The organism is Thermochromatium tepidum ATCC 43061 (genome assembly GCF_009664085.1).
GTDB lineage: Bacteria > Pseudomonadota > Gammaproteobacteria > Chromatiales > Chromatiaceae > Thermochromatium > Thermochromatium tepidum.
In genome coordinates, this window is sequence record NZ_CP039268.1 from 62672 (window position 1) to 118826 (window position 56155).

The following is a 56155-nucleotide window of genomic DNA, read 5'->3' on the forward strand; positions in this document are numbered from 1 at the left end:
GAGCCGCCGCTTAAGTCTTCGCGCAAACATCACACAATCTCTAGGCGTTGCGGACATGACCTCAGTATGATCACGATCGTTGGAAGTTTGAAGGGCGGATCGGGCAAGAGTACGCTGACCTTCAATCTGGCCGTTTGGTTGGTCATGGCCGAGGTGGACGTGATGCTCGTCGACGCCGACCCTCAGGCCACCCTGACCGACGTGGTCGATGTACGCAACGAGGAAGGGTTCAAGCCCAAGATCAGGGTCTTCGACAAGGACGCGCTGACCGAGTCGCGTCTGCGCGAGGCCGAAGAGACGCTGATCGATGTGGGTACCTCCGACATGGAGAGCCTGCGCCGAGCGCTTGCGCTCTGTGATCGGATCGTGATCCCTGTGCCCCCCTCGCAGGCCGATATCTGGTCGACCCAGCGCTTCATCCAGATGATCCAAACGATCGAACGCAAGGCACCGCCTGAAATCATCAGCTTCATCAATCGCGGCGACACCCATCATGCCGTCCAGGAGACCAACGAGACAGCCGCCGCGCTTGTCGCCATACCCGGACTGCGCTTCATCAAGCCAAGGCTTTCCCAGCGCACGGTCTTCCGGCGCTCCTTCAGCGAGGGCCTGGCGGTGTTCGAGTTGGAACCACGCGGCAAGGGCACGCGCGAGTTCATGACCCTGACGGCGGCGCTCTATCCAGGTCTCGTTAGTTAATGGGTGTAACACCCAGACCGAGAATCCATCATGCCAGACAACGAGACCCCAGGTAGCAGTCGCGAAACGGAGATCCAGGCTGCGGTGTCTGGATCCGGATCCTTCGAGACTCAGGTCAACGCCTATGCGATCGATCGCCTGTCACAGGCCTTCGAGACCAGTGCCAAGCGCTGGGAGCTCATCGTCTATCCCTCGCTGTTTGCCTTCATCATCCTGGCCGCCTATGGCTTCTATCTGGTCTTCAGTCTGGCCAAGGATGTGCATTATCTGGCGATCAGCGTCGACACCAACATGACGGTGATCGCCAGCAACATGCAGTCGATCTCGGACAATGTCGCTCAGATGGGCCGTAACGTGCGTCTCATGACGGCGAGCGTCGAGTCCATGGCGCAGGACGTCGATACGCTCCGGCCCATGCTGGCCAGCATCCAGGAGATGGACCACTCGATACGCATCATGACCCAATCGACCGCCAGCATGGGACAGGACATGGCCGTGATGAATCAGAGCATCAGCCGACCGATGCAGTTTATGAACTGGTTCATGCCTTGGTAGGCAAACAGGGTCAAACCTCGTTGATCCATTGACGGATGCAACCACCCGCCTTTACAAGGGTTCGTCGATCAGATCGATCTCGACCCGACGGTTGATCCAAGGGCCGAGTTGCTTCTCTTGCTCGCGGGAGAATTTCGGCTCGGACATCCCCTTGCCCTCATGGCTGAGGCGGGATGCAGCGATCCCGTTGCGGCGCAGGATCAAGGCAATGTCGGCGGCACGCCGCTCCGACAAGACTTGGTTGTTGCTTGGCAGACCCCGGCTATCGGTGTGAGTGACGACATGGATCCGGATGTGCTTAGCGTTTTTCAGACGTTCGGCGAACCTGGCGAGCAAGGCGCGCGCGCCCTCGTCCAGGGCCACGCTGCCGTCGCGAAACTGAATGAGACGTGAGAAATCGGCCCGAATATGATTGGGGGTGAGGCGTTCGACCGGGATGGACAGTGCGGTGAGCTCGGATGCGAGCCAGCTCAGTCCGGCGCTATCGGTGGCGGGTTCAACGGATACGCCAAGCACACTCGACCGCGCCTCGGGCAGTGCCGGCGCCTCGACCCTGGGTTCCATTTCGATTTCGCTCGCCCCAACCTCTGTCTTCAAGGTATCCGGGGCTGGCGCTGTGTCGGCGTTCGATTCGGGTTTGGACAACGGCTCGGCGCCGGGTGCTTCAACAATGGCTTCGGCAAGCGGATGACTAGGTTCCTGAGCCAGGCTGACCAGGACATCGAAGCGCGATACCTCGGATACCGACTCCGTTCCTGCCGGGGCTGACAACTCAGCGCGATCCGCGTCGGATACGCTGATCGATTCGGGGCTTGCGGCAAGCGGGCTGAGAGGCGGTTCAGAGGCATCCAGACCGTGCGTCTCCTGTTTGGTCGAGGACGCGATGGGGGCTGGACCTGAGTTCAGGATATACCAGCCCACCAGTCCGATCCCGGCCAGGACTCCGACCGCCACGGCGGCAATCTCCCAGCCCTGGCGCCGATCGCTCTGCCTGAACTCGAATGCCCTGTCTTCCAGGGCGTGCAGTCGTTCCGCTGCGCTCCAGCGTGCATAGTCGAAACCGACCAGGGTGGTGCCCGATACATGAGGTTCGGCGGGGGCCTGGAGTCTGGGCGCCGCCGTCTCGGTCGGCGGCGGTGATTTCTCGGGCACCGGGGACGGCGCGACAGCCGTGTGCTCGGTCCGAGTCGTCCGGGGCGGGAGCCCCCGTGATTGCTGTTCCTCGAAGGTGCGGATCTCCTCCTCCAGTTCCTCGGCCAGGATCGGTCGATACTCGGGCAAGGGCTCGATCTGTTCGCCGTCGATTGCGAACAGCAGGTGCGCACCGTCAGAGCGCACGAAGGTGTCGATGAAGCGCGCGTCGATCCGCGATTCACCCTCGCCGTATGCGAAGACCAGCGCCGTGTCGCAGATCAGGTTGATGAGCCTGGGGATGCCTCGACTGTAGTGGAAGATGGCATGGCAGGCCTCGGGGGTGAAGATGTCCGAACGGCCGCCGGCGCTCCTGAGACGATGCCGGACGTAGCGACAACTGTCCTCTAGACTCATGCGCCCGAGATGATAGGACGCCGAGATGCGCTGGCTGAACTGTTCGAGTCCAGCCTGACGCAGCCGATCGCGCAATTCAGGCTGACCGAGCAGCAGCACCTGGAGCAGGATGTCGCGCTCGGAGTTGACGTTGGACAGCAGCCGGATCTCTTCGAGCGTGTCGCGACCGAGATTCTGCGCCTCGTCGATGATGAGCAGCGTCTTGCGCCCCTTGGCGTATTGATCGGCCAAGAAGTCGACGAAGGCCCGATGCTGGGCGACGTAGTCATGCGACGCCTGGATGTCGAAGGTCGCGCAGATCCAGTCCAGGAGGCGACCGAGCGGCTGCTGGGTGCACGAGATGAGTCCGACGGTCATGTCCTGTTCGAGCCGACCGAGCAGGTAGCGTATCAGGGTCGTCTTGCCCGATCCGATTTCGCCCGTGATGACGGTGAAACCAGGCTGGTTATAGAGGCTATATTCGAGGAGCGTCAATGCCTGGCGATGGATCTGGCTAGGGTAGAAGAAACCCGGGTCAGGCAGGAGTGAAAAGGGTTTGTCTTGGAAGCCGAAAAAGGATTCATACATCGTTCGGGGCACCTAAACCATGTCGGAGTGCCTGGCGTCTCCCCAAACCCGCTGGCTCAGGTCTGGACCTCGAGCGTGGTCGAGGGGCGCTGGAGAAAATTCCCCTGCACATAGTCAACGCCCGCCGTCCAGAGCACGGTCAGGGCGCGTGCATCCTCAACACCGGTGACGACACTCCTGACGTTGAACTCGCGTGCCAGGGTCGCAAGCTGCACGAGCCGCTGTTGTTTGGCGCTGTCGTCGGCCAATCCCTGCGCCAGGGACGGTCGGAGGAGCACAAAATCGAGCGCAAGCGCCTGGAGCAGCATCTCGGGGCGCTCGGTGGTACCGAAATGGTTGACGGCCACGCGGCACTTGATCTTGTGCAACGTCTCGACCAGCTTGCCGATACTGGCCAGGTTGCCGACGACGACGTCCTCCCGAAATTGAATCGTCAACCAGTTACCGCGTACATCGAACTCACGCAGACAGTCGCAGATCCAGAGCACGGTGTTTGGGTTGCGCAGGGTGTCCTCGGACAGGTTGACGAACAGACTGAGACTGTGACCGGCGCGCCGCCGCTGACCGATGACATCGATGGCCGAACGAAGGGTCCACCTGTCGAGTTCCTCGATTAGACCGCGACGGATCGCCGCGCCGATGAAATCCTTGGCCTCGAGCAGGTTTTCGTCTTCGTCGAAGAGTCGCAGCAGGACGCTGTAGTTCTCCTGGCTGTCGCCCATGAGACTGATGATGGGCTGATAGACCAGCTTGAGCTGATCGTTGTGCAGGGCGTACTCGATCTTGTGCGCGATCGTCGCCTCGTCATCCCCCCCGGCGGGAGCACTCGTCTTAGGCCCGCCTCCCACGGCCTGGCCCACATAATGGTGGCCGATACAGAGCCGGTAGGCGGCGTTGATGATGTCCTCAGGCGCCGAGGCGCGATCCCTCACCAGGAAATAGCCGATCTGACAATCGGGCACAGTGGCGTCTTGCACAGATGCGCGCATGGGCAGGCGTGCCTGGGCGCTCAGCTCGGCAGCCAGGGCCTGGGCGCCGTGCTCGTCGAGCCCATCGACGATGAGTCCGAATCCATTCTCGCTCACGCGCACAAGGGACCCGCGCCCGCCGATGAGTCTGCTTAGGGTATGACTGAACTCATCGAGCAGTTCAAGCCCGATCGACAGCCCCATCTCCCGCATCACGTCGGAGATCTTGGCGACACGGATATAGAAGATGGCGAAGGGGCGGATGACGAGGCGCTGCTCGTCGATGTGAGATTCGATCTCGGCGATCAGAGGCGCAAGTCCAGCGGTTGGCGGGGCAGTGGCAACAGCATAGATGGGTGGCGTCTCGATCGGCTGCAGGATGAGGCGCAGACAGGACTCGCCCTCGAATTCGCTTGGAGAGGCGAGTAGGCGGGCATCAAAACGTGTCGCATCGGGTCGCCGACAACCGACGTCGAGCAGAACGATGGACCCAGGGTCGGCGGGGCCAGTCGACTTAAGCAGGTCACGGATCGCAGCGTGATACTCGGGCTCGAAGAGATCGAGCAGGGGTGTGGATAGCACCTCCTCGGTCGAGAGCTGCCCAAAGAGCCGCGCATAGGACTGGTTGACCTCGAGGTGCAGACCATCCTGGACGAAGGCCACGCCGGCGCGTGTGACCTCGGCAAGCTGCAGGATACCCTGTTCGCACTGACGCAGACGGCCATTCAGCGCCTCGGCGGCCTGCCTGGCCTTCAGATCGGCCAGCTCACGCGCCACGCTCAATCGCAGATGCTCCGGGTCGGCGCGGCGCACGATGTCGCGCACACCGAAACGCCTCGCCCTCGCCGCCTCGGTCTCCCACTGCTCCGGATCGGCGAGCAGGATCAGGGGGATCGTTGTCTTCAGGCGTTTGTAGGCGGATAGAACCTTGTCGACCTCGACGTCTCGGTCATAGCCGCAGCAAAGGATAAGGTCACAACCGCGCGCGGTGATCACCTTGTCGAGGTGCTCGGCACCCGGGATCGAGAGGCTAAGCTCGGCCAGCCGTGCCTCGCGGAGTGTCGCCATCAATCGCTCAGCCTCACTGGTCTCGGATGTGACGATGAGCAGCGTCGGTTGTTGACTGTGCGTAGGCATACGGGTGTCTTTCGAGTCAGGTCCATCGCTGATGGGGCGATTATCGGTCTTCCCGGCCACAAAGGAAAAGCACCGGATACGCTTTATTCGAGCGGCTGCTTGGCGGGCGCCCCAGGTATCTCGCGCACCAGGCGCGGCACCAGATAGCCGGGCAGACGGGTGCGCAGCTCAGCCAGTAGGCGTCGGGCCTCGACGTCGCTCACCTGGAAATGGGCGCTGCCGGCGACTGGATCCAGTCCATGCAGATAGTAGGGCAACACGCCGCACGCGAAGAGCCGTTCGCTCAACTCGACCAGGGTCTCGACCCGATCGTTCACGCCAAACAGCAGGACGCTTTGGTTGAGCAGGGTGACTCCGGCGGCGCGCCAGTCGAGCAGGGCCAAGCGCACGGATTCATCCAGTTCATGCGGGTGGTTGGCCTGGATCACCAGGGTGCTCGCCAGTCGGCCCGCTGTCAGGCGGGCCGCCAGTCGTGCGGTCAGGCGCACGGGTGACACGACCGCCAATCGACTGTGCAGGCGCAGACGCTTGAGATGGTCGATGTGCTCCAGCCCCTGGATCAGCGCGTCGAGCCGGTCGTCGTCGAGCATCAACGGGTCGCCGCCGCTCAGGATCACTTCGGTCAGGCTGGGATCGCTGGCGATCTCCTCCAGCGCCCGCTCCAGGTGAGTTTGGTTCGGTCCTAGGGCCTGATAGGGGAAATGGCGACGGAAACAGTAGCGACAATGGATGGCACAGAGGCCGGTCAGCATCAGCAGGGCTCGTCCTGCGTACTTCACCAACAGTCCGGGGGCGCGTTCGGCAGCGGTGTCTCCGACCGGATCAGCGACATAGCCGGCAACCGGCCGGCGCTCGGCGGCCAGCGGCAGCACCTGGCGTAGTAGCGGATCCTCAGGATCTCCAGGGCGCATGCGCTCGGCAAAGGCGCGCGGAACACGCAGACCGAAGGACTCGGGTTCATCGTCCAGATCCGGTAGCTGACTTCGTTCCAGACCGAGAAAGGCGAGCAGCGCATCGACCTGGGTAAAGACCCTGACCTGTTCATACTCCCGCCGCTCGCTCTTACAAGCCTCCAGCCTTCGCGATAACATTATCCGCTTAACTTCTACAGGCAATGAGGATGACATGGCGTTCTACAGCACCAACGAATTCAAGGGCGGACTCAAGATCATGCTGGATGGGGATCCATACAGCATCCTCGAGAACGAGTTCGTCAAGCCCGGCAAGGGACAGGCCTTCAACCGTGTCCGGGTGCGCAACCTGAAGACCGGGCGTGTGATCGAGAAGACCTTCAAGTCCGGCGACACCGTCGAGGCGGCGGACGTGCATGATACCGACATGCAGTATCTCTACAACGACGGCGAGGAATGGCACTTCATGCACCCGGAGAGCTTCGAGCAGATGACCGCCACTGCAGCCGCCGTCGGCGAGGCGGCCAAGTGGATCAAGGAGAACGACATCTGCAAGGTCACGCTCTGGAACGGCACGCCGCTGACGGTCGAACCACCGAACTTCGTGGTGCTCAAGGTCGTCGAGACCGACCCCGGTGTGCGCGGAGATACCTCGGGCGGTGGCGGCAAGCCGGCTACGCTCGAAACCGGTGCCGTGGTGCGCGTGCCCCTGTTCGTGCAGACCGATGAGCTGATCAAGGTCGACACCCGCACTGGCGAATACGTCTCGCGCGTCAAGGACTGATGTCCGAGGGTTCAGACTTAGACTGGCGACCGAACGCCAGCCTGGCGGTGATTCGGGCGCGCGCCGAGATCTATGCCAAAATCCGGGTGTTCTTCTGCGAGGCTGGGGTTCTAGAGGTCGAAACGCCCATCCTGTCGCGCGCGGCGGTAACGGATCCGGCCCTGGTTAGCCTCTCGACCCGGGTCGACATCGCCGGCTTCGGTCCCAACCGTCCGCTCTATCTCCAGACCTCACCTGAGTTCGCGATGAAGCGGTTGCTGGCCGCCGGGAGCGGACCGATCTATCAGATCTGCAAGGTCTTCCGCGACCAGGAGCGAGGCGTCCGTCACCATCCCGAGTTCAGCCTGCTGGAGTGGTATCGTCCAGGCTGGAGCTACGAGCGCCTGATGGATGAGGTCGAGGCATTGGTCCGCATGGCCCTAGACCGCCCAACCCTGTCGAGCGAGCGCATCGGCTATCGCGATCTGTTTCGCGAGCGACTCGGGATCGATCCCTGGCAGACCGAGGTCGCCCAGCTGCGCGCCGCTGCCGAACGTGCCGGGCTCCAGGGTCTGGATGGGCTCGATCTGGAGCGCGACGGCTGGCTCGATCTGCTCCTGACCCGCTGTCTCGAACCCGGACTGGGTCGGGGATGTTTGACCTTTCTGTACGACTATCCGCCGAGTCAGGCCGCCTTGGCGCGGCTTCGCACGAGGGATGGGGTTCGGGTTGCCGAGCGCTTCGAACTCTATGTCGAGGGAATCGAACTGGCCAATGGGTTCGGCGAGCTGATCGATGCCGACGAGCAACGCGCACGTTTCTTGTCCGATCTCGACGTCAGGCGTGCCCAGGGGCGATCCGAACCGCCGCTTGACACATCCCTGCTCGCGGCGCTCGCGCATGGGATGCCAGATTGTGCCGGGGTAGCGCTCGGGCTCGACCGACTGCTGATGCTCGCGACCGGCGCCGAGCACATCGATTCCGTGTTGAGCTTTGCCATCGAGCGTGCCTAGGATTTCGAGGCGTTTGACAAAACCCTATGTTCAGCCGCTTGCATCCTCTGATCGGTCGCGGTATCCACTGGGTCGGTCGCTTTGACCTCCCCGCGCTGTGGCGTGAACGCCTGAACCTCGGCATGGCTTACGCCCCGATCGCCATGGCCAGTGGCGAACGCTGGCTGTTACGCTGGGCCGGGGTTGGGACGATCCTTGGACTCGGTCTCTACCTGATCTGCGGCTATCACGCCGGCTTCCCTCGGCTCAATGTCCTCGCCGCCGCGTATCCAAGCTGGATCTGGGCCTGTCTTACGGCTCTGGGTGACGAGCGCGCGCTATTCGCCCTCACACTCTTCTTCTCGCTGCGTCGGCCGCGACTGTTCTGGACCCTGATCCTGTCGGCGCTGATCGCGATCGCCGCCAGTCGCGGACTGAAGGTGCTCCTCGACACCGCCAGGCCGCCGGCAGTGCTGGCGGCGGATGCCTTTCACCTCATCGGCCCGGCGCTCAAGCGCATGAGTTTTCCGTCCGGACATAGTGTTTCTATTGTCGTCTTCTGTGGCGTGTTGATGCTGCATACGCGCTGGATCGAGTGGCGTGTGTTATTGCTGCTGATCGCGCTCTTGGTGGGCGCAAGCCGGGTCGCCGTCGGGGCGCACTGGCCGATCGATGTGATCGCGGGATTGACGCTGGGGGCGCTGTCAGCCTGGCTCGGCGGACGGCTCGCCCTGCGTTGGACAGGGCCTGCGTCCAGGTTAGACGTGCATCTGACCTGCGTGGTGCTGGCCGCTGTGATGGCCTGCGGCCTACTCTTCGACGATGGAGGCTATGCGCAAGCGGCGCTCATGCAGCGTCTGCTTGCGCTCGGTGCGCTGGCGAGCGCCATCTGGTCGTATATTGTCGGCCCGTTAGTTAGCCGTAAACGCGCCACAAGGCCACTGGGATCCGGGCGCGACTTTAGCTGAGTTCGGGTGTCTCGCCCGTCTCGATATAGATGATCTGCTCGGCGATGTTGGTGGCGCGGTCGGCGACCCGCTCATAGTGGTGCGCGATCCAGAGCAGCTGCATCCCCAGCAGACAGGAGGACTCCCTCTGGTCGCATAACCAGGTGATGACGTCGCGGATGGAGGTCTCTTCCAAGGCATCGACCTCGCTCTCACGTGCCACCGCGGCACGTGCCCGATCGGCGGAACCGTTCTCGGCATAGACGGCCATGACCTGGGTGAACATCGCCAGCGCGATGTCGCCCATGATCCCGATGCGCTTGGCGGGCTCGATCGGGAGCGGAGACGCGGGGGCCCGAAGCAGGATGCGCGCGACATCGGCGGCATGGTCGGCGATACGCTCTAGCTCGCTGATGATCTCCAGTGTGGCCCCGATCAGGCGCAGATCCCGGCCAGCCGGCTGGTGTGAGGCCAGTACCACCAGGGTCTGTTGTTCCAGCGCGCGCCGCCCCTGGTTGATGACGGTATCATCGGCGATGATCGCCTGGCACAGGGCCGAATCCTGGTTGCGCAGGGCCTCAAGGGAGCGATGCAGGCCGGTGGCGACCTGGTCGGCCATCGACAACAAGCCCGTACGCAGGGCTTCGCGTTTCTTTTCGATCAAGAGTTGCATCGCTTCCATCTCGTTCAACCCAGTTTTTGAAAGGCGGTCTGGCCGAGTATAGCGAGCGGATTTGACCATTCGGTGACGGCTCAGGACGAAGGCTCATCAGGTGCCACCTGTGGCCAAGCACTCAGGATGGCCTGCACCAGGGTGGCGAGCGGGATGGCGAAGAAGACACCCCAAAATCCCCAGAGTCCGCCGAAGACCAGGATGGCGACGATGATGGCCACCGGATGCAGATTGACCACCTCCGAGAAGATCAGGGGCACCAAGACATTGCCGTCGAGCGCCTGGATGATACCGTAGGCGAGCGCCAACCAGGCGAACTGGGCCGACCAGCCCCACTGGAACCAGGCCACCAGGAGCACAGGCACGGTGACAACCGCCGCCCCGATATAGGGGATGATGACTGAGAGCCCGACCAACAGCGACAGCAGCATCGCGTATCTCAGCCCGAAGGCATAGAAGGTGACGAAGCTCACCGCCCAGACGATGAGGATCTCCCAGACCTTGCCACGGATGTAATTGGAGATCTGGCGGTCTACGTCGCGCCAGACGTGCCCGGCGATCCCATGATGCTCGGGCAGGTACTGTCTGAACCAGCCGAGGATGAGATCTTTGTCCTTCATGAAGAAGAACACCAGGATCGGCATCAGGATCAGATAGACCAGGATGGTGATGACACTGGCGACATTGGCGAGCGACCAGGACAGCACCTGCTGTCCGAAGGAGACGGCCTCGGTGCGCATGTACAGGATCAGCTCGGAGAGCTGGGCCTGGGTGACCAGTTCCGGATAGTGCTCGGGCAGATCCATCAGGAAGCGCGTGCCCTCGAAGACCATATTGGGAAGCTGCTGCACCAGATCCCGGATCTGACGCGACAGCAAGGGCAGGATGCCGACCAGGATCATAGCCAAGAAGGTGATGAAGAGCAGATAGACCACCAGCACACTCGGCAGGCGCGGCATTCCGCGTCGCTGGAATGCGCCGACTGCACCCTCCAGCAGATAGGCGATGACGATGCTGGCGAGCACCGGCCTGAGCATGTCGCCCAGGAAGAGCACGACCGCAAAGACGGTCGAAAGCAAGAGACTAAGAAAGACGATCTGCGGATTGGAGAGATTGCGCTTGAACCAGTGTGCGACGATGTTCATAACGCTAGGGCAGCCTTAGTCCTGCGCAGCGATCCCGGCACGATAATCACGATAATGGCGCGCAAAGAGCGCCTCCAGTTCATCGATGACCTCGTTCGCCGAACGCCCCTGGAGCACATGGGCCGACATCAGGGCGGACGTCTCGTGCAGCAGGGCGCGGGGCTCAAGCATGTCGTAGCTCTGGGAGAGACGCTTGATGGCAGCGACCACGCTTTCGTGCTCGGGCCTTGGCACAGGGTGTGGTTCGCGCGCGACAACGGGTTCGCGCTGACTTGCCCCGGCACGCGCGGCCAGAAAGTCGGCGAAGGCAAGCAGGGTCTCGCGTTCGCGAGACCCCAGGGCGCGCAGACACTTGAGCAGGCGTCGCTCGTCGGCGGAAATCGTGTTCGGATTCATTCGTTTGGGATCGGATCCAAATAAAATCCGCTTATATCACAGTCGCACGCCGTTTCGGTAGCCGCACCGGTCACGATCCGGTGTGTTCGCTCCTCGCGACCGGTCAGATCTGGGTCAAGGATGGATTGGCTGCCGGGTTTCGGTTATACCTAAGACGCGACCGGCGAGGGCGACGATCATTCAACGAACCGGTGTAGCCATGGGCGAGGGGAGGCGTTGGCAGCGACTGGCCGAGGTCCTGCTCAATCCGCATATAGACGACGCGGCGTTGGAGTCGGCGCTGAGGACGGCGCGCGAGCGCGCCTCGCTCCCGCTGCTCTGGCTCATCGGCAAGACCCAGTCGGGAAAGAGCTCGCTCATCCATGCCTTGACCGGCAGCCCGGCTGCCGAGATTGGCAACGGCTTCCAGCCCTGCACCCGCAGTTCGCGGATCTACGACTTTCCGGCTGAAGCGCCCGTGATCCGCTTCCTGGATACCCGTGGTCTGGGCGAGGTCGATTATGATCCGGAGGAAGACATCCGTTTTGGTGAATCCCAGGCCCATCTGCTGGTCGTGGTCATGAAGGCCGGCGATCTCGACCAGACTGCGGTGCTGGAGGTGGTGCGCACCGTGCGCCGGCGTCATCCCGAATGGCCACTGTTGCTGGTCCAAACCGCGCTACACGAGCTCTATCCACCGCGCTTCGAGCACCCCCAGCCCTATCCCTTCGCGACCGTGCCCTGGCCGGCGAGCCTGCCGTCCGACCTGATCCGCGCCCTGCGGATGCAGCGTGAGCTGGCCTCAGACCTTCCTGGACGCGCGCCGGCGCACTGGGTGGTCGTAGACCTCACCCGACCCGAGGATGGCTATGAACCCGCCGACTATGGCCTGGATGCACTCTGGGAGGCGATCGATACCCTCTCGGCCCTGCCGTTGCGACTTTTGCTCGGGCGCGATCCCGAGGTCCAGGACCTCTTCGATCGCGCCGCACACCCGCATATCCTCGGCTATACGCTGGCTGCCGCTGGTCTCGGGGCCTTGCCTGGGGTGGACCTGGCAGGGGTGCCCCTGATCCAGGCCAAGATGCTCCAGAGCCTGGCCGCACTCCATGGCCAGACCTGGGATCGCAGATCCATCCTCGAGTTTCTGGGGCTGCTGGGGGCTGGATTCGGGTTCTCCTATGGGGCGCGGATGGCGGGCCGGACCCTGATCAAGTTGGTCCCCTATCTAGGTCAGACCCTAGGCGCGGTCTGGGGGGCGAGCGCCAGCGGTGCGACCACCTTCGCGCTCGGTAAGGCCGCGGCCTATTATCTGCGTCGACGGAATCTCGGGCTGAGCACAGAGGCGCGTGCACTGCGGCGCGTGTTCGCCGATCAGATCAGCCAGGGGACCTGGATGGTGCGCGATTCGCTGGTCGGGGAGTGACAGGATCCATGTCGAAGGGGCGGAATAGTTTACAGTGCTGGCCGCACCCGCAAGGGTGCGGTGAAATCGACCGCGCTGACGCAGGACGTCGGCGTTGTTGCTCTTGAGCAGGGATAATGATCCTGATGGAACGGGTCAGACCTGATCCAGGCCCTGGCGGAGGCGCGGCGAAGATGAGCCGAATCGACCTCTGGTGGCTGGTGGCGCTGGGGTTGTGGTTGCTGCCCTTCGCCGTCCTCCTGTTGTTGGGGTTCGTTTGGCTCCATCAACACAGCGCCGTGCTTTACTGGCTCGGATCCAGCCTCGCCTGCGGACTGCTCGGATTCGGCCTTCAGGTGTGGCTCAGACGACGCGAGCGTCAGGCGCTCGTCCTGGAGCACGTGGGGCCGGACCCGGACTGGCCGCCGTCGGCCGAGGCGGCCTGGGTCTTGGTCGAGGATTGGGCCGAGTCGATCGACCCGGACAACTGGCCGCTCGACAAGGAGATGCGGGTCGGAGCACTTGCCCTGCTTACCCTAGAACGGGTCGCTCGGCACTTTCACCCCGAGGTCGAGCAGCCGCTACTCGAACTGCGAGTCCCCCATGCCTTGCTGATCATCGAGCGCGCGAGCCGCGACCTACGCCGCCGCATCACCGATCACGTCCCGCTGAGCCATCGCCTGACCGTCGGTGCCCTGGTGCGGGCCTATCGCTGGCGTGGTTTTGCCGAACGGATGTTCAATCTCTATCGCGCCGGTCGGCTGGCCCTCAATCCGGTCGGCGCACTGCTCAGCGAGGCAATGGGGCAGCTACACCAGCGTGGATTCGCGGCAGCGCGACAGGATCTCTATCGCTGGCTGCTCCAAGAATACGTGCGTCAGGTCGGACGCCATGCCATCGAACTCTATGGTGGGCTTCTGCCACTGAACGACGCCGAGCCGGTCGAGCGGTTGACCGAGGATTCGCAGCGCGACCTGGAGCGTGCCGTCGAGGTTGAGCGTGCGCCCCGTAAGGATCTAGACCAGGAGCCCCTACGTTTTTTGGTGCTGGGACGTTCGAATAGCGGCAAATCCAGCCTCATCAACGCGCTCTTCGGCCACCCGCGCGCTGCAGTCGACATCCTGCCTGACACCACGCGGGCGCTCACACCCTACCGGCTGGAGCTCAACGGGGTCGATCAGGCGTTGATCTTGGATTCACCTGGGGCCGATCGTCTGGGCTACAAGATACTGCACGACGCGGCCAACCTGGCCGATCTCATCCTCTGGGTGAGCGCGGCGCACCGACCGGACCGTCAGTCCGAACGCCAGATCTTGCACACCCTACGCACCGCTCTGGCGGCTCGGCTCGATCGCCGCCCGCCGCCGCTCCTGGTGGTGGTCACCCATATCGATCAACTGCGTCCGCTACGCGAGTGGCACCCCCCCTATGACCTCACGGATACCAACAACCTCAAGGCCATGAGCATTCAGGCGGCGGTCGCCGCCCTGGCGTCCGATCTCGAGGTACCAGTCGCCAATGTCATCCCGGTCTGTCTGGCCGAGGGGCGAATCTACAACGTCGAGGACACGCTCTGGACGGCACTCCTCGGGCAGCTGGACCGCGTCCAGCGCGCGCGGCTGTTGCGGTGTCAGGCGGTGCGGCGACGCGATGAGAACTGGACGCTGCTGCGTCGCCAGCTCGCCAATGCCGGGCGCTTTCTGCTGGCGTTGCCCGGACGCTCGTCGCGGCATTGAGGAAGGGCTTAAAGATCCAGCTGAGGGTCTTGCACGTGGCCAGTCATCCATGACCGGCCACGCCAATTACATTCGGATCACTCCGACCCGATCGATTTCTCCGACACGGCGATGAGTACGGGCGCCGTCAGCTCCGCCGGCAACTGGGTGAACTTCTCGACCAGCGACGGCCAGAGCAGGTTGTAGTACAGCTCGCCACGCACCAACGCCACCCCCTTGGCCGGGATCTCATAGTTCAGCTCGCGGGTCTCGTGCGGCTGGAGGCGTGTGTCATCCCCCGGCTTGGTGGCAGTCGGCGGCGGGGCGGGATTGCCCTGATCATCCGCCAGACCATAGGCAAAATAGGCACGCGGATCGTCCTTGGACGGATGATCGGCCGCGTTCTGCCACAGCACCTCGCCACTCGCATCATAGGCCGTCAGCTTCAGATAGAGGTTGCGGAAGGGCGCACCGGTCGGCATGGCGTGCGGTTGGAGGTTGCGAATCCAGACCTGGGCGGCGATCTTTTCTTTGTCCGCCTTGGTCGTCAGATCGAAGACGATCGAGCGCTTGAGCATCGCCTCGTGATGGCCACCGCCCATGCTGTGATCGGCGAATCCACCCGCGACCGGCATGTGACAGGTCTGACAGGCAACCTGACTCCCGCCCGCGATGAACTCCTTTCCGGTCTGACACAGCGGCACCCCCTGCGGGTTGTCGCGCTGATCATGGCAGCCCATGCAGGCATCCGAGGTCCGCAACTGACGCGGATTGGCCTCCATGGTCAGGGCTGGGATGGTCTTGCCGTCCAACTCGACCGGCTCGCCCAGATGCGGATTGGGCTTCTGATCGGGCACTGCATCGACCGCGCCGCCGAAGAGATCGTCAGAACGCGCCTTGAGCCGCTCCAGTTCGCGCGGGAAGCCGATGGGGGCCTGTAATCTATCGCTCAGGTCATAGGCCTTGATGCCATAACGCAGCTTACCCTCTGCGTCCTGGATGCCGTTGTAGGTCTTGAGGGTATGACAGGCGACACAGTTGACACCCTCAGTATAGGCCGGATGGGCATCGAGCTTGGTGGTCTGGTCGCGCGCGGCGTTGGGCGCATGACAGTACAGACAGAGCGGAAACTTGCCCGATTTCTTGTGCACCATGCCCTCGGCGGTCGGATCCCCAACCTCCTGCTGATAGAAGAGGCCATGGATGGGGTCGGAGAGCGCGGTACTCTTGGCGTGCATCGAACCCTTCCATTGGCGATAGATGTCCTCGTGACAGTTCGCACAGAGCTCGGATGAGACGCGGTGGATGGGTTCGGCCCCCGGCTCGGCCTGGGCAGCGGGCGCCTGGAGGATTAGCGCCAACAGCACCGGCCAGCCATTGGTCATACATGCGTATAGCGATCGCAGTCGTGTCATGGTCGTCACTCCTCGGCCTTGGGGTTTACTCGATGATGAAATCGAGCCTTGTTGTCATTGAGCATTTTTAATTGTGAGCAATTCCATGACGCCAGGTCTAGTCGGTCGATCATAAATCAAAAATTTATCATTTTTTAATAAGCAAATTATCTAACTGTTAATTTAATTGCCCGAACGCCAGAAATCACCAATAATTCAGACTGATAATTCTCAATCAAATAACTGTTTCTGGTTATTTATATGCGCCAGGGGATCGAGATCATCTTTAGGCAATGGTGGTTGATGGGGTTATTGTTGAGTGGGCTGTTGGCCGAGCCGGGGCTTGCCGAAAAGGTCGCGCTCGACCCGAGCCAGTGGGGGGATGAGGCGGGCGAGAAATGCGTGAGCTGTCATGCCAAGGCCTCGAGCGGATTGGCTGCGCAATGGCGCGAGAGCGCCCACCACGCCGCCGGCGTCAACTGCTTGGACTGCCACAGGGCCGAGCGCTCCGACCCGGACGCCATGGTCCACGAGGGCCAGGTCATCGCCACCATCGTCTCGCCCAAGGATTGCGGGCGCTGCCACCAAAAGGAGTACGAGGAGCAGCAGGGCTCGGTCCATGCCGAGGCCTTTACCCTGATCGAGGCACGCCTACCGGCGTTGGCCGACCATGTCGGCGGTCCGGTCATGCGTGCTGCCTCCTGCGATCAGTGCCACGGGTCAAGGGTCAGGGTGCAGGGCGATGGACGGCTCGATCCCGCCACCTGGCCGAATTCGGGCATCGGACGGATCAATCCGGATGGCTCCAAGGGCTCCTGCTCGGCCTGCCATGGCCGTCACGGCTTCTCCAAGGCCCAGGCGCGCGAACCGGACGCCTGTGTGCGCTGCCACTCGGGTCCAGACTCACCCGACAAGGAGATCTTCGAGGCCTCCAAGCATGGCATGCTCTATGTGGCGCACCGGCATCAGATGAATCTGGAGGCGCCCGAGTGGATCGCCGGACGCGACTACACGGCTGCGCCGACCTGCGTCACCTGTCACATGGGCGCCGCCGGCAAGCTGCCCTCGACCCATGACGTCGGGATGCGCAATGTCTGGAGCCTCAATAGCCCGGTCTCCAAACGACAGTTCCTGGTCGTTTTTGAGGACGGCGCCAAGCTGGAGTTGCCGGAGGATGCCGAGATCCCCAAGCGCGGCGCCGAGCTGACCCGGCTCGACGGCACGGTCGGTCGGGTCAAGACGGTGGCGCCCCCTGAGCGGCGGCGTCAGGCCATGTCGATGGTCTGTCTCGAATGTCATGCCAAGGGCTTCACCGAGGGCTTTATGAATCAGTTCGATGCGGTAGTCGAACTCTTCAACGCCAAGTTCGCCCATCCGGCGCGCACCATCATGGACCGACTCTATGCCGCCGAGCTGCTCACGCCCACGCCCTTCGACGAGCCGATCGAGTTTACCTATTGGGAGCTGTGGCACGATGAGGGCGCGCGCGCCCGGCATGGTGCCTCGATGATGAGCCCCAATCATGCCTGGTGGGAGGGGATGTATGTGGTGGGGCGCAATTTCTATGCGCGTTTTCTACCCGAGGCGCGCGCCATTGCCGGTGAGCACGCCGCCGAATTGGTCGAGGCAGTGATCAGTAAGGTCGGGGCGCACCAATGGCTGAACGATCCTCAGCAGACGAGCGCGATCCTGGGCTTTGCGGGCGAGGGGGGCAGGTGATGGCCGGTTTGGGTCTGTTTCGCGCCATCACGCGCCCCGTGGTGATCGCCCTGGGGATCGGCGGCATCGGCGGCATGGTCTTCGTCGGGTTTCTGAACGAATTCCATGACTTCGCGAGCAGCAATGCCTTCTGCACCAGTTGTCATTCCATGACCTTTGCCGAGGCCGTCTACCAAGGGTCGGTGCACTACAACTCGGCCTCCGGGGTGCGCGCCTCCTGCGGCGACTGCCATGTCTCGCCCGGACTGCTGGCCTCGACCTGGGATCACGCCATGGGGGTCACGGATCTGTTCAAGCAGTTCCTGGGCGGGGTGGATTACGACGATCCAGTCATCAATGCCCTCCATCTGCCCGACTCGGCCTTCGTCGCGCGCGAGTGGTTTCGCAAGCGCGATTCGGCGAGCTGTCGGTCCTGTCATGTCCAGGAGGCCATCCTGGGCGAGCGCACCCACACGGCCGCCATCCATCGCGAGGAGACTGAGGGCAAGACCTGTATCGATTGTCACACCAATCTCGTGCATCGCCCCGTACCGGACGAGCATACCTTCAAGCGTGATGCCTGGAACCGGATGATCGAGGCGGAATTCGGTCTGGAAGTAGGCGCGGCCGACCGGCTGCTGACCAATCCGCGCCGCGCCCCGCGTGCTGTGGCTCAACCGGGAAGCTGATCCAGAGAGCTTGGGACAGGCTGATTACCCCCTCTCCCCCGCGTGCGGGAGAGGGGGTATTCAGCGCCCTTAGGAGCAGGGCTTGGAATGCCCCGGAAGAAAGGCGATGAGCAGCGCCACCCCCAAGAGGACAGGTCCAGCCAGGATGAGCGGCAAGCTAAAGACCGCCATCTCCAGGAGCCAACCCGTCGTCTCGACGAACCCTAGCCACAGGGTGCCGGCCATCAGCAAGCCGGCAGACATCAAAACGAGTGTGCGCATCGCATTGCAAGACCCTAACATAGTCAACCTCTGCAACTTCACTATATAACTTAATTCTAATATTTAGTGAGCCAATTGCAAGGTCGAAAAGCCCTGTATTACTCGCCGGGGTGAATTCAGCCTCAATCCACCCCGAACCCGATCAGTCCTTCTTGGCGTCCTCGCCCTCGATCTTGGTGACGCGCACCACATCCTCGTTGAGCTCCACCATGGCGTTGTTACGCATGTCGGTGAGCCGCTCGCCGAGCTTCTGGCGTTTGACGAGCGCCGTCAGCTGCGGCTTGGCCTCCTCGAAGCTGGGCGGCTCGGCCTGGCGGGTCTCCTCGAGTTTGACGATGTGCCAGCCGAACTGGGTCTGGACCGGCTCCTTGGTGTAGCTGCCCGGCTTCAGCGCGGTCACGGCTGCGGCGAAGGGAGGGACCATCTGCGCCGGGTCAAACCAGCCCAGATCGCCGCCATCTTTGGCGGTCGGCCCCTCTGAATGCTTCTTGGCCAGTTCCTCGAACTTGGCACCCTTGTCTAGCTGTTTGATCAGCTTCTTGGCCTCGTCCTCGCTTTTGAGCAGGATATGACGCGCCTTGTATTCGGTGCGGGTCGACTGTTCCTTGACGCGGTCATAGGCCTCCTTGAGCTCCTTCTCGCTCGGCTCGATCTCATTGGCCATCGCCGAGAGCGCGGCATTCGACATGACCTTCATGCGCTCAAGTTCCAGGGCCGCGACCACATTGCGCTCGCCTTCGAGGTGGCGGCGCTCGCCTTCCTGCGAGGCGACGATCAGGTTCATGAACTCGTCGAAGAGCTGTTGCTGCACGGCGGGGTTATTGTTGGTCGGACGTCCCTGGAGGCGCTCCATGATGAAGACACGAAACAAATCGAGCCGATAGGGTTTACCGTTGACGGTAGCGATCAGGGTCTCGGGCGAGTCGGTGTCCTTTTTGTCCTCGGCGTAGGCGGCGCCGGTGGCAAGCAGGGTGCACAAAAAAAGGGCAAGGCGTGTTTTGTTCATGAGTCAGGATTCCATGGGATGAATAGCGAGTGAGTGGCGAGAAACAACTAATCCAGCCAGATTCGGCTGGCGCGCGAACCCAGGTGCGAATACTTCAGGGCAAGACCTGTTTGAACGGCTTGACGCTGACCGCGCTATAGACACCGGCCTTGTGATAGGGGTCGTCCGCCGCCCAGTCCTCGGCCGCCGCCAGATCGGGGAACTCGGCGACGATCAGCGACCCAGTAAAGCCGGCCTCGCCGGGGTCTGGGCTGTCGATGGCCGGATGGGGACCGGCGAGGATCAACCGCCCCTCGTCGCGCAGGGCCTCCAGACGCGCCAAATGCGCCGGGCGCGCCTGCTGGCGTGCCGACAGGCTGTTGGGATGATCGACAGCGATGATGGCGTAGAGCACGTCAGTCCGTCTCCAGGGCTTGGGGTGGTCGCTCGTCTCTGACATGACGCGCGAGATAGAGCGATTGCGCGATCACGAAGGCGATCGTGAGGCCCATCATACCGAAGAGCTTGAAGTCGACCCAAGTGGACTCGCGCGCCTGGGCTTGGGTGCAGAGTCCAAGCACCGCCCCGCTGTAAAGTTCCGAGCAGGACGACAGGTCGACACCGGCCCCATTAGTCGCTGTAAGCAGTGCCTGATAGGCCTCATGAAACCCGCTGCCGACATAGACCACGAACAGATTGGCTAGGCCGAGACAAATGAAAAATCCAGCCCAGAGTGCGTTGAGACGGGTCCAGATCGGAGCGGGTAACTCGATCGCCCGAGCCATCATCCGTTCGATCAGGGTGCGCTCGCCGACCCAGTGGCTGCCGATGAAGACGGCGGCAAACAGCCAATTGACCAGGGTTGGCTTCCACATCACGAAGATCGGATCCTGAAGCGCGATGGTCAGCCCGCCGAAGACGAGCAACACCCCGAGGGTGACCAGCGGCAGCATCTCGACCCGGTGCCGGCGCACCCAGAACCAGCCGACCTGAGCCGCCGTCGCACCGATGGCCACCGCCGTGGCCCAGTAGATACCAGCCAACTTGTAGGCGATGAAGAAGAGCAGGACTGGGAGAAAGTCGATGAGGAGTTTCATGAAGGTTTGGAGCCTCTAAATCGCGGCTGAAGCCGCCCCTACAAAATCAATGGGTTACGTGAGAAGGTTTTGCCACGATTGGAATAAATCAGCGCTCCCTTAAAGCCGAACACACCGAGATCCCTTGTCGCCCGGCCGGGCCTGCTATAGTGTCGCGCGCATCGCGTTCGGCGTGGCCGGGACACAAACGATCCGGCCTTCAACAAGCTTCGACTCAACGCATTTTACGGGGGAACGAAGGGAGTGGAACAGATAACCGCTTGGATCAACGTCTTGAACGGCTGGGTCTGGGGTCCGCCGATGTTGGTCCTGATCCTGGGGGTCGGTTTCTTTCTGATGATCGGGCTGCGACTGATGCCGCTCATCAAGCTCGGCTTCGGTTTCCGGATGCTCTGGCGCGGGCGCGTCGGGCAGGGCAAGGGCGACATTCCGCCTTATCAGGCGCTCATGACGGTGCTTTCGGCGACCGTCGGGACGGGCAATATCGCCGGTGTGGCCACGGCCATCTTTCTCGGCGGACCGGGCGCGCTATTTTGGATGTGGTGCACGGCCCTGGTCGGCATGGCGACCAAGTATGCCGAGGCCGTGCTGGCGCTGCACTATCGCGAGGTCGATGGCAAGGGGAACCATCTCGGTGGCCCTATGTACTACATCAAGCTGGGACTGGGACGGAAATGGCTGTGGATGGCACTGGCCTTCGCCTTTTTCGGCCTACTGGCGGGCTTTGGCATCGGCAACACGGTGCAGGCCAACTCAGTGGCCCAGGCGATCCAGGACACCTTCGGCCTCTCACCCTGGGTCACGGGTGGAGTCATGGCGGTGTTCGCCGCCCTGGTGCTGCTCGGAGGCATCAAGCGCATCGGCGAGGTCGCGGCGGCGCTGGTTCCGCTGATGGCCCTCATCTATGTCGGCGGCGGCTTGGTGGTGCTGGCGCTCAACAGCGCGCAGATCCTGCCAGCGCTCGAGCTGGTGTTCGTCCAGGCGTTCCATCCGACGGCGGCGACCGGCGGTTTCGCAGGGGCCACGGTGGCGGCGGCGATCCAATATGGCGTGGCGCGCGGCGTCTTTTCCAATGAGGCGGGTCTGGGGAGTGCCCCGATCGCCCATGCCGCCGCCCAGTCGGACGATCCGGTCGCCCAGGGCGCCGTGGCCATGGTCGGTACCTTCATCGATACCCTGGTCATCTGCACCGTCACGGGTCTGGTCATCCTGACGACCGGGGTCTGGACTTCGGGTGCGACTGGGGCGGCACTCTCCACTCAGGCGTTCGAGAGTGCGCTTCCAGGGGTCGGTTCTTATATCGTCGCCATCGGTCTGGTGCTCTTTGCCTACACGACCACGCTCGGTTGGAGCGTCTATAGCGAACGTTGCGCCCAGTATCTATTCGGTGATCGCGCCGTTTTGCCGTTCCGGGTGCTCTGGGTATTGGCACTGCCAATCGGGGCCATCGTTGAGCTCAACTTCATCTGGCTGGTGGCCGACACCCTCAATGCGCTCATGGCCCTGCCCAACCTGGTGGCCTTGTTGCTGCTCAGCCCGGTCGTGTTTCGGCTCACGCGCGCGTATGTCAACTCCCCCGGTCTTCAGGCCGGGGCCTGTGAGAACAGGCTCGGTTGACCAGAGGATAGCGGTAAAAACCGCTCCATTTGCCACAGGTCGTTGAGACTCACCGGCAAAGGCCTCCTCAGTCTGCCGCCCTGAAAGGTCGGGATCATGCTGGTGATAAGGCAAAGCGCCGAGGGTTTCGATCGCCGCCGCAAGGCGGGGGCCGGTTGCAGACATCCCCGAGGGGTCGGGCCGCCAGGCCCCGACACCAGGCCCGTAAGGGCCTGTTTCGGGTACGCGCCGAGGTGCCCAAAGGAAAAAGACTGGCGTGCATGTCGGGCGCGCAGCGGTCCGCCAAACCGGATCGTTCGACATCCAGACTTAGGTCGCAACCGTCCAGGGGTCTCCTACCGCCATTGCCGCGTCCTTCAACGTGCTGACGGCCATGACGATTCGTTCAACCTAAAACTGTAACGGAGGTCGCGAGATGGACGGCCTCACCGCGCTTCGCGCGGTGCGCTATCCTCCCCGTCCTTTAGGACGGGGTTTCTCGCGCAAGACAGATGAAAACCACGCTGCCCACCGCACCTACGCCCGACGATGCCGTCTTCTGGCATGATGGGCGACTCTATCTGGCCGATCAGCGCATCCTGCCTGAGCGCGCCGAGTTCCTGATCTATGACCGGGCCGCCGAGGTCGCCACAGCCATCCGCGACATGGTGGTGCGCGGTGCGCCGGCGATCGGTATAGCCGCGGCCTATGGTGTGGCCCTGGCCGGACGCGAGGCCTACAGCAACGCGGGCACGAACTGGAAGCAGGCGATCGAGCCCGATCTGGAACGCCTCGCCGCCTCGCGTCCGACCGCCGTCAATCTGTTCTGGGCGATCCGGCGCATGCGCGATCTGATCGAGCGGCTGGATGCGAGTGATCCGACCCAGGCCCTGTTCGATGAGGCGCACGCCATCCATGAAGAAGACCGCGCCGCCAATCACCGCATTGGCGAGCTGGGCGCCGAACTCATCACCGAACCGACCGAGATCATCACCCATTGCAACGCCGGGGCACTCGCCACCGGCGGCTATGGCACTGCGCTCGGCGTGGTGCGCAGTGCCTATGCCGCCGGCAAGATCCGCCGCGTCTATGCCGATGAGACCCGCCCCTGGATGCAGGGTGCGCGCCTGACCGCCTGGGAGCTGATGCAGGACGGTATCCCGGTCACGCTCCAGGCCGACTGCGCGGCCGCAAGCCTCATGGCTACGGGTCGGATCGGCTGGGTGATCGTGGGTGCCGACCGGATCGCCGCCAATGGCGATGTCGCCAACAAGATCGGCACCTATGGGTTGGCGATCATGGCCAGGTATCACGGCGTCCGGTTCATGGTCGCGGCGCCGACCTCGACCATCGACCTGGCCCTCGCCTCGGGCGCCGAGATCCCGATCGAGGAGCGCGACCCCGATGAATTGCTCGGCTGCGGCGGACGGCGCATCGCCCCGGCCGGCTGCATGGCGCGCAATCCGGTGTTCGACGTCACCCCGGCGGCGCTGGTCGATGCCCTCGTCACCGAGTGCGGCGTGGTGCTGAATCCCACCACCGAGAAGCTGCGCGCGCTGATGGGGTGAAATCTCCATCCGACCAGATTAAAGGAGACCACTCGCCATGGCCTGTTCACGTTGTCAGACGCTTCCGCTCTCGGTCGAGACGCGCGGCACCCTGTTGCTGACCGGGGCGGTGCGTGAGCTCATCGACATCCTGATCGGCTTTCTGGAGGTCGAGGGTCTGGCCTTCGAGGACGCCGGTCTAGAGGTGCGCCTGCCTGACTCCAATCTGTTTGAATTCCTGCAACGGGTGCGCGCGACCCAGGCCTTCAATGCACTCGAACGGCGCGGCATCTCGGCGCTGCTGCTGGAGCCGGGCGAGACCCTGAGTTTCCACGCCTTCACCCGCGCCCGCACCCTGGAGCAGTGGCTGGGTCTGATCGATGCCTGTGGTCTGATCGAGATCCTCGAGGCCCAGCGCTTCGTCTCCTGGTTTCAGCCGATCCTGGCGGCGACCGATGGGGCCGTGATCGGTCATGAGGCGTTGCTGCGCGGTCAGCGGCCCGACGGCACCCTGATGTTCCCCGGCGAGATCTTTTCGCTCGCCGGCGACAATGACCTGCTGTTCCAGGTGGACCGCCAGGCGCGCGAGTCGGCCCTGCGCTGTGCAGCGTCCGTGGGACTTCAGGGGCAACTCTTCGTCAATTTCGTCCCGACGGCGATCTATGATCCGGCGCACTGTCTGCAAAGCACGGTCGGCTGGGCGCGCAGGCTCGGTTTCGATCCAGGGCGACTGGTGTTCGAGGTGGTCGAGACCGAACGGGTCGGAGACCTCGATCACCTCAAGTGCATCCTGGATTTCTACCGCGACGCCGGTTACCGGGTCGCGCTCGACGACATGGGCAGCGGCTATGCCTCGCTCAATCTGCTCGCCACACTCAAGCCCGACATCATCAAGATCGACCTGGAGATCGTGCGCGGGATCGACGCCGATCCCCAGCGCCAGTCGGTATTCCGGGCCCTGGTCGGCATCGCGCGCGATCTCGGGATCCAGGTGCTGGCCGAAGGGATCGAGACCCAGGCCGAGCTGGCCTATGTGATAGCGGAGGGCGCCGATCTGGTACAGGGTTATCTGTTCGCCCGGCCCGCGCCCCAGCCACACGAGCCGCAATGGTCTGAGTTCTGGGGGAGCGATCGGCGGTAGACCACCGGGTCTGTCGAGGCCGGGTTTCAGCCGAGTAGCGACGGATACCGCCCTTATAAACGCGGTCCAGCCCCACGATCGTGTTAGAATCGCACGGTTAAACATCTAGCCCGCGCGGTCACGCGCCCGCCCCCTGCCGCGCGCCTCAGAGTCGGTTCATCACGCCCATGCCAGAGTTCGCCAAAGAAGTCCTGCCCATCAATCTCGAAGACGAGATGCGTCAGTCCTACCTCGATTATGCCATGAGCGTGATCGTGGGCCGCGCCCTGCCGGATGTCCGCGATGGTCTCAAACCGGTGCATCGGCGTGTCCTCTTTTCCATGCACGAACAGGGCAATGTCTGGAACCGACCCTATCGCAAATCGGCGCGCGTCGTCGGCGATGTGATGGGTAAATACCACCCGCATGGCGATGCGGCCATCTATGACACCATCGTGCGCATGGCCCAGCCGTTCTCACTGCGCTATCTGCTCGTCGATGGTCAGGGCAATTTCGGTTCGGTCGATGGCGATCCGCCGGCGGCCATGCGTTACACCGAGGTGCGCATGACGCGCATCGCTGACACCCTGCTCGACGATCTGGACAAGGAAACGGTCGAGTTTGTCCCGAACTACGACAATACCGAGCATGAACCCTCGGTCCTGCCGGCGCGCTTTCCCAACCTGCTGGTCAACGGCGCCTCGGGTATCGCCGTCGGCATGGCGACCAACATCCCGCCGCACAATCTGCGCGAGGTCATCGACGCCTGTCTGGCGCTCATCGACAACCCACTCGTGTCGATCGACAGGCTCATGGAGATCGTGCCCGGCCCAGATTTTCCGACCGCCGGGCTGATCAATGGGGTGGCCGGAATCCGCGAGGCCTACCGTACCGGGCGCGGTCGCTGTGTGATACGTGCGCGCGCCACCACCGAGACCCAGAGGCGCAGCGGTCGCGAGGCGATCGTCGTCACCGAGATCCCCTATCAGGTCAACAAGGCACGGTTGCTGGAGCGCATCGCCGAGCTGGTCAAGGAGAAGAAACTCGAAGGCATCGCCCCGGACGGTCTGCGCGACGAGTCCGACAAGGACGGGATGCGCATCGTCATCGAACTCAAGCGCGACGCCCATGCCGAGGTGCTGCTCAACAACCTCTATCAACACACCCAGCTCCAGCAGGTGTTCGGCATCAACATGGTCGCCCTGGTCGATGGCCAGCCGCTGACGCTCAACCTCAAGCAGATCCTCGAATGCTTTCTGCGCCATCGTCGTGATGTGGTCACGCGCCGTACCCTGTACGAGCTACGCAAGGCACGCGAGCGGGCGCATGTATTGGAAGGCTATGCCATCGCGCTCGCCAACATCGACGCGGTGATCGCGACCATCAAGGCCGCCGCGAATCCCGCCGAGGCGCGCGAACGGCTGATGGAGCGCCACTGGGCACCTGGTGTCGTAACCGGGATGCTGGAGCGCGCCGGGGCCGACCGCACCCGCCCCGAGGGACTCGAGCCCGGTTTCGGATTAAGCGAGGCCGGCTATCGGCTGAGCGAGCCTCAGGCCAAGGCGATCCTAGATTTGCAACTCCATCGTCTGACCGGGCTGGAGCAGGACAAGATCCTCAAGGAATTCGAGGCGATCCTGGACACCATCGCTGCGTTGCTCTTGATCCTCTCCAACCCGGATCGGCTGATGGAGGTCATCCGCGAGGAGCTGATCGCCGTGCGCGACCAGTTCGGCGACCAGCGCCGCACCGAGATCCAGGTCGATCAAACGGATCTCACCCTAGAGGATCTGATCGCGCCTGAAGACAGGGTGGTCACGCTCTCGCATCAGGGCTACGTCAAGACCCAGCCGCTCAGCGATTATCAGGCCCAAAAACGTGGCGGTAAGGGCAAGAGCGCGACCGCGATCAAGGAGGAGGACTTCATCGATCGCCTCTTCGTCGCCAACACACACGACACCGTGCTCTGCTTCTCCAGTCGCGGACGGGTCTACTGGCTCAAGGTCTATGATCTGCCCCAGGCCGGACGCGGCGCGCGTGGCCGGCCCATGATCAACCTATTGCCGCTGGAGCCGGGCGAGCGCATCACCACCTTGCTGCCGGTGCGCGACTATGAGGATGGATCCTTCGTATTCATGGCCACCAGCGCCGGCACGGTCAAGAAGACCCCGATCAAGGACTTCTCGCGCCCACTCTCGCGCGGCATCATCGCCATGGACCTGCACGAGGATGAGTGGCTGGTCGGTGCGGCCATCACGCGCGGCGAGCAGGATCTGATGCTCTTCACCTCAGCAGGCAAGGCGGTGCGCTTCTCCGAGAGCCAAGTCCGCCCGATGGGGCGGGCGGCACATGGCGTGCGCGGTATGCTGCTCCAAGAGGGTCAGCGGGTGATCGCCTTGGTGGTACCCGAGGAGGGCGGTACCGTACTCAGCGTCACCGCGAACGGCTATGGCAAGCGTACCGCTGTCGATCAGTTCCCGACCAAGGGGCGCGGTACCCAGGGCGTGATCGCCATCGACACCGCCGAGCGCAATGGCGCCCAGGTCGGTGCGATCCTGGTCCATCCGGGCGACGAGATCATGCTGATCGCTGACGACGGTACCCTGATCCGTACCTCGGTCGATCAGATCCCGGTGGTCGGACGCAATACCAAGGGGGTCAAATTGATCAATCTCAGCGAGGGTCAACGACTGGTCTCCGTCGAGCGCATCGCCGCCCTAGAGGGCGACAAGGAGACGGGCGAGGAGGCCGAGGCGGACAAGGATCCGGAATCCTGAACGGTCGTTGAAATAGATTAGGATTTACAGGATTTCTCAAGATGGACAGGCTTCAATAGCCATGCCTTAAAAACCCTGTAAATTTTGACTACTTTGCCGTTTTTAACAACGCAATACTCAATTGATGGGGAATGTCAGAATGGCTCGCGTCTATAACTTCAGTGCCGGTCCTGCGATGCTGCCCGAGGCGGTCTTAGCCCAGGCCCGCGACGAGATGCTCGATTGGCAGGGCAGCGGCATGTGCGTGGCCGAGATGAGTCATCGCGGCAAGGAGTTTATGTCCATCGCCGCCGAGGCCGAGGCCGATCTGCGCGAGCTGCTTGCGATCCCGGCCAATTACAAGGTGTTGTTTCTGCAGGGCGGCGCCTCGCTCCAGTTCGCCATGGTACCCATGAACCTGCTGCGCGGGGCCAAGGGCGCAGACTACATCAACACCGGCTCCTGGTCGAAGAAGGCCATCGCTGAGGCGCGCCGCTATGGCGACGTGAATGTCGCTGCGAGCACCGAGTCGAGCCGGTTCACCCGCGTGCCGGCCCAGGGCGAGCTGAACCTGAGCGCCGATGCCGCCTATGTCCACTACACGCCGAATGAGACCATCGAGGGGGTCGAGTTCCCCTATGTGCCGGAGACCGGAGACACGCCGCTGGTCGCCGACATGTCCTCGACCCTCCTGTCGCGTCCGATCGATGTCTCCAGGTTCGGGCTGATCTATGCCGGGGCGCAGAAGAACATCGGTCCGGCAGGACTGACCCTCGTCATCGTGCGCGAGGACCTGATCGGCCAGACGCTGCCCGGCACACCGACCATGCTCGATTACAAGACCCACGCCGACAACGACTCCATGTACAACACCCCGCCCACCTATGCCTGGTATCTGGCAGGACTGGTGTTCAAGTGGCTGAAGGGGCAGGGCGGTCTGGCGGCGATGGCCGAGATCAATGCGCGCAAGGCCAAGAAGCTCTATGACGCCATCGATGCGTCCGGCTTCTATGCCAATCCGGTCGAGCCGAGCGCACGGTCGTGGATGAACGTGCCCTTCACCCTGGCCAATCCCGAGCTGGACGAGTCCTTTCTCAGGGAGGCCAAGGCGGCGGGCCTGACCACGCTCAAGGGGCATCGCTCGGTCGGCGGGATGCGGGCAAGCCTCTACAACGCCATGCCTGAGGCCGGGGTGGATGCACTGGTGGCCTTCATGCAGGCGTTCGAGCGCCGCTACGGCTGAGGGTGGCGACAATTTTCGAGTCAAGTCCGTCAACGCAGCCGTGCTGGCGCACGATCGCGACCCAGATGGACCTTGGGTAAGACAGTTGTGGTAGGCGAATGCGATCTGGCTCTGGCCAACACCTCAATGATCTGGCGGGGATGCGCATCGAGCAGGCAAAAACCTTCAAAAGGGCAGGTCAATTTTAGATGAACTCGAAAAAACGAACAGGTATCAAAGAAGCGATTCAAGCCCTCTTGGTCTTGGTGGCGACGGGCCTGCTGTCGTCGCTGCCCGCCCAGGCTCAACTCGGCGGTCCGCCCGAACCGAGGTACGACGATTGGCTCGGTCGTCAGGCCGCGGCTATTCAACGCGGCATCGATTCGGGCGAGCTGACGCGCCGTGAGGGCCGGGCGCTGAGACGTGAGCAGGACGAGGCGCGACAATTCATGCGTGACCTACGCCATGATGGCTATCCGCCGCATGAGGCGCATCGCCTGATCGAGCGACGTCTGGGGCGTTTGGATCGGCGTATCCGCGATCTGTCGAACAACAACGAGGTGGCGCCGCATTATCGTGAACCCCCGCCACCCTATGATGGCCGGCCTGAACCGCCGCCCCCGGGCTATGACGGTCGCCGTGGTCCTCCGCCGCTTTGATCAGAGCGTCCAGCACGCCACGGATGGCGACTCAGAAGGGGTTGTAATGGGCGCGCTCGGTGAAATCCATGTAGCCCGCGCTCACGCCTTGGCGCCAACCGACCCCGAGACGGATGGGTGCAATGACGGTATCGCCCGATTGCAGATAGTTCACGCCCACGCCGCCGACGAAGTAGAGGCTCCCCTCGACGCCGGGAAAACGCCGGAACAGATACTCCTCGCTTGGCAGTCGATAGACGAGGATGAAGACCTTGGCGACGTTGACCCCAAGATCCAGACCGATTGAGGGGCCTTGCCAGAAGACGGGTCGATTCTGAATCCGGCGGGTACTCAGCACGCCGCGCCCATAACGCAATCCCACGCCGAATGCCGCCCCGAACTCCTCGCCGGCGATATAGCCGTTGGGTTCGCCCTGGTCGCGAAAGATCCTCTGCACCGCCAGTGCCAGGTTCTCGGCCCCCTGACCGAAAAAGGACTCCACCCTGGTCAGGATCTCCTGCTCATTGTAGGTGTCTTGGCTGCCCTGATAGGCGGAAGACGCCTCACTCTGGTAGCCTCCTCGAGAGGTCCCTGGAGCCGGCGGCTGATACCCGCCCTGGTCAGGGTACCCGCGCTCGTCGAGCGGATAGGCGGACTGTGCCTGAACGTTCAGGGCATAGGTCATCATCCAGAGCAATCCGACTGCAATCAGTCGTGTCATCATGCCCCCTTGGTCTCGGTGGCTCGGTGGCCGTGGATTGGGTTCTTCGTGCGACCAAGTCTAGGTGTCTGGGTCCGGAGCGGCAAGCGAAGTCGGATGGGGCGGGTTTTTGCAACCGGCTTTGGTAGACTCCGCATCTAGCCCAAGCCCGTCCAACCGGAGCACTTGATCATCATGCACCGCACCAGCGGCCTTCTGCTTCATCCGACCTCGCTGCCGAGTCCCCATGGCATCGGTGATCTGGGTCCGAGTGCCCGTCAGTTCATCGATTTCCTTGCCGCGGCCGGTCAGGGGCTGTGGCAGATGCTGCCACTGGGTCCGACTGGTTATCGCGACTCGCCCTATCAATGTCTCTCGGCCTTTGCCGGCAATGCCTTGCTGATCAGTCCAGACGAACTTCTGAGGCTTGGCTGGTTGCAGGACTCGGATCTAGAGGGGCGACCGGACTTTCCCCAAGAGCAGGTCGATTTCGGGTCTGTCGCGCCCTGGAAGTCCCGGCTGTTGGAATCGGCCTGGATGGGATTCGTCGAGCGCGCAAGCGAAGGCGACCGTGCCTGGTATGCGCATTTCTGCGAGCGCGAGGCCTTTTGGCTCGACGACTATGCCCTCTATCACGCGCTCAAGACCCAGCATGAACTGCGTCCCTGGACTGACTGGGAGCCAGCCCTCGCCCAGCGCGATCCGGTTGCGCTGGCCGAATGGTCCGAGCGTCACCGCGACGCGATCGAACTCCAGCGGTTTATCCAATATGTCTTCCATCGTCAGTGGTCGGCATTGCGCGACTATGCGCGCGCGCGCGGCGTGCGTCTGATCGGCGATATCCCGATCTTTGTCGCCCACGATTCCAGCGAGGTCTGGACCCATCCCGAGTGGTTCGAGCTCGACGAGAGGGGGAATCCGACCGTGATCGCCGGGGTGCCACCGGATTATTTCAGCACCACCGGACAGCGCTGGGGCAATCCGCTCTATCGCTGGCCGGTACTGGCCGCCGACGGCTATCGTTTTTGGGTCGAACGTCTGCGCCGGGCGCTGGAACTGGTCGATCTGGTGCGCATCGATCATTTCCGTGGCTTTGCCGGGTATTGGGAGATCCCGGCGAGCGAGGAGACGGCGATCAATGGGCGCTGGGTACCAGGTCCGGGACTGGAACTCTTCCAGGCCCTGCAGTCCGCCCTGGGCGAGAACCTACCACTGATCGCCGAGGATCTTGGGGTCATCACCCCGGACGTCGAGTCCTTGCGCGACACCCTCGGGCTGCCTGGAATGGCGGTGCTGCAATTCGGCTTCGAGGATTTGGAGGATGGCTTTGGCGGTTCGTACTTCCTGCCGCACCATCATCGTCGGCAGCTGGCTGTGTATACAGGGACGCACGACAACAACACCTTGCTCGGCTGGTGGTCGGAGCGCACCGAGCCTCTGCGCGCTCAGGTGCTGGCCTATCTCAATAGCGACGGTCGGGCGGTCAACTGGGACTGCATCCGCGTTGCGCTCGGCTCGGTGGCCGATCTGGCGATCTTTCCCATGCAGGATGTGCTGGACCTGGGTTCGGAAGCCTGCATGAACCGTCCGGGCACGACCGAGGGCAACTGGGTGTGGCGCTATCGCGCCGATCAGCTCGATCCGGCGGTGGCCGAGCGGCTGCTCAGGCTCAGTCGCCTCTATGGCCGTCGGCCCTATGAGCCGGGTTGATCTCCCGCTATGGCTCGGCACTGAGATAGGCGATCCAGGCCTCGTCCGGCTCGCCGCGCTCGACCGGGACGAACCATCCGTCCGGCTCGTCATGCGCGTCCCAACCCTGCCAATAGACCTGGACCCTGGAGAAACCGGCCGCATCGAGCAACTCGCGGAGCTCGGGGAGTGTCCAGAGACGCCAGTCGTAGCTGAAGGCGCGTTCGAGGCTAGAGCCGTCGTCGAAGCGAAAATGGATATGACAGCGCTGGCGGCCAGTGATGGGATCGAGGTCGGCGCGCTCCCAGATATAGTCGAAGCCATCGCCCAGCGGGTCATGGATGCGCCGAGTCTCGGTGCCGAGCCGGAGCGATTCCGGGCCGCCGTGGGCGTCGAGCACCAGGAGTCCTGTTGGCGGTAGGAGCGCGCGCACGCGCTGGAAATAGGTGAGCAGCGCCTGACGAGTATGCAACAGCCAGTAGCTGAAGTTCAGCGCAACCACAAGCTCGGGCCTGGGGGTCTTGACGCTCAGGACATCGCCGCGGATGAGCCTGACCCGGGCGCGTTGCTCGGTGCTCAGGGGTCTGAGGTTGTGCCGTCTTCCCCAGTCGAGCGCCTCGGGGTCGAGATCCACCCCCCAGGCGCGGTTGTCCGCCCGCCGACGCACCCATTCGGCACAGAGGGCCGCTGTGCCGCAGAAGTCCTCGCGCAGTGCTCGCGCCAAGCGTCCATGCCGCTCCTCAAAGATCCGATCGATCAGGTCGATCTCGGCGACCGGATTCTGGACCGCCAGCTGATAGAGTCGAAAGCGATCGCATTCACCGTGACTCACTTGAGGATCAGACGTGCGTTAAGTTCCTGGATCGGACGATTGTTGGGATGCCCGATCACATGGGCGAACTGAGCGATCTGCTTAGGCGAGGCCGTGATCGGATGTTTCATGACCAGCCAGAGCACGCCCTCGGAGCAGGGCGGGGTGGTCAGCGAGCCATTGAAGCGATAGTAGTCGCGATTAGCCGGTAGTAGATCCTCAGCTGAAACCTCGGTGGATAGATGGACTGTGGTGTTGGGGTGATCCGGCATCGCTGACCAGGCCTTGGCCAGGGCAAGGTTCTCGATACCGCGCTCGATCATGACCGCGATCACGGCCAGATGGCCCTCTTTGTCGGCATGAACCAGATGCGCCTCCATCGGGAATTCTTGGCCAGCGATGTGGTTTTCGCTTGGAGTATGGAAGTGGAACTGCTTGAGCTCGTAGTTGTGTCCGTCGATGGTGATGGTACTGCCGGCATCGTATTCGATCTGGATGGTGTGGCCGTTGTTGACCTCGTCATGCCCGCCAGGCTTGTAGTGAAAACCGATCGGCGGCAGTTTGGAGTCCACGAAGTTTTTCAGATCGATGGGTGACTGGTTCTTGCCGCGTTTGCAGAGTTCGAAGTCAGGGTCGAGATCGCCCCAGTGTTCCGGCCCCTCGGGGCCGACATAGTCCCAATGCACGGAATGGCCGTGCTCATCCGCGAGAACCGAAGCGCCGGCGGCAAGGGCCAGGGTGAAGGCAAGGGTGGGCAACAATGGCTTGTTCATAGACCCTCCGCAAGGAAACCCGCGACTTGAGTCGCGGGAGGAATGGCGGGTGCGCGAAGCGCACCATGTGGTGTATAATGCAGTGTGGTCTCCGGGCGCACGCCGACTGCAACGCCAGTCGAAACCTGGCCCGGATTGGCAGCGGCGCCCCGCTGCCAAGGGCGGCTGTAAACACGCCCAATGTTGGGGATGTGGTCAACCATGTTTGCTGCGTCTTACAATAAAGCCTTCGACTTCAGTCGAGGGTTGTTTACGGCGATGACTCGCTCGGTTGGATGTAAAGAGACCTGATTGCCGCGCATCGAGCCGAATCAGCCAGGTCCGTGAAATATCGATTATAGTCAGGGGCAGTGATCGATCGACAGGCGACAAGGGCGGTCGCTTTTCAACGTGCTGAACCGGACCCGCCGCGTCGGCGCAGACCGCTGACTAGCGCCTGGGCCTGGGTCGGGTCTTCGGGCCAGTGATGCTTGGGATAGCGTCCGCGCAGTTCCTTGCGTACCTCGGCATAGCCGCGCGCCCAGAACCCGGCCAGGTCCTGAGTGACCTGCATCGGGCGCCGGGCGGGCGAGAGCAGGTGCAGGAGCAGGGGCAGTCGCCCTTGGCACAGGCGCGGGGTGTCGTTCAGTCCGAACAGCTCCTGGAGTGGGACAGCGAGGATCGGTGTCTCGCCACTGAGATAGTCGATCGGGCGACTGTTGCCCGCCGGGGTGACGAAGCGGCGGGGTAGCTCGCAATCGAGCCGCTGGCGCTGCTCCCAGCTCAGTTGGTCGAGTAGGATGGCGTTTAGGTCGAGCCGGCGCACCTCCGATAACCTGGTCTTGCCGGCGATCCAGGGACCGAGCCAATCGTCCAGACGTTCGCGCAAGGCGGCGTTCGAGAGATCGGGCCAGTCGCCATCCGGATCATACCGCCGGGCCAAGGCCACCCGGGCCTGGAGCTGGCGCGCGGAGTCCGACCAGTCGAGCGCCTCATCGAAGTGCTCGCGGATGTACTCCAGCAAATGGCTTTCGGCCTCGTCCTCGGGTCTGAGCGCGACCGGGCGCGATTCCAGTACGATAGACCCAATCCGGGTGATAGCGCGACAGGCCAGGGCCGCGCGTTCGGTGTCCCAGAAGAGCTCGCGGCACGATTCCAGATGCCCGGCCAGCGTGGTGCGCAGCTCGTCCTCACCGATCGGCAGAGCCGACTGGATGCGCCCATCGCGACCACGCGCATCGATCGTTGCCACGACCAGATAGGGATGAATGGCGAGTGCATCGTCGCGGGGCAGCGCAGCGCCTGTGCCTGTGGCCAACAGATAGCGCTCGTCGGCCCCGGCGCGCCGCTGGGCGATGCGATCCGGATAGGCGCGGGCGAGCAGGGCGCCTGGGGTACGCCCTTGGCTGGTCTCCGCCGGGCGCGCGCCGACAGAGGCTGCGCGCTCGGCCAGACGGTGCAGTTGTCGCGCCGCGCGTTCGATCGCATTGAGCCGCTGCTGATCTACACCCGCCGGTATGCCTCGCCGCTCGCGTGCCGCACGCAGGGCCGAAAGCCGCAGACCGAGATCGACCGGACGCGTGCGTCCAGTCTCGGGCAGGAAGGGATCGCGTTCCGCGAGCAACGCACAGAGATCGGCCGCCGTCTGCCGTTCATCCGGCGTAGCACTGAGCAGCATGACCCCAAGTCGGGGATGGACTGGGAGCTCGGCCAGGGCGCGTCCCAGCGGTGTGATCGCGCCGCGCCGGTCGAGCGCGCCGAGCCTGTGCAGGAGGTCGAGTGCCTGGTTCCAGGCCGGCGCGGGTGGGGGGTCGATCCAGCTCAGCGCCTCCGGATCCTTGACACCCCAGATCGCCAGCTCCAGCGCCAGCGACGCGAGATCGGATTCGAGGATCTCAGGTGTGCGCCGCTCGGGTCGTCCGACCTCCTGGGCCCGGGTCCAGAGTCGCCAGCAGACACCAGGGGCCAAACGCCCAGCACGTCCGGCACGCTGATCGGCGCTGGCGCGTGGGATGGGCTCGGTCACCAACCGGGTCAGACCCGAGCCTGGGTCAAAGCGTGGCTTGCGTGCCAGGCCCGAGTCGAGCACCACCCGGATGCCCTCGATGGTCAGGCTGGTCTCGGCCAGATCCGTGGCCAGGATCAAACGCCGCCGTCCACGACCGTCCGGGCGCAGCGCTCGATCCTGCTCCGCCGACGACAGCGCGCCATGCAGCGGCAGGATCTCGAGGTTCGACCCCGCAACAGCGGCCAGGGCCTCACGTGCCCGTTCGATCTCAGGCGCACCGGGCAGGAAGGCCAGGATGTCGCCCGTCTCTTGCACCAGCGCCTGACGCGCCGCCGCGACCAGGGCGTGCACCGGATCTCTGTCCGGGGTGCGCTCGGCATAGCGGATCTCGACCGGAAAGGTCCGACCCTCGGCATGCAGGATCGAGGCGTCGCCCAGGAGCTCTGCAACGGGTTCGGCCTCCAAGGTCGCCGACATGACCAGGAGACGCAGATCGGGTCGCAGACCGCGCACGCTGTCCAGCGTCAGCGCGAGCCCCAGATCCGAGTTCAGACCGCGCTCATGGAACTCGTCGAAGATCACCAGCCCGACCCCGTCCAGTGTCGGATCGCTCTGCAGACGTCGCGTCAGGATGCCCTCGGTGACGACCTCGATCCGGGTGCGCGGACCGAGGCGACGCTCGAAGCGGATCTGATAGCCGACCCGTTCCCCCAGGGGCTCGCCGAGTCGTTCAGCCATCCGTGCCGCCGTCATCCGGGCCGCTGGACGGCGCGGCTGGAGCATCAGGATCCGCTGACCGGCCAGCCAGGGTTCGTCCAACAGGGCCAGGGGTACGCCGGTCGACTTGCCTGACCCCGTCGGGGCCTGGAGTACCCCATGCCCCTGACGCAACGCGGCGCGCAGGTCGTCTAGGATGGTATCGATGGGGAGTGGATCGAGAGGGGGCATGTGGATTCAATAGGGTGACAAGTCCGGCAGCTCGGCGAGCGCTGTCTATACTGAAATTAGGTCAACCAACTGGACCCGACCCTCATGGCACGTCTGCCTCGTTTCATCATGCCCGGCTATCCGCAGCACGTCATCCAGCGCGGCAACAATCGTCAGCGGATCCTGTTCGAGGAGGATGACTACTGGTTCATCTGGGACAAACTCGGCATGGCTGCCGAGAAGTTCCAGTGCGATATCCACGCCTATGTGCTGATGCCCAACCACTTCCATCTGCTGCTGACGCCCTATGTAGAAAACGGCATCGGCAAGCTGATGCAGTACGTCGGGCGTTATTATGTCCAGTATTTCAACAGTCGCCACGAGCGGCGCGGCACACTCTGGGAGGGGCGCTATCGCGCCACCTTGATCGACCCCAGACATTATCTGCTGAGGGTTGCGCATTATATCGAGTCTAACCCGGTGCGCGCCGGTCTGGTGGACGCCCCTGCCGACTATGGTTGGTCGAGCTATGGCAGCAACGCCTTGGGCCTCGAGGATCGGCTCATCAGGCCGCATCCGGAATATGAGCGTCTGGGCCGCAGCGCCAAGGCCAGGCGTGAACGCTATGCCGCGGAGGCCGCCCAACCGCTCGACGAGGCCATGCTCAAGCGGATTCGCGATTCGACCAACAAGGCCTGGGCGCTGGGCGGACCTGAGTTCTGCCAGGAGATCGAGGGTCTGCTCAACCGTCGCGCCCTGCCGCGTCCGCGCGGGGGTGATCGGCGTTCTGAGGCCTATCGGCGCAGTGCCGGCTTGCTGTGAGGTCTGGTCGAGATGACGCTGGATCGCTCACTGATCCATTCGCCCACCGAGTCGGACGAATCCTTCATCGAGGAAGGCTGTTTCATCCTGGAGATCTGGAATCGGCCCGAGGATCCCGCCCTGTCGATCGCGCGTGCCCGGGTCGGGCCGGGCGAACGCACGCGGCTGCATCGGCTCGTCGGTGTGGTCGAGCGCTATCTGATCCTCGCAGGGACTGGAATGCTGGAGGTCGAGGGTCTCGCACCCCAACGGGTCGGCCCGGGCGATCTGGTCTACATCCCGTCCAGCGCCGCGCAGCGCATCGAGAACGACGGCGACCGAGATCTGATCTTTCTGGCCCTGTGCACCCCGCGCTTTACCCCGGAGGTCTATCAGGACATCGAGTCCGCCTGACGAATGGGTCGTCACACGCGCACCATGACGCAAAGGACGCTAAGATGACAGACTTCAAGCCTCAGCCGCTGACCGACGATCGTCCAGTCCACCCGTGTCGAGAACACCCAAAACGCTTCCCCCGCCCATCGAGGTCGAGATCCAAGCCCTAACCCATGAAGGCCGCGGCCTGACCCGCATCCAGGGCAAGACCGTGTTCGTCGATGGCGCCCTGCCCGGCGAGCGCGTGCGTCTGCGCTATACCCGGATCCAGCGCCGCTTCGACGAGGCCGAGGTCGAGGAGGTCTTGAGGGCCGCGCCCGATCGCGTCGCGCCTCGCTGCATCCACTTTGGCGTCTGCGGCGGCTGTGCGCTTCAGCATGTGCATCCCGAGGCCCAGATCCGCCTCAAGCAGGAGGGACTCAAGGATGTCCTCGAACGCATCGGTCAGGTGACGCCCGAACGCTGGCTCGAGCCGCTCACCGCTGAACCCTGGGGCTATCGCCGCAAGGCACGGCTCGGGGTACGTCATGTCGTCAAGAAGGGGCGCACCCTGGTCGGCTTTCGCGAGCGCCGCAATCGCTTCCTGGCCGATCTGCGCCGCTGCGAGGTGCTGCACCCGCAGGTCGGCACGCGCCTGGAGGCCCTGGCGGCGACCATCGAGACCCTGAGCATCCGCGACCAGGTCCCCCAGATCGAGATGGCGATGGGCGATGGACCCTGTGTGCTGGTGTTCCGCGTCATGCAGACGCCGAAGCCCGAGGACGAGGTGCGCCTGCTCGAACTCGGACGACGCGAGGGCTTCCATCTCTATCTCCAGGATGGCGGCGTCGACAGCATCCGGCCGCTTCCAGGGCAGGAGGTCAGGCTGAGTTATAGCCTGCCCAACCACGGCGTCGAGATCGGTTTTCTGCCGAGCGATTTCACCCAGGTCAATCTGGAGCTCAACCGACGCCTGGTCGATCAGGCGCTCGATCTGCTCGACCCCGGGCCGAGGGATAGGGTGCTGGATCTGTTCTGCGGACTGGGCAATTTCACCCTGCCGCTGGCGCGCCGTTCGGCTGAGGTTGTCGGCGTCGAGGGCGATGCCGGACTGGTCGAACGCGCGCGGGCCAACGCCGAGCGCAATGGGCTGTCCAAGGTGCGGTTCTATGTCGCCGATCTCCAGTCTGAGCTCAGTGCCGAGGCCCCCTGGACCCGACAGCGTTTCACCAAGGCCCTGATCGATCCGCCGCGCAGCGGTGCCTGGGAGGTACTCGACTGGCTACCGCGTCTGGGCGTCGAACGCCTGGTCTATGTCTCCTGCTATCCGGCCACACTGGCGCGCGACGCCGACCGGCTGGTCAACACCCTTGGTTATCGACTGCGCGCAGCAGGTGCGATGGACATGTTCCCACACACCAGTCATGTCGAGTCGATGGCGCTCTTCGAGCGCTAGGGTGCGATCCTCGTTTTGGCCTTGTTGAGCACGATCCCGAGGCACTTCTCGCCGAACAGCTCGTCGGCATGATCGAGTTGCTTACGACTGACCTTGCCGTCCTCCACCACCAGCATCACGGCGTCGACATGGGGCAAGCAGGCGATGACGTCGTCACCCGCGAACAGTGGTGGCATGTCAAACAAGATCAAACGATCCTCGTAGCGGCCCTTCAGCTCCTCGACCCGCTTTAAGACGCGCGGCGATAAGAGTACTTCCGAGGAGTGTCGGGTGCGCTTGCCGCCCGGCAGGATCAGGAGTCGCTCGAGGCCGGGGGCGAGGAGCACCTCGGCCAGTTCGACCTCTCCGGCCAGATACTCGATGAGTCCAGGCAAGTCGCGTCCCGTGAAAGAGCGCCCGATCGAGGGATGCCTCAGGTCGAAGTCGACCAGCAACAGGGGCTGGTTGAGGTCGCGTGCCAGACGGATCGCCAGGTTGATCGCGATCGTGGTCTTACCATCGCCGCGCCCTGGGCTGGTGATGGCCAGGGTCCGGTGTGACTTGGCGCGCATTTGGTGCAGGATCTGGGTGCCCAGGACCTTGTAGGCATCGCCCGCACCCGCGTGCAGTCCGACCGCCACCCGCTGCCCCTCGAGCACCAGGATGCCTTCATCTCGGAGCGCGCCTGGATCGATCACTACCCGCGCCTTGTGGGTGTAGCGGATCTGGACGCCGGATCCATCGGTCTCCCGGGGTACTGTCGCGGGCGGCGTGCGGACGGATGGTGGCTCGGGCTGTGGCTGGATGACGCGCTGCCGGTCAGCCCAGGCGCGCTCCATAGCCTTCCTTAATCGTTCCATGACGCGATCTGCTCGTCTGAAGCCTTCAATTCCAGGATCTCAATTCAGCCATCCAGGCACGGCGACGTCGATCCGGCGCATGAGCACAAACCAGAGCACATCGAGCGGCATCACGCGCCAGTGGAAGACTGCCGTCGCGGTGAGCACGAGCATCAGGATGACGCTGGTCAGGGTATAGGTGCGCTTCAGGCGTGCCTGGCGGTTGCGCGCCGTCTCGATAGAGGGCACCACCGCCAGCAGAGGTATCCGCGTCGCCATCCGGATGGCGCGTGTGCCGTACAGTCCCTTGTCGAGACGCTCCATCAGCGCCAGGTTGCCCAAGCCGCCTGCGATGGCAAGCGCAAACCCGAGCATCAGGATCGCCAGTCGATTGGGTTTGTAGGGCGTTTCAGGCACCAGGGGCGGTTCGATCAGCAAGAGGCGTTCGCCCTTGTGGTCGTGTTCGAGCGATTCGGCCAGCTCGGCTTGCAGACTCTTCTCGCGGATCTCGCGATATTTGGACAGGGCGTGCTCGTAGTCGCGCGTGAGCGCGCGATATTCCTGCTCGACCCGAGTCGCCTTGGTGAGGCGATCCTCATGGGCGCGCCATTCTTCCTCAAGTTTGACGCGCAGGGCCTTGAGCGCCTCGATCTCGATTTGTACGGCATCGAGCTTGGTGTGCAGCCGGATGTAGTCCGGATTGTTGGCGCCCGCTTGCAGCGCGCGTTGATCGCCCATGACCCTGTGGGCTTGGAGGTCCTCCAGAGGGGCCTCGATCGATCCCCCCTCTTGGGGAGCATCGATGTTGGGGCTGAGCTGGGCGAGCTCGGACTCCAGATCGTGTGCCTGCTGCTGGAGTGCGCGGATCGTCTGCTCATTTTCGCGCAGCCGCTCCTCGGCGCGGCGCAGGAGTGCCGCCAGTTCGGGAAAATTGTCGCTGGATTCTTTTTTGAAGGTCTCCAGCCTGGCCTTCAGTGTGCGGATCTCGGCGCCGAGCCACTCGGCCTCGGTCTTAAGAAAGGTGGTCGCCTCGTTCGTAGCTACCGCGCGAAGTTTCAGGTTCTCGTTCAGAAAGAGCGACACCAGTTCATTGGTCACTTGCTGGGCGATACTGGCCGAACCGTCCTCGAACGACAGCGAGAAGGCAATGCTGGCTTTTGGACGTCCACTCTGTGGATCCAGGACATCGGCGCTGATCATGTCGAGCTTGATGTGTTTGCGCATCTCCTCGACGGCCATCTGGATGCCCTCGCGGCGGTGGATGTCGGGATAGAGGTCGTAACGCTCGATCAGGGTGCTCAGATTGCTCGTGGTCATCACCCGCTGGCCGATGACCTGGATGCGCTGGTCGGCCCTGACCGGTTCGGGAGGGATCTCCTGAGGTTCGATGAGGAGGCTGGCTGTAGATCGATAGGTGGGTGGGATGAGGAGGGCAGCGAGTGTGGCGATCACGAACAGGATGAAGGCGGGTACAATGGCCTGCCATTTGCGGCGCCTAATGATCGCAATGTAGTCGTCCAGCCTGAGGCGTTGCTCTGCCACGAATCAATCCTGACCTTCGCGCCATCTTTCATGATGCGCCCTGGCGTCTCTGGGGATGGGTCTGACGGATAGATGGCGTGGATGCAGGAAGACGTCTCCCCAGCCGAATTGAAACAGCAAAGTATGGCCTGAGTTGGATCGTCGTCGTGAAATTAAAAGCAAGACCGCCACCCCCTCGTGGTGGCGCGTCCTCTACTCTAGGGACGGGGCCTCAATAGCCCGGAGGCGGGCGCCGTCCACCGTAAGGCATGGGCATATCCGGGCCTGGACCATAACCCGGACCATAGCCGGGAGGCGGCGGGGGCGGTCCATAACCGCCGCCTCCCGGACCTTGCCTCGGTCCCCAACCCTGATTGCCGCCGCCCTGGCCTGGCCCCCAACTCTGGTTGCCGCCACCCTGACCCTGGCCTGGCCCCTGACCTTGAGATCCACCCTGACCCTGCCCCGGTCGTTGGCCTTGGCCCATGCCTGGGCCCGAACCCTGCTGGGGACCCTGACCATAACCATAACCGCCGGGTTGAGCCTGGACACCTGCGGGCAGAGTCAGGGCCAGGGTGGCCGTCAGGGCGACACTCGATACATATAAACCGACCTTGTACATAATTTAGACCTCACAATGAGACTTGTTCGTCGTTGTCGCAAACCTGCTCGGCGCAAATCCGAGACCCTGGAGTCGTGGTTTAGCCGAGAAACTCGGCGGTCAGTGCATACTGCTCGCGCATGACATTGCTCTCATCGAGCGCTTCGTTTTCCATCATGGCACAGCTGACCGCCATGCGTGCCTGAACGGCCGCCTTCCAGGCACGATTCTGCCGCTCGGTCGTGAGTTCATCCGGCGTCAGTGCAGCGGCGGCGGCCGCCGCGACGAAATGATCGGCCTGTGCCATCCAGTCGGTATCCTTTCCGCAATCAGTATAGCTCTTGACGGCATAGGCGTGGGCCACCCTGAAGGCATCTTCCAGCTCGGCAAGTGAGACCCCGTCCATGAGTCCGGTATGGATGGCGCGCTTGACGCGCTCGTCGCGGCTCAAATTCATGACCTGGTGTGCGAACCGGCAACCGAGCTGTCGTTGCTGGTCCGGGTTGAGACGATTGAGTGCCGCGCGGAGATCCTGGTCGTTGTCGATCGTGGCCATGGGTCGAGTCCTCACCTCAGCCAAGGGTTATAGATGTTCAGCCAATGCATCTCAGCAAATTCTTCGCTCGATCACATTGACTTGGGTCACCTTGGGCTGCATCGAGCGGTCTGGAACGAGGTAGCTAAACCCGGTAGCAAAATCCAGGGGGTTTAAGATTGCAAGGGTGCCGGGATCTTGATGTATAATGCGAGACTTATCGAGCGACAGGGATGGTGGCTCCGAGCCTGCTTGGGCAAAGAGTCGTCAGTGTCGAGCCCCTCACGGAGAGGTGTCCGAGTGGTTTAAGGAGCACGCCTGGAAAGTGTGTATAGGTTAATAGCCTATCGAGGGTTCGAATCCCTCCCTCTCCGCCATTCAATTGCAATATCTCCTTGAAAATTCAGACCCTCTCGTCGAGGGTCCAAGCGACGAACCTGGCTAGAACTCGACCGCCAGCTGTGCAGTGAAGGTGTTGCCCGACTCGCCGGTACCACCGGCGCGGGTGTTGTAGTCATGATCACGCGCCCATTCGAGCCCGAGCGAGGTACGATCGAAAATCTCGGTCGACCAGCCGAGCAGCCAGCGCTCCTTGGGCAGTTCGAGCGCCAGCGCCTCGCGCGTGCCCTGATAGCCCGCCGCCACCATCGATTCGGCGCCCAGGAGCGTGAAGCTGTAGCCGGCTTCGATGTTCCAGGCCGAAGGACGCGCTCCCTCGCCCTTGAAGTCCAGGCTGATCGGGTCGAAGGCGTCGGACGCCGACAGATATTCGCCGATGAGGCTAAAGGGACCGAAGCTCGCGGTCGCGTTGAGGGTCCAGCCGGCGGTGCGCTCGGTCGGATCGATGCTCAGGCTCGGGTCGACCTCGGCGGCGCCGACCCGGTTGTCGTTGATGATCTCATGTAGGCTGTCCGAGTCACCGAGGTCGTTGATATAACCGGTACCCACCGACCAGGCCCAGTCATCGCCTTCCTGCACAAACCCGAGATTGGCGCCCCAACCCTGGATCCGATCCTTCCCCTTGACCTTGTTGTCGCCATTGAAGACATAGACACCACCCGAGAGGCCGCTGTGCTCGAAACCCAGTTGCAGCGCCGTCTCGCGTGTCTCGCCGATCTCCAGTGTCAGCGGATCGGAGACCAGATTGGTCTCATAGACCCCGAAGGGCACATAGACCTGACCGGCGGTGAGGAACAATGGCGAGACATCGGGGTTGGCGAGCGTCAGATAGGCGGTGTCGACCTCGAGATCGGTCTCGTCCTGCTCGTAAAGGAAGGAGATCCCGGCCTCGACCCAGTCTTTGAGCTGGGAGCGGATGCCCAATTCGGCCGTGGCCAGTCGGATGTCGCTCTCGCTGTCACCCTCGTAGGCTGAGCGATCGCTGGCCTCGACCTCGATCAGACCTGTGATCTCGATGTCGAGATGACGATACCAAGCAGGCACTGAGTCAGTCTCAGCCTGCTTAGCCTGCTTGTGGTCGAGCGATTCATCGAGACGTTCGAGACGCTTGGGTTCGCCCGTGGCCTGGACGGTTGCGGCGGCGAGCATGAGTGTGATGGCGGTGGAGACTGGTTGGATTCTCAAGGGTCGTTCTCCTGGTCGAGTCGATGTCGATCAAGTGGACAAAGTTAAGGTGCGTAAAACATATCTGCTTAAATAATGAAAATAATTATCAATATGATATATGGCGGACGACACAGGTTGTAAAGTCCTGGCGTCATGAGGGTTGGGATAATGATGTCCCGGACGATTAGTGGCTGGGAGCGCCGGCAGGATCAGGGCAGTCGGCGAATGGCCTCGAGGGCTGTTTCGTAGCGTTGACGAAGCTCTTCGGGTAGTTTGGAATCCTTGGCACCCTGGCAGCCGCCGGCCGCTTGCAGTCGCGCGAGGAAATCACTTTCGAGCCGGGCCTGCGCGCGACGATAGCCGCGCTCGGGAAAGAAGTCATCCTGGACCGTGAGCACGGTCGTGCGTAGCTTGCCTACGATGAGCTTGTTGAGGTTCTCAGTCCGCCGTCCGGAGACCTCGCCCCGGCAGCGGCTGTAATAGGCGTCGAGATCGGCGGCGGCCTCGACCGCCTCCACCAGCAGGGCTTGCGTCTCGGCGTCGAGCTCGGATCTGGCCATGACCGCCGGCAGGCTAAGCAGGCCGCCGATCAACAGCCCGATCAGATAGCCACCCCAGGGTTGCTGTCGCTCGCCAGCAGGGGCATGGATTCTGGATGTCGGGGTGTCGGCTTTGCTTTGCACGATGATCCTCAGCTAGCTGCGTCCGTATACGGGGATGGCCGCCCCAGTGATGCCGCGCGACAGGTCTGACGCCAGAAAGACGATGACGTCGGCCAGGGCATCCAGTCCAACCCAGTTGGAAGGATCCTGGTCGGGCATGGCCGCGCGGTTCTGGGGCGTGTCCAGGGTACCTGGCAGGACGCAGTTTACCCGGATTCCGTTCGATTTGAGTTCATCGGCAAGCGTCTCGGTGAGGGTGACGACGGCGGCCTTGGAGATGCAGTAAGGCCCCATGTGGCCGAGGCCACGCAGGGCCGCGCGCGCGGCAACATTGACGATGGTGCCCTGACCAGCCGCCAACAGCTTCGGCACCACCGCGCGCGCGCAATGGAAGGCGGTGCGGGCGTTGAGGTCGAGCATGGCGTTCCAGTCGGCGTCGGTCGTGTCCTGGATCGCCGGTCCCATCCTGAAGCCACCGGCGATGTTGATCAGACCCTGGATGGCACCGAAATGGCCTTCGACCTGCTCGACCATGGCCGTGACCTGTTCCGAGTCGAGCAGATCGACGCTGATGACCAATGACTCGGTGCCGGCTGGCAGTGTCGCCTGGGTGCGGTGCAACGCCTCCGGATTGCGCCCGATCAGGACAGTCCGCGCGCCCTGAGCCGCAAAGGCGCGCGCCGTGGCAGCACCCAGGTTGCCCGAGGCGCCGGTGATGAGGATGGTTTTGTCTTTGAGATCGCGCATGTCGTCGAATCCTTGGATTGAGTATTGGGTGGAAGTCCGCTGTATGATCTAGATCAGACATCACCAGGTGTGGGGGCGCGATGCGCCGACGGACGGTTCCCGAATCATGCGAGTCGGCCCGCTTGTCTTTATGATTACGATCTCGAGCATGGATCGCGCATTAGAATCCCAGGTCGTCGGCCTGGTTGTGCCCCCAGTTTCTGGATATCGGGGCTTCTCTTCGCTAGATCCATCCATGGGGAAGAGGCGGTGTCGAATTGGAGACCCGTAGGGCAAGGTGTCTTGCGGAGGGGCGCATGATCGAGTGGCTCTTTCTGCTCCTGCCTGTGGCGGCGGCCTCGGGTTGGTGGCTGGCGCGCCGCGATCTGCGTCGCAAGCTCGATGTCTCACCTGCCGCGCATCCGGATTTTCTGCGCGGTCTAAATTATCTGCTTGAGGAGCAGCCGGACAAGGCCATCGATCTCTTCCTGCGTCTGACCGAGGTCGACAGCGAGACGGCCGAGACGCATCTGGCGCTCGGTAGTCTGTTCCGGCGTCGTGGTGAGGTCGATCGCGCCATCCGCATCCATCAAAATCTGGTCGAACGACGGCATCTGGGTCCGGACGTGCGCGGTTTCGCGCTCTTCGAGCTAGGGCAGGACTACATGAGCGCCGGGCTGCTCGATCGGGCCGAGGCGCTGTTTGAGGAGCTCGTTGGGTTGGGGTTGCACAGTCAGCGCGCGCTCCAGGCCCTGCGCGAGATCTACCAGCGCGAGCGCGACTGGAGCCGCTGCCTGGAGGTGGCCGCCCAGCTCGAGTCCCTGACCGGACAGCCGCTCACGATCGAGATCGCGCACTATCATTGCGAGTTGGCCGAGGAGGCGCGGCGGCGGCAGGATGAGGCCGGTGCGCGCGAGCAACTGAACCGGGCGCAGGTCATCCAACCCGACTGTGTCCGCGCGGCCATGCTAGAAGGCTTTATGGCACTGGAGGAGGGCGATGTCGCAAGTGCCGCCGTGCTCTTCAAGCGTGTCGCCGAACGCGGATCGACCTATGTCCCCGAGATCCTGCCGGCCCTGATCGAGTCTATGGAGCGCCTGGGCGAGGACGTGATCGCGCAGCTTGAGACCCTGGCCGCGGATCGTGCCGGTCCGCACCTGATGCTGGCACTGAGCGAGCGCGTCGAACGGGCGCGTGGCCCTGAGGCGGCCCTGGATCTGCTGGCCGACTATCTGGCGCGCTGGGCCGATCTAGCGGTGCTGGAGCGCTTCCTCGACCTGCGCGCGCGCACCTCGGATCCAGGAGGACCGTCCCACCGCTATGCGCGGGTCGCGCTCGGCGTGGCGCGTCATCTGTTGCAGCGTCAGTCGGTCTATCAGTGCGAGCAATGCGGGTTTCAGGCGCGCACACTGCATTGGCAGTGTCCAAGCTGTCGCCATTGGGGCACGGTCGTCGCTGTACTGCCCGATCCCATTCAGGACGAGATGACAGCGCCGCCGGCCTGAGTCCCGACGACAGGATTTCAGCCGCAACCAATTCACTAGAGACCATTCAAGATCCGTGACTCAGGTCAAACCCCTCATCGTCGCCCTCGATTTTGCCGCTGAGGCACCGGCCCTAGCACTGGTCGAACGCCTCGACCCGGTGCGCTGCCGGCTGAAGGTCGGCAAGGAACTCTTCACCCGGCTTGGTCCGGCCTTCGTCGAACGGCTCCAGCGGCTGGGCTTTGAGATCTTTCTCGACCTCAAATTCCACGACATCCCCAACACGGTCGCCGCCGCCTGCGCGGCGGCGGCCGATCTGGGGGTATGGATGGTCAATGTCCATGTCGTGGGCGGACGCACCATGCTGGAGGCGGCGCGCGAACGTCTGAGCCGCTATGAGCGTCCGCCGCTCTTGATCGGGGTCACGGTACTGACCAGTCTCGACCGCGCCGATCTAGCGGCCATTGGGTGTCCGGGCGAGCCACGCGAGCGGGTGCTGAGTCTGGCACATCTGGCCCATGAGGCCGGTCTGGACGGCGTCGTCTGCTCGCCGCTAGAGACGGCCCAGGTACGTGCGGCGTTCGGTCCGGCCTTCCGGCTGATCACGCCCGGCGTGCGCCCGGAGGGCTCTGTGAGCGGCGATCAGAAACGCGTCATGACCCCCGCCGCGGCCCTGGCCGCCGGCGCCGATTATCTGGTGATCGGGCGCCCCATCACCCAGGCGCCCGACCCTTTATCCGTGATCGAAGCGATCGATCGATCCTGTATGAACGTTCTGGAGAATTGACATCTATGTCCAAGGTCCGCAAGGCAGTCTTTCCAGTCGCCGGCATGGGCACACGCTTTCTACCGGCGACCAAGGCCAGTCCCAAGGAAATGCTGCCCATCGTCGACAAACCCCTGATCCAGTACGCCGCCGAGGAGGCCGAGGCCGGCGGTGCGGATCAACTGGTCTTCATCACCGGGCGCAACAAGCGCTCGATCGAGGACCATTTCGATACCGCCTATGAGCTTGAATCCGAGCTGGAGCGCGCCGGCAAAGACAAGCTGCTCGACATCGTGCGCAATGTCCTGCCCGGATCGGCATCCTGTATCTATGTGCGTCAGGCCGTCGCCCTGGGGCTGGGTCATGCCGTGCTGTGCGCCAAGCCGGTGGTCGGTGACGAGCCCTTTGCGGTAATCCTGGCCGACGACCTTATTCGCTCCAAAGGCAAGGGCGTAGTCGCCCAGATGGCCGAGGTCTATGCCCGTCACGGGTGCAGCGTGCTGAGCGTCCAGGAGGTAGCGCGCGAGGAGACCAACAAATACGGGATCGTTCAGGTCGAAAAAGACACCGATGGGACCCTGCGGGTGATCTCCATCGTCGAAAAGCCCCATCCGTCCGAGGCGCCTTCTAATCTGGCCGTGGTCGGGCGCTATCTGCTTACCCCGCGCATCTTCGACAAGCTCGAGCGCATCGGCAGGGGCGCGGGCGGTGAGATCCAGCTGACCGACGGCATCTCGGAGCTACTCCAGGACGAACCCGTGATCGCCTATCCCTTCGAGGGCAAGCGCTACGACTGCGGCAGTAAGCTCGGCTATCTGGAGGCCACGGTAGAATACGCCCTGGCGCATCCGGAGCTCGGTGAGCGTTTCGCAGACTATCTGCGTAGGCTCGTGGAGGATCTCGCCTAATCGCCGCACACTGCCGCCGAGGATTGGCGCGGCCTGACGCCATATCCGCTATCGAACATTGAACGCAAGGCTCAAGCGCGGGGGGACGCGCTCGATACGCCAGGTGGCTGCTGCACGTCGCCAGAAGGCGCGTGGCGAGGCGGCATCATCGAGCGGTTCTTGTCCAAGCAAACGCCAGGCCAGCCGCAGGGCAGGCAGCGGGTTGTCATCCTCAACGGGCGCGGCAGCCAGTGACTTGCTCAGCTTGCGTCCCTGGTCGTCGAGCACCAGCGGGACATGGGCATGGCTGGGTGTGGGCAGACCCAGCGCCCGTTGCAGTCCGATCTGACGCGGTGTCGAGAGCAACAGGTCGGCGCCGCGCACCACATGGGTGATGCCCTGCCAGGCATCGTCGACCACCACGGCGAGCTGATAGGCATGGAAGCCGTCGGCACGTCGGAGCACAAAATCCCCGATCGACTCAGCGACCGAATGGCCCTGCCGCCCCTGGATCCGATCCTTGAAATAGATGGGCTCAGTCGCGGTGCGCAGACGCAGACTGCGCGCGCGTCGTCCGGGCGCCAGACCGTCGCGACAGGTACCGGGATAGATAGGCCCCTCCAGTCCAACTCTGGCGCGGCCAGCGATCTCGGCGCGACTGCATCCGCAGCCATAGATCAGCCCGAGCGCATCCAGACGGGCGAGTGCCGCGTCATAGGCGTCGCGACGCGCGCTCTGGAATACCACGGGCTCGTCCCATTCGAAGCCAAAGGCACGCAGTGTGCGCTGAATGGCCTCGGCGGCTCCGTGAACCTCGCGCAGGCGGTCCAGATCCTCGATGCGCAACAGCCAGACGCCATCCTGGGCACGCGCGTCGGCATAACTCGCGACCGCTGCGAGCAATGAACCAAAGTGGAGCGGGCCAGTCGGGGAGGGGGCGAAGCGCCCCCGGTAACTGGACGCAACCGCGGGGACCTCACCATTCATGCGCGAACTTAGCCGCGCTGTTTCTCGCGGATCTCGTCGAGTGTCTTGCAGTCGATGCAGAGCGTCGCGGTGGGGCGGGCCTCCAAACGGCGGATGCCAATCTCCACCCCGCAGGCCTCGCAGTAGCCATACTCGTGATTGTCGAGTCGCTCGAGTGCCTCATCGATCTTCTTGATCAGCTTGCGCTCGCGGTCGCGGGTGCGCAGCTCCAGGCTGAACTCGGACTCCTGGGTGGCACGGTCGTTGGGATCTGGGAAGTTGGTCGCCTCGTCCTGCATGTGGTGCACGGTGCGCTCGACCTCTTCCATCAGCGAACGCTTCCAAGCGAGCAGGATCTCGCGGAAGTGGGCCTCCTGGGCTGGGTTCATGTATTCCTCGTCGCTGCCGGCCTGATACGGCTCGAAGGAATAGGGCTCGGCGTTGTATGCATGTGTTTCGGTCATCTTGTGCTCCTCCCGTGGACCGCGTCGGCTTTCCGGACTGGATGCGGCCTGTATTCAGTGGCTCTCGGCGGTTGGCAAGAAACCCGTGCCTACAGTCCGCGTCGAGAAAACGTGCTTAAGTACCAGATCGCGCACAGACGGGCAACTGATCTTCGAAGTTTCGCCGGCGGGCACACGCCGATTTGGTAGTCTTATCCATCCGGTTCATTGGTTAAGTGCTCACGACGAGCAGGCTGGGACAGAGGCATATGTACGGATTCAAGGCTCTCATCTTCGACCTGGACGGCACCATCGCCGACACCGAGCGCGATGGCCATCGTCCTGCCTTCAATGCCGCGTTTGCAGAGGCCGGTCTAGACTGGCACTGGGATCCCGAACTCTATGGCGAACTGCTGGCGGTGACCGGCGGCAAAGAACGGATCCGCTATTTTATGCAGCGTGCCGGGATTGAGCTGGAGCCGGATGTCGATGTGGACTCCTTTGTCGGCGGCCTGCATCGTGCCAAAACCGCGCACTATCTGGAACTCTTGCGTCAGGGGGCGATCCCGCTGCGGCCTGGGGTGTTGCGCCTGTGGCGCGAGGCACGCACCGCGGGGGTGCGGCTGGCGATCGCGACCACCACCACGCCCGAGAACGTCATCGATCTGCTGGAGCAGGCTGGCGAGCCGGGACTGTCAGGCTGGTTCGAGGTCATCGCCGCCGGTGACATGGTGCCGAATAAGAAACCGGCGCCGGACATCTTCATCTATGCGCTGGAGCGGCTCGGTCTAAAACCCGAGGACGTTGTGGCCGTGGAGGATTCGGACAATGGCGCGCGCTCGGCACTCGCGGCTGGGATTCGCGCCCTGGTGATCACGGTCAACGACTATACGCTCGGTCAGGACTTCGGCGCCGCGGCGCTGGTGATCGACCAGCTCGGCGAACCGGGCTCCCCACCGCAGGTGCTGGCCGGCGATCTGGGCGGGTGGTCACTGGTGGATCTGGCCGCACTCGATCGGCTGCATCAGTGGGTCCACAGAGCCGGTTGATGGTGGTGACTGCAATCGAGGGTTTGCCAATGGCGGGGCATCCGGAAAGCCGACGGGCCGAGCGTGCGCGGTAGGTTGAGCCCCTGCTCTCGCCAGAGGCTGGCTGGCGGCCTTGGCTGATATTTCGAATCGAATCAGGGAGCGGCTGGATCCGATCGCGTCAGCGGGCCCGATAGACGATGCGACCCTTGGTCAGATCATAGGGTGTGAGTTCGACCGTGACCTTGTCGCCGGTGAGGATGCGGATGTAATGCTTGCGCATCTTGCCTGAGATATGCGCGGTCACGGTGTGGCCGTTCTCGAGCTGAACACGGAACACTGTGTTGGGCAGGGTCTCGGTGACCGTGCCTTCCATCTGGATGACGTCGTCTTTTGACATAGTGGATTTCGTTGGAATGACAAAGGCGATCCTGGTAAGCGGCGGGAGTCTATCACACTCAAGACCGAAGCGGTTCGGTCAGTCTTGGGACTCGACCTGAAGTCAAGGCCGGTTTGCGCGGCTTGATGAATCGAGTGTCAAGGAGCTTCGGCGGTCATCGAACCCGAGGGTCTGCCCGCGCTCGAAGCGTCGCCAGTCTCGACCGTCCCAGGCCTCGATCGGGCGGAAACGTTCCTTGTAGACCATCTTGCGCGACTCGGCGATCCAGTAACCGAGATACAGATAAGGCCGCCCTAAAAGCTGGGTGAGCCGGATCTGATTCAGTACGCTGAAAGTGCCGAGCGCGCGCGCGGCCAGATCGGGGTCGAAGAAGGTATAGACCGCCGACAAGCCCTGTTCGAGCACATCGGTGACGGCCACCCCCACCAGCCGTCCGTCGAGTCGGAATTCGAGAAAGCGCGTCATACCGCCCCAGGATGCGACCAGAAAACGCCGATAGCTGTCCTCACTCGCGTCCTCGGCCATCACGCCGTTGGCGTGACGCGCGGCCAGGTAACGCCGGTAGAGCTCGAACTGTTCCGCACGGAACACCGCCGGACCATCGCTTAGGGCGATGTCTGGCGCATTGCGCCGCCAGTTGCGCCGCTGCGAGCGATTCGGTACGAACGCATCGACCGGCAGCCGTACCGGGATGCAGGCCGAACAGCCGCAACAGGCCGGACGATAGATATGGGTGCCGCTGCGCCTGAATCCCTGATCGATGAGCCTTTGATAGGTCGCCCCATCGATGCGCGCCCCCGGATCGACGAAGAGCGTCCGCGCCCGCACCCCGGCGAGGTAGGAGCAGTGATGTTCGCCGGTCAGATAGAGCGGTAACGCGCGTCCAAATTGGCTGCCCAGTCCCTGTTTCATGAATTGGAATCGTCCCCGCTAGACGGCGGCGCGACCTGGATCGCGCACGCCGGGCGCTCAGTGCCATCGTCCCAGCTTTTGTTATAGCCAGGGCGAGCGCCATAGTGGTCCAGGAGCGTCAGAAATTCGGCGCGCGACACCTCGCACGCCCCTAGTCTGAGCAGATGCTTGGTCGTCATCTGGCAATCGATGAGGCCGAACCCCCAGGCCCGAAGCTGTTCGCAGAGACGCGCCAGGGCGACCTTGGAGGCATCGCTCACCCGGCTGAACATGGATTCACCGAAAAAGACGCGCCCGATGGCCACGCCGTAGAGTCCGCCGACCAGTGAGCCTGCGCGCCAGACCTCGACCGAATGGGCCAGGCCCAGGTCATGGAGCCGCCGATAGGCCGCCATCATCTCTGGGATCAGCCAGGTTCCAGCCTCGGCGTCGCGCGGCTCGGAGCAGCCCTGGATGACCCCGGCGAAGTCGCGATCCAGGGTGGTGACGAGGTCGCCGCGCCGCAACCGCTTACGCAGACTGCGCGAGGCGTGGAAGTGCTCGGGGAACAGGATGGCACGCGGATCGGGTGACCACCACAGGATGGGATCCCCCGCGCCAAACCAAGGAAAGATGCCACCCCGATAGGCTTCGATCAGCCGCTCGGGACTCAGATCCCCACCGACCGCCAGCAGTCCGTTCGGCTCCCGGAGCGCCTGACCCGGATCAGGAAAGGTCGTGCGATCGCATGGATCGAGGAGGGCGATCATGACGGCCTATCAGGACTGCGCCTCCAGTGCATCGAGATACTTTTCGGCATCGAGCGCCGCCATGCAGCCTGTGCCCGCCGAGGTGATGGCCTGACGATAGACCGGATCCATCACATCGCCCGCCGCGAATACGCCGGGGACCGAGGTGGCAGTGGCATTACCCTGGGTGCCGCTGCGGACCTTGATATAGCCGTTCTCCATCTCGAGCTGACCGTCAAAGATAGCCGTGTTGGGCGTGTGACCAATGGCGATGAAGACCCCTTGCAGGTCGATGTCCTGGGTCTCGCCGGTCTGGACGTGCTTGATGCGTATCCCGGTCACGCCTGTGGCGTCACCTAGGACCTCGTCGAGCACATGATTCCAGACGAGGCGGACATTGCCCTTCTCGGCCTTTTCGAATAGCTGTCGTTGTAGGATCTTTTCGGCGCGCAGGGCATCGCGCCGATGGACCAGGATCACCTCGGAGGCGAGGTTGGACAGATAGAGCGCCTCCTCGACCGCCGTGTTGCCGCCGCCGATCACGGCGACCTTCTGATGGCGATAGAAAAAGCCGTCGCAGGTGGCGCAGGCCGAGACCCCGCGCCCGCGGAAGGCCTGCTCCGAGGGCAATCCCAGATAGCGCGCGCTCGCCCCGGTGGCGATGATCAGCGCGTCACAGGTATAGGTTGCCGAATCGCCGATCAGCCGGAACGGACGACAGGACAGATCCGCGGTGTGGATGTGATCAAAGACGATCTCGGTCTCGAAACGCTCGGCATGACGGCGCATCCGCTCCATCAGCTCTGGCCCCTGGACGCCGTCCGGATCGCCGGCCCAGTTGTCGACCTCAGTCGTGGTCATCAGTTGACCACCCTGTTCCAGGCCAGTGACCAGTACCGGCTTGAGATTCGCACGTGCGGCATAGATGGCGGCCGTGTAGCCGGCCGGTCCGGAACCGAGGATCAGGAGTCGGCAGTGTTTGGTTTCGCTCATCGATTGGATACTCCAAGGCGCCCGATCGGATTGGGGCGGGGTATTTTGCTGTTACTGGACCGGAATTTGCGTGTCGGTTAAGGCGCAACAGTGGCTGAGGACGGTGCCAATCGACGTCAATTTAAGGCTTGACCGACAGAGCGTAAAGCCCGAGTCGGACAGCCGTGCCGACGTCGTCCCCTGGGCACCCAAGCGACATCGGCGGTGCCTTTGCCGGCGATTGACAGGCGCCGTTCAAGGGCGATACAAACGGTCAAAAGCCCAGAGTTTCCAGTAATCTGGCAATCTGATCGAGAGTGATTTATGAAGATTCGAGCAACCTCCACACCCTTGTTCTCTTTGACGTCTCTGCTCATCGCGTCGCTGGTGCTGGCGACCCTGTCCGGTTGCGCGAGTCGTGGCCGAGACGACGGACTCAGCGCGCGCCGCGCCGCGCTGGTCGACAAGGGTCTGGCCCAGGTCGGAATACCCTATCTCTACGGCGGCGCATCACCCGCCGAGGGCTTTGATTGCAGCGGTCTGACCCATTACGCCCATTATCAGGCCGGGCTTGTGATCCCACGCACCGCTGCTGACCAAAAGCGTGCCGCCACACCCGTACCCCGTAGTCGGTTGCAACCGGGTGACATGGTGTTTTTCAAGACCGGACCCGATGCCTATCACGTCGGCCTGATGATCGACAAGGAGCGCTTCATCCATGCCTCGACCTCGGATAACCGGGTGCGCATCGATCGTCTCGACACCCCCTACTGGAACAGACACTATATCGGTGCGGGAACCTATCTACGTTGAGGCTATCGAATAGCGGCGTCCGCGAAGATGCCGATCCGCTCCATTGACAAAGATCAGAGCGGAGCCTGTGTCTGACGCAGACAATCGGTGCGTTCTTTTAGTTAAAGACGCTTCACCAAGGCCCGATCATGGATACAGCTTAAACGGCTCGCCTTTTCGGGCTGCCTGTAGGAAAATGCCGACCGGCTTCCGGTATTGGGCCGGGAGTGTCGGAATCACAACACCATTTCTGTGTAGGAGTGACATTCATGTCCGATAAGCCAATCAGCAAGAGCCGTCGTGACGCCGTCAAAGTGATGCTGGGTACAGCCGCTGCCATCCCGATGATCAATCTGGTCGGTTTCGGTACCGCCCGTGCCGCCGCTCCCGCCAATGCCGTGACTGCGGACGATCCGACCGCAATCGCCCTCAAGTACAACCAGGATGCGACCAAGTCCGAACGCGTCGCCGCCGCCCGTCCCGGTCTGCCGCCCGAAGAGCAGCACTGTGCCAACTGCCAGTTCATGCAGGCCAACGTCGGCGAGGGCGACTGGAAGGGCTGCCAGCTCTTCCCCGGCAAGCTGATCAATGTCAACGGTTGGTGCGCTTCCTGGACCCTAAAGGCCGGCTGATCGCCACTGTCTGTCCGGTTCGAATGGAACGGGGCCGCTGGCCCCGTTTTTCGTTCATAATCATCCCAAGATCTTCAGCATCTCCAGGGTTGAGCGTCATGTCGTCCGAAGGTTTTGGCGAGTTCGACAATGCCCGTCCCTACAAGGGGCCAAGACTGGCCAAAGGCGCGCGTGTGCCTCGGATACGCTGGCGGCTTGCGTTTCTCCGCGCCATCATTTGGAGTCTGATCGGGATGATCTATGCCCCCCTGTACATCGGCTTGCTGTCATTGGCACGCGGCGCCGAGCTTGGCGTTTTTTCCTATGTCTTGGCCGCTGCGCTGGCGAGCGGGGCGAGCGCGGTACTCTATGGCGCCCACGAGCTGGCGCTGATCAGTACCGGTATCGGTGCAGGGGTGGGTGTGGCGTTGCTGATCCTGATGCCGGGGCAGGCCACTCTGACCCATTCGGTCGTGATTGCCTTGCTCCTGGCGGCCACAGTCGGTTTGACACTCTCTTTCCCACATCGCTGTACCCGACATGTTCCAGGCAAGCTCCTGGCCGGACTCCTGACCGGCACCTTGGTTGGCGCCGTGCTTGCTATCGCCGAGCCCCTCTATTCGGCGCCGTTTTCGACCTTTCCTACTGTGCTGTTCCTGGCCAGTGTGAACGGCATTCTCTATGTTGGCACCGTGCGCGGCTGGATCCGGCTGTCGCGCCGGATCGGGCTGGAATCGCGTCCCTGCGACCTGATCGAGGCGACGACCATGGCAATCCTGGCCTCTATCGCTGCTGGTAGCGTCTGGATGGTGGTC

At 63.2% G+C, this 56155-nt stretch carries 52 protein-coding genes, 1 tRNA gene and 1 pseudogene (1 of these 54 only partly in view); 27 read left to right on the forward strand and 27 right to left on the reverse strand.

The window, feature by feature from the left end; translation table 11 throughout:
• The first annotated feature begins 66 nt into the window (after window positions 1-66).
• Together E6P07_RS00270 and E6P07_RS00275 are read left to right on the forward strand one after the other, a co-directional pair.
• Window positions 67-699: a ParA family protein gene (locus E6P07_RS00270; protein WP_153973763.1), complete on the forward strand. Its 633-nt coding sequence runs from the start codon at window positions 67-69 to the stop codon at window positions 697-699.
• A gap of 30 nt (window positions 700-729) precedes the next feature.
• Window positions 730-1254 (forward strand): hypothetical protein, encoded by a 525-nt coding sequence (locus E6P07_RS00275; RefSeq protein ID WP_153973764.1) that lies wholly within the window; start codon window positions 730-732, stop codon window positions 1252-1254.
• 51 nt (window positions 1255-1305) lie between these two features.
• On the opposite strand, the gene E6P07_RS00280 is transcribed toward E6P07_RS00275, so the two are convergent.
• The 3 genes from E6P07_RS00280 to epmB all read right to left on the reverse strand — a co-directional run bounded on the left by E6P07_RS00280 (window position 1306) and on the right by epmB (window position 6565).
• Window positions 1306-3369: an AAA family ATPase gene (locus tag E6P07_RS00280; RefSeq protein ID WP_153973765.1), complete on the reverse strand. Its 2064-nt coding sequence runs from the start codon at window positions 3367-3369 to the stop codon at window positions 1306-1308.
• 56 nt (window positions 3370-3425) lie between these two features.
• Window positions 3426-5474: an EAL domain-containing protein gene (locus E6P07_RS00285; RefSeq protein ID WP_153973766.1), complete on the reverse strand. Its 2049-nt coding sequence runs from the start codon at window positions 5472-5474 to the stop codon at window positions 3426-3428.
• A gap of 83 nt (window positions 5475-5557) precedes the next feature.
• The gene (gene epmB, locus E6P07_RS00290) at window positions 5558-6565 is read right to left on the reverse strand and encodes an EF-P beta-lysylation protein EpmB (protein WP_153973767.1); all 1008 of its coding nucleotides are present in this window, start codon (window positions 6563-6565) and stop codon (window positions 5558-5560) included.
• A 34-nt stretch (window positions 6566-6599) separates the two neighbouring features.
• On the opposite strand from epmB, the gene efp reads away from it, so the two are divergent.
• Genes efp through E6P07_RS00305 form a run of 3 tightly spaced genes read left to right on the forward strand, consistent with a single transcriptional unit; the run spans window position 6600 to window position 9108 of the window.
• The gene (efp, locus tag E6P07_RS00295; protein WP_153973768.1) at window positions 6600-7169 is read left to right on the forward strand and encodes an elongation factor P; all 570 of its coding nucleotides are present in this window, start codon (window positions 6600-6602) and stop codon (window positions 7167-7169) included.
• On the forward strand, window positions 7169-8161 hold the full coding sequence (gene epmA, locus E6P07_RS00300) for an EF-P lysine aminoacylase EpmA (RefSeq protein WP_153973769.1): 993 nt from the start codon (window positions 7169-7171) through the stop codon (window positions 8159-8161). The genes efp and epmA overlap by 1 nt, the downstream gene beginning before the upstream one ends.
• Window positions 8162-8187: 26 nt before the next feature.
• Entirely contained in the window at window positions 8188-9108 is a 921-nt protein-coding gene (locus tag E6P07_RS00305; RefSeq protein WP_153973770.1) for a phosphatase PAP2 family protein, read from the forward strand.
• Here E6P07_RS00305 and phoU read toward each other — a convergent pair.
• The 3 genes from phoU to E6P07_RS00320 form a co-directional block, all read right to left on the reverse strand.
• Complete coding sequence (phoU, locus tag E6P07_RS00310; protein WP_153973771.1) at window positions 9101-9760, reverse strand: phosphate signaling complex protein PhoU; 660 nt, start codon at window positions 9758-9760, stop codon at window positions 9101-9103. The genes E6P07_RS00305 and phoU overlap by 8 nt on opposite strands.
• An 80-nt stretch (window positions 9761-9840) precedes the next feature.
• The gene (locus tag E6P07_RS00315; RefSeq protein WP_153973772.1) at window positions 9841-10905 is read right to left on the reverse strand and encodes an AI-2E family transporter; all 1065 of its coding nucleotides are present in this window, start codon (window positions 10903-10905) and stop codon (window positions 9841-9843) included.
• Between the two features lie 15 nt (window positions 10906-10920).
• Window positions 10921-11301 carry a hypothetical protein gene (locus E6P07_RS00320; RefSeq protein WP_153973773.1) on the reverse strand — a complete coding sequence of 127 codons (381 nt, stop codon included), beginning with the start codon at window positions 11299-11301 and terminating at the stop codon, window positions 10921-10923.
• A 199-nt stretch (window positions 11302-11500) separates the two neighbouring features.
• On the opposite strand from E6P07_RS00320, the gene E6P07_RS00325 reads away from it, so the two are divergent.
• Together E6P07_RS00325 and E6P07_RS00330 are read left to right on the forward strand one after the other, a co-directional pair.
• Window positions 11501-12706 (forward strand): YcjF family protein, encoded by a 1206-nt coding sequence (locus E6P07_RS00325; protein WP_153973774.1) that lies wholly within the window; start codon window positions 11501-11503, stop codon window positions 12704-12706.
• Between the two features lie 173 nt (window positions 12707-12879).
• On the forward strand, window positions 12880-14421 hold the full coding sequence (locus tag E6P07_RS00330; protein WP_153973775.1) for a GTPase family protein: 1542 nt from the start codon (window positions 12880-12882) through the stop codon (window positions 14419-14421).
• 77 nt (window positions 14422-14498) lie between these two features.
• On the opposite strand, the gene E6P07_RS00335 is transcribed toward E6P07_RS00330, so the two are convergent.
• Window positions 14499-15815 (reverse strand): cytochrome c family protein, encoded by a 1317-nt coding sequence (locus tag E6P07_RS00335; protein ID WP_246172874.1) that lies wholly within the window; start codon window positions 15813-15815, stop codon window positions 14499-14501.
• Window positions 15816-16055: 240 nt separating this feature from the next.
• On the opposite strand from E6P07_RS00335, the gene E6P07_RS00340 reads away from it, so the two are divergent.
• Window positions 16056-17513 carry a multiheme c-type cytochrome gene (locus E6P07_RS00340; RefSeq protein WP_246172875.1) on the forward strand — a complete coding sequence of 486 codons (1458 nt, stop codon included), beginning with the start codon at window positions 16056-16058 and terminating at the stop codon, window positions 17511-17513.
• Window positions 17513-18181 carry a cytochrome c3 family protein gene (locus E6P07_RS00345; RefSeq protein ID WP_153973776.1) on the forward strand — a complete coding sequence of 223 codons (669 nt, stop codon included), beginning with the start codon at window positions 17513-17515 and terminating at the stop codon, window positions 18179-18181. The genes E6P07_RS00340 and E6P07_RS00345 overlap by 1 nt, the downstream gene beginning before the upstream one ends.
• Window positions 18182-18250: 69 nt before the next feature.
• Here the strand turns inward: E6P07_RS00345 and E6P07_RS00350 are convergent, their stop codons facing one another.
• The 4 genes from E6P07_RS00350 to E6P07_RS00365 all read right to left on the reverse strand — a co-directional run bounded on the left by E6P07_RS00350 (window position 18251) and on the right by E6P07_RS00365 (window position 20524).
• Window positions 18251-18442, reverse strand: coding sequence for a hypothetical protein (locus E6P07_RS00350; RefSeq protein ID WP_153973777.1), 192 nt, complete (start codon window positions 18440-18442; stop codon window positions 18251-18253).
• A gap of 142 nt (window positions 18443-18584) precedes the next feature.
• Complete coding sequence (locus E6P07_RS00355) at window positions 18585-19448, reverse strand: peptidylprolyl isomerase (protein ID WP_153973778.1); 864 nt, start codon at window positions 19446-19448, stop codon at window positions 18585-18587.
• Window positions 19449-19542: 94 nt separating this feature from the next.
• Window positions 19543-19842 carry a YciI family protein gene (locus E6P07_RS00360; protein WP_153973779.1) on the reverse strand — a complete coding sequence of 100 codons (300 nt, stop codon included), beginning with the start codon at window positions 19840-19842 and terminating at the stop codon, window positions 19543-19545.
• A gap of 1 nt (window position 19843) precedes the next feature.
• Entirely contained in the window at window positions 19844-20524 is a 681-nt protein-coding gene (locus E6P07_RS00365; protein WP_153973780.1) for an inner membrane-spanning protein YciB, read from the reverse strand.
• 243 nt (window positions 20525-20767) lie between these two features.
• On the opposite strand from E6P07_RS00365, the gene E6P07_RS00370 reads away from it, so the two are divergent.
• The 6 genes from E6P07_RS00370 (at window position 20768) to E6P07_RS00395 (ending at window position 29424) form a co-directional block, all read left to right on the forward strand.
• Window positions 20768-22141, forward strand: coding sequence for an alanine/glycine:cation symporter family protein (locus E6P07_RS00370; protein ID WP_153973781.1), 1374 nt, complete (start codon window positions 20768-20770; stop codon window positions 22139-22141).
• A 491-nt stretch (window positions 22142-22632) separates the two neighbouring features.
• A complete protein-coding gene (gene mtnA / locus E6P07_RS00375) occupies window positions 22633-23688 on the forward strand; it encodes an S-methyl-5-thioribose-1-phosphate isomerase (protein ID WP_153973782.1) in 1056 nt (351 codons plus the stop codon).
• A 37-nt stretch (window positions 23689-23725) separates the two neighbouring features.
• A complete protein-coding gene (locus E6P07_RS00380) occupies window positions 23726-24808 on the forward strand; it encodes an EAL domain-containing protein (RefSeq protein WP_153973783.1) in 1083 nt (360 codons plus the stop codon).
• 167 nt (window positions 24809-24975) lie between these two features.
• The gene (gene gyrA, locus E6P07_RS00385) at window positions 24976-27564 is read left to right on the forward strand and encodes a DNA gyrase subunit A (RefSeq protein ID WP_153973784.1); all 2589 of its coding nucleotides are present in this window, start codon (window positions 24976-24978) and stop codon (window positions 27562-27564) included.
• A 139-nt stretch (window positions 27565-27703) separates the two neighbouring features.
• Window positions 27704-28786, forward strand: coding sequence for a 3-phosphoserine/phosphohydroxythreonine transaminase (gene serC / locus E6P07_RS00390; protein WP_153973785.1), 1083 nt, complete (start codon window positions 27704-27706; stop codon window positions 28784-28786).
• Window positions 28787-28974: 188 nt separating this feature from the next.
• On the forward strand, window positions 28975-29424 hold the full coding sequence (locus E6P07_RS00395; protein WP_153973786.1) for a hypothetical protein: 450 nt from the start codon (window positions 28975-28977) through the stop codon (window positions 29422-29424).
• Window positions 29425-29455: 31 nt separating this feature from the next.
• Here the strand turns inward: E6P07_RS00395 and E6P07_RS00400 are convergent, their stop codons facing one another.
• Window positions 29456-30127, reverse strand: coding sequence for a DUF1134 domain-containing protein (locus tag E6P07_RS00400; protein WP_246172876.1), 672 nt, complete (start codon window positions 30125-30127; stop codon window positions 29456-29458).
• A gap of 159 nt (window positions 30128-30286) precedes the next feature.
• Here E6P07_RS00400 and malQ point away from each other — a divergent pair.
• Window positions 30287-31813, forward strand: a pseudogene (malQ, locus tag E6P07_RS00405) (4-alpha-glucanotransferase); the annotation flags it as partial.
• Between the two features lie 7 nt (window positions 31814-31820).
• On the opposite strand, the gene E6P07_RS00410 reads toward malQ, so the two are convergent.
• The 3 genes from E6P07_RS00410 to hrpB all read right to left on the reverse strand — a co-directional run bounded on the left by E6P07_RS00410 (window position 31821) and on the right by hrpB (window position 36311).
• Window positions 31821-32624, reverse strand: coding sequence for a class I SAM-dependent methyltransferase (locus tag E6P07_RS00410; RefSeq protein WP_153973787.1), 804 nt, complete (start codon window positions 32622-32624; stop codon window positions 31821-31823).
• Window positions 32621-33376, reverse strand: coding sequence for a carbonic anhydrase (locus E6P07_RS00415; RefSeq protein WP_153973788.1), 756 nt, complete (start codon window positions 33374-33376; stop codon window positions 32621-32623). The genes E6P07_RS00410 and E6P07_RS00415 overlap by 4 nt, the downstream gene beginning before the upstream one ends.
• Before the next feature lie 385 nt (window positions 33377-33761).
• Window positions 33762-36311 carry an ATP-dependent helicase HrpB gene (gene hrpB, locus E6P07_RS00420; protein WP_153973789.1) on the reverse strand — a complete coding sequence of 850 codons (2550 nt, stop codon included), beginning with the start codon at window positions 36309-36311 and terminating at the stop codon, window positions 33762-33764.
• Window positions 36312-36395: 84 nt separating this feature from the next.
• Between hrpB and E6P07_RS00425 the strand changes: the two genes are divergently transcribed.
• The 3 genes from E6P07_RS00425 to rlmD all read left to right on the forward strand — a co-directional run bounded on the left by E6P07_RS00425 (window position 36396) and on the right by rlmD (window position 38922).
• Entirely contained in the window at window positions 36396-37112 is a 717-nt protein-coding gene (locus E6P07_RS00425; protein ID WP_153973790.1) for a transposase, read from the forward strand.
• Between the two features lie 12 nt (window positions 37113-37124).
• Window positions 37125-37505 carry a cupin domain-containing protein gene (locus E6P07_RS00430; protein WP_211363135.1) on the forward strand — a complete coding sequence of 127 codons (381 nt, stop codon included), beginning with the start codon at window positions 37125-37127 and terminating at the stop codon, window positions 37503-37505.
• Between the two features lie 94 nt (window positions 37506-37599).
• The gene (gene rlmD / locus E6P07_RS00435; RefSeq protein ID WP_153973791.1) at window positions 37600-38922 is read left to right on the forward strand and encodes a 23S rRNA (uracil(1939)-C(5))-methyltransferase RlmD; all 1323 of its coding nucleotides are present in this window, start codon (window positions 37600-37602) and stop codon (window positions 38920-38922) included.
• Here rlmD and E6P07_RS00440 read toward each other — a convergent pair.
• The 3 genes from E6P07_RS00440 to E6P07_RS00450 all read right to left on the reverse strand — a co-directional run bounded on the left by E6P07_RS00440 (window position 38919) and on the right by E6P07_RS00450 (window position 42418).
• Complete coding sequence (locus tag E6P07_RS00440) at window positions 38919-39761, reverse strand: CpsD/CapB family tyrosine-protein kinase (RefSeq protein ID WP_153973792.1); 843 nt, start codon at window positions 39759-39761, stop codon at window positions 38919-38921. The genes rlmD and E6P07_RS00440 overlap by 4 nt on opposite strands.
• 39 nt (window positions 39762-39800) lie before the next feature.
• Entirely contained in the window at window positions 39801-41282 is a 1482-nt protein-coding gene (locus E6P07_RS00445; RefSeq protein ID WP_153973793.1) for a GumC family protein, read from the reverse strand.
• Between the two features lie 680 nt (window positions 41283-41962).
• Window positions 41963-42418, reverse strand: coding sequence for a hypothetical protein (locus tag E6P07_RS00450; protein WP_153973794.1), 456 nt, complete (start codon window positions 42416-42418; stop codon window positions 41963-41965).
• 265 nt (window positions 42419-42683) lie between these two features.
• On the opposite strand from E6P07_RS00450, the gene E6P07_RS00455 reads away from it, so the two are divergent.
• Window positions 42684-42774 (forward strand) — tRNA-Ser (locus E6P07_RS00455).
• 64 nt (window positions 42775-42838) lie between these two features.
• Here E6P07_RS00455 and E6P07_RS00460 read toward each other — a convergent pair.
• The 3 genes from E6P07_RS00460 to E6P07_RS00470 form a co-directional block, all read right to left on the reverse strand.
• A complete protein-coding gene (locus E6P07_RS00460; protein ID WP_153973795.1) occupies window positions 42839-43981 on the reverse strand; it encodes an LbtU family siderophore porin in 1143 nt (380 codons plus the stop codon).
• Window positions 43982-44172: 191 nt separating this feature from the next.
• On the reverse strand, window positions 44173-44646 hold the full coding sequence (locus E6P07_RS00465; protein ID WP_153973796.1) for a hypothetical protein: 474 nt from the start codon (window positions 44644-44646) through the stop codon (window positions 44173-44175).
• 12 nt (window positions 44647-44658) lie between these two features.
• On the reverse strand, window positions 44659-45372 hold the full coding sequence (locus E6P07_RS00470) for an SDR family NAD(P)-dependent oxidoreductase (protein WP_153973797.1): 714 nt from the start codon (window positions 45370-45372) through the stop codon (window positions 44659-44661).
• A gap of 296 nt (window positions 45373-45668) precedes the next feature.
• Between E6P07_RS00470 and lapB the strand changes: the two genes are divergently transcribed.
• Genes lapB through galU form a run of 3 tightly spaced genes read left to right on the forward strand, consistent with a single transcriptional unit; the run spans window position 45669 to window position 48509 of the window.
• Window positions 45669-46856 (forward strand): lipopolysaccharide assembly protein LapB, encoded by a 1188-nt coding sequence (gene lapB / locus E6P07_RS00475; RefSeq protein ID WP_153973798.1) that lies wholly within the window; start codon window positions 45669-45671, stop codon window positions 46854-46856.
• A 55-nt stretch (window positions 46857-46911) separates the two neighbouring features.
• Window positions 46912-47622 carry an orotidine-5'-phosphate decarboxylase gene (pyrF, locus tag E6P07_RS00480; RefSeq protein WP_153973799.1) on the forward strand — a complete coding sequence of 237 codons (711 nt, stop codon included), beginning with the start codon at window positions 46912-46914 and terminating at the stop codon, window positions 47620-47622.
• A 5-nt stretch (window positions 47623-47627) separates the two neighbouring features.
• Entirely contained in the window at window positions 47628-48509 is an 882-nt protein-coding gene (gene galU / locus E6P07_RS00485) for a UTP--glucose-1-phosphate uridylyltransferase GalU (protein ID WP_153973800.1), read from the forward strand.
• 48 nt (window positions 48510-48557) lie between these two features.
• Here the strand turns inward: galU and gluQRS are convergent, their stop codons facing one another.
• The gene (gluQRS, locus tag E6P07_RS00490) at window positions 48558-49475 is read right to left on the reverse strand and encodes a tRNA glutamyl-Q(34) synthetase GluQRS (protein WP_153973801.1); all 918 of its coding nucleotides are present in this window, start codon (window positions 49473-49475) and stop codon (window positions 48558-48560) included.
• A gap of 8 nt (window positions 49476-49483) precedes the next feature.
• Entirely contained in the window at window positions 49484-49918 is a 435-nt protein-coding gene (dksA, locus tag E6P07_RS00495; RefSeq protein WP_153973802.1) for an RNA polymerase-binding protein DksA, read from the reverse strand.
• A gap of 248 nt (window positions 49919-50166) precedes the next feature.
• Between dksA and E6P07_RS00500 the strand changes: the two genes are divergently transcribed.
• Window positions 50167-50946, forward strand: coding sequence for an HAD family hydrolase (locus tag E6P07_RS00500; RefSeq protein ID WP_153973803.1), 780 nt, complete (start codon window positions 50167-50169; stop codon window positions 50944-50946).
• A gap of 160 nt (window positions 50947-51106) precedes the next feature.
• Here E6P07_RS00500 and infA read toward each other — a convergent pair whose 3' ends face one another.
• The 4 genes from infA to trxB all read right to left on the reverse strand — a co-directional run bounded on the left by infA (window position 51107) and on the right by trxB (window position 53958).
• On the reverse strand, window positions 51107-51325 hold the full coding sequence (gene infA / locus E6P07_RS00505) for a translation initiation factor IF-1 (protein ID WP_012971469.1): 219 nt from the start codon (window positions 51323-51325) through the stop codon (window positions 51107-51109).
• Between the two features lie 102 nt (window positions 51326-51427).
• Window positions 51428-52237, reverse strand: a complete 810-nt coding sequence (locus E6P07_RS00510) for an arginyltransferase (RefSeq protein WP_153973804.1) — start codon at window positions 52235-52237, stop codon at window positions 51428-51430.
• Window positions 52234-52986, reverse strand: coding sequence for a leucyl/phenylalanyl-tRNA--protein transferase (aat, locus tag E6P07_RS00515; protein WP_153973805.1), 753 nt, complete (start codon window positions 52984-52986; stop codon window positions 52234-52236). The genes E6P07_RS00510 and aat overlap by 4 nt, the downstream gene beginning before the upstream one ends.
• Window positions 52987-52995: 9 nt before the next feature.
• Window positions 52996-53958 carry a thioredoxin-disulfide reductase gene (trxB, locus tag E6P07_RS00520; protein WP_153973806.1) on the reverse strand — a complete coding sequence of 321 codons (963 nt, stop codon included), beginning with the start codon at window positions 53956-53958 and terminating at the stop codon, window positions 52996-52998.
• Window positions 53959-54261: 303 nt separating this feature from the next.
• On the opposite strand from trxB, the gene E6P07_RS00525 reads away from it, so the two are divergent.
• The 3 genes from E6P07_RS00525 to E6P07_RS00535 form a co-directional block, all read left to right on the forward strand.
• Window positions 54262-54750, forward strand: a complete 489-nt coding sequence (locus tag E6P07_RS00525; protein ID WP_153973807.1) for a C40 family peptidase — start codon at window positions 54262-54264, stop codon at window positions 54748-54750.
• 248 nt (window positions 54751-54998) lie between these two features.
• Complete coding sequence (locus E6P07_RS00530) at window positions 54999-55361, forward strand: high-potential iron-sulfur protein (protein ID WP_153973808.1); 363 nt, start codon at window positions 54999-55001, stop codon at window positions 55359-55361.
• Between the two features lie 98 nt (window positions 55362-55459).
• Window positions 55460-56155: the 5' portion of a hypothetical protein gene (locus tag E6P07_RS00535; RefSeq protein ID WP_153973809.1), read on the forward strand. The gene runs 156 nt beyond the window's last position; 696 of the gene's 852 nt are visible here — the first part of the coding sequence; it begins with the start codon at window positions 55460-55462; its stop codon lies beyond the right edge, outside the window.

What these genes read in the sequence shown, in the direction of transcription:
- E6P07_RS00270 (WP_153973763.1), top strand. Translation starts at nt 67, where the DNA reads ATGATCACGATCGTTGGAAGTTTGAAGGGCGGATCGGGCAAGAGTACG.
- E6P07_RS00275 (WP_153973764.1), top strand. Translation starts at nt 730, where the DNA reads ATGCCAGACAACGAGACCCCAGGTAGCAGTCGCGAAACGGAGATCCAG.
- E6P07_RS00280 (WP_153973765.1), bottom strand. Translation starts at nt 3,369, where the DNA reads ATGTATGAATCCTTTTTCGGCTTCCAAGACAAACCCTTTTCACTCCTG.
- E6P07_RS00285 (WP_153973766.1), bottom strand. Translation starts at nt 5,474, where the DNA reads ATGCCTACGCACAGTCAACAACCGACGCTGCTCATCGTCACATCCGAG.
- epmB (WP_153973767.1), bottom strand. Translation starts at nt 6,565, where the DNA reads ATGTTATCGCGAAGGCTGGAGGCTTGTAAGAGCGAGCGGCGGGAGTAT.
- efp (WP_153973768.1), top strand. Translation starts at nt 6,600, where the DNA reads ATGGCGTTCTACAGCACCAACGAATTCAAGGGCGGACTCAAGATCATG.
- epmA (WP_153973769.1), top strand. Translation starts at nt 7,169, where the DNA reads ATGTCCGAGGGTTCAGACTTAGACTGGCGACCGAACGCCAGCCTGGCG.
- E6P07_RS00305 (WP_153973770.1), top strand. Translation starts at nt 8,188, where the DNA reads ATGTTCAGCCGCTTGCATCCTCTGATCGGTCGCGGTATCCACTGGGTC.
- phoU (WP_153973771.1), bottom strand. Translation starts at nt 9,760, where the DNA reads ATGCAACTCTTGATCGAAAAGAAACGCGAAGCCCTGCGTACGGGCTTG.
- E6P07_RS00315 (WP_153973772.1), bottom strand. Translation starts at nt 10,905, where the DNA reads ATGAACATCGTCGCACACTGGTTCAAGCGCAATCTCTCCAATCCGCAG.
- E6P07_RS00320 (WP_153973773.1), bottom strand. Translation starts at nt 11,301, where the DNA reads ATGAATCCGAACACGATTTCCGCCGACGAGCGACGCCTGCTCAAGTGT.
- E6P07_RS00325 (WP_153973774.1), top strand. Translation starts at nt 11,501, where the DNA reads ATGGGCGAGGGGAGGCGTTGGCAGCGACTGGCCGAGGTCCTGCTCAAT.
- E6P07_RS00330 (WP_153973775.1), top strand. Translation starts at nt 12,880, where the DNA reads ATGAGCCGAATCGACCTCTGGTGGCTGGTGGCGCTGGGGTTGTGGTTG.
- E6P07_RS00335 (WP_246172874.1), bottom strand. Translation starts at nt 15,815, where the DNA reads ATGACACGACTGCGATCGCTATACGCATGTATGACCAATGGCTGGCCG.
- E6P07_RS00340 (WP_246172875.1), top strand. Translation starts at nt 16,056, where the DNA reads ATGCGCCAGGGGATCGAGATCATCTTTAGGCAATGGTGGTTGATGGGG.
- E6P07_RS00345 (WP_153973776.1), top strand. Translation starts at nt 17,513, where the DNA reads ATGGCCGGTTTGGGTCTGTTTCGCGCCATCACGCGCCCCGTGGTGATC.
- E6P07_RS00350 (WP_153973777.1), bottom strand. Translation starts at nt 18,442, where the DNA reads ATGCGCACACTCGTTTTGATGTCTGCCGGCTTGCTGATGGCCGGCACC.
- E6P07_RS00355 (WP_153973778.1), bottom strand. Translation starts at nt 19,448, where the DNA reads ATGAACAAAACACGCCTTGCCCTTTTTTTGTGCACCCTGCTTGCCACC.
- E6P07_RS00365 (WP_153973780.1), bottom strand. Translation starts at nt 20,524, where the DNA reads ATGAAACTCCTCATCGACTTTCTCCCAGTCCTGCTCTTCTTCATCGCC.
- mtnA (WP_153973782.1), top strand. Translation starts at nt 22,633, where the DNA reads ATGAAAACCACGCTGCCCACCGCACCTACGCCCGACGATGCCGTCTTC.
- E6P07_RS00380 (WP_153973783.1), top strand. Translation starts at nt 23,726, where the DNA reads ATGGCCTGTTCACGTTGTCAGACGCTTCCGCTCTCGGTCGAGACGCGC.
- gyrA (WP_153973784.1), top strand. Translation starts at nt 24,976, where the DNA reads ATGCCAGAGTTCGCCAAAGAAGTCCTGCCCATCAATCTCGAAGACGAG.
- serC (WP_153973785.1), top strand. Translation starts at nt 27,704, where the DNA reads ATGGCTCGCGTCTATAACTTCAGTGCCGGTCCTGCGATGCTGCCCGAG.
- E6P07_RS00395 (WP_153973786.1), top strand. Translation starts at nt 28,975, where the DNA reads ATGAACTCGAAAAAACGAACAGGTATCAAAGAAGCGATTCAAGCCCTC.
- E6P07_RS00400 (WP_246172876.1), bottom strand. Translation starts at nt 30,127, where the DNA reads ATGATGACACGACTGATTGCAGTCGGATTGCTCTGGATGATGACCTAT.
- E6P07_RS00415 (WP_153973788.1), bottom strand. Translation starts at nt 33,376, where the DNA reads ATGAACAAGCCATTGTTGCCCACCCTTGCCTTCACCCTGGCCCTTGCC.
- hrpB (WP_153973789.1), bottom strand. Translation starts at nt 36,311, where the DNA reads ATGCCCCCTCTCGATCCACTCCCCATCGATACCATCCTAGACGACCTG.
- E6P07_RS00425 (WP_153973790.1), top strand. Translation starts at nt 36,396, where the DNA reads ATGGCACGTCTGCCTCGTTTCATCATGCCCGGCTATCCGCAGCACGTC.
- E6P07_RS00430 (WP_211363135.1), top strand. Translation starts at nt 37,125, where the DNA reads ATGACGCTGGATCGCTCACTGATCCATTCGCCCACCGAGTCGGACGAA.
- E6P07_RS00440 (WP_153973792.1), bottom strand. Translation starts at nt 39,761, where the DNA reads ATGGAACGATTAAGGAAGGCTATGGAGCGCGCCTGGGCTGACCGGCAG.
- E6P07_RS00450 (WP_153973794.1), bottom strand. Translation starts at nt 42,418, where the DNA reads ATGGCCACGATCGACAACGACCAGGATCTCCGCGCGGCACTCAATCGT.
- E6P07_RS00470 (WP_153973797.1), bottom strand. Translation starts at nt 45,372, where the DNA reads ATGCGCGATCTCAAAGACAAAACCATCCTCATCACCGGCGCCTCGGGC.
- lapB (WP_153973798.1), top strand. Translation starts at nt 45,669, where the DNA reads ATGATCGAGTGGCTCTTTCTGCTCCTGCCTGTGGCGGCGGCCTCGGGT.
- galU (WP_153973800.1), top strand. Translation starts at nt 47,628, where the DNA reads ATGTCCAAGGTCCGCAAGGCAGTCTTTCCAGTCGCCGGCATGGGCACA.
- gluQRS (WP_153973801.1), bottom strand. Translation starts at nt 49,475, where the DNA reads ATGAATGGTGAGGTCCCCGCGGTTGCGTCCAGTTACCGGGGGCGCTTC.
- dksA (WP_153973802.1), bottom strand. Translation starts at nt 49,918, where the DNA reads ATGACCGAAACACATGCATACAACGCCGAGCCCTATTCCTTCGAGCCG.
- E6P07_RS00500 (WP_153973803.1), top strand. Translation starts at nt 50,167, where the DNA reads ATGTACGGATTCAAGGCTCTCATCTTCGACCTGGACGGCACCATCGCC.
- infA (WP_012971469.1), bottom strand. Translation starts at nt 51,325, where the DNA reads ATGTCAAAAGACGACGTCATCCAGATGGAAGGCACGGTCACCGAGACC.
- E6P07_RS00510 (WP_153973804.1), bottom strand. Translation starts at nt 52,237, where the DNA reads ATGAAACAGGGACTGGGCAGCCAATTTGGACGCGCGTTACCGCTCTAT.
- aat (WP_153973805.1), bottom strand. Translation starts at nt 52,986, where the DNA reads ATGATCGCCCTCCTCGATCCATGCGATCGCACGACCTTTCCTGATCCG.
- trxB (WP_153973806.1), bottom strand. Translation starts at nt 53,958, where the DNA reads ATGAGCGAAACCAAACACTGCCGACTCCTGATCCTCGGTTCCGGACCG.
- E6P07_RS00525 (WP_153973807.1), top strand. Translation starts at nt 54,262, where the DNA reads ATGAAGATTCGAGCAACCTCCACACCCTTGTTCTCTTTGACGTCTCTG.
- E6P07_RS00530 (WP_153973808.1), top strand. Translation starts at nt 54,999, where the DNA reads ATGTCCGATAAGCCAATCAGCAAGAGCCGTCGTGACGCCGTCAAAGTG.